Annotated in this window: 53 protein-coding genes, 7 tRNA genes and 3 pseudogenes; 23 read left to right on the forward strand and 40 right to left on the reverse strand. The window is 42.6% G+C overall.

Translation table 11 applies throughout. From position 1 onward, the window contains the following. The 5 genes and pseudogenes from A8806_RS26355 to A8806_RS24790 form a co-directional block, all read left to right on the forward strand. Window positions 1-342 (forward strand): annotated as a pseudogene (locus A8806_RS26355) (Rpn family recombination-promoting nuclease/putative transposase); the annotation flags it as partial. A 333-nt stretch (window positions 343-675) separates the two neighbouring features. Further along, complete coding sequence (locus tag A8806_RS24775) at window positions 676-1,200, forward strand: histidine phosphatase family protein (protein ID WP_109733851.1); 525 nt, start codon at window positions 676-678, stop codon at window positions 1,198-1,200. Between the two features lie 16 nt (window positions 1,201-1,216). Continuing rightward, window positions 1,217-1,564, forward strand: a complete 348-nt coding sequence (locus A8806_RS24780) for a hypothetical protein (RefSeq protein ID WP_109733852.1) — start codon at window positions 1,217-1,219, stop codon at window positions 1,562-1,564. Continuing rightward, complete coding sequence (locus tag A8806_RS24785; RefSeq protein ID WP_109733853.1) at window positions 1,561-2,454, forward strand: GNAT family N-acetyltransferase; 894 nt, start codon at window positions 1,561-1,563, stop codon at window positions 2,452-2,454. Before A8806_RS24780 ends, A8806_RS24785 begins: the two co-directional genes overlap by 4 nt. Before the next feature lie 20 nt (window positions 2,455-2,474). Continuing rightward, window positions 2,475-3,146 carry a uridine kinase family protein gene (locus A8806_RS24790; RefSeq protein WP_109733854.1) on the forward strand — a complete coding sequence of 224 codons (672 nt, stop codon included), beginning with the start codon at window positions 2,475-2,477 and terminating at the stop codon, window positions 3,144-3,146. Window positions 3,147-3,239: 93 nt separating this feature from the next. Here A8806_RS24790 and A8806_RS24795 read toward each other — a convergent pair. After that, window positions 3,240-4,320 (reverse strand): annotated as a pseudogene (locus tag A8806_RS24795) (ATP-binding protein). 223 nt (window positions 4,321-4,543) lie between these two features. Between A8806_RS24795 and A8806_RS24800 the strand changes: the two are divergent. From A8806_RS24800 to A8806_RS24820, 5 genes are read left to right on the forward strand one after another with little or no spacing between them, the layout of a single operon-like run. Next, window positions 4,544-5,020: a GNAT family N-acetyltransferase gene (locus A8806_RS24800; RefSeq protein ID WP_109733855.1), complete on the forward strand. Its 477-nt coding sequence runs from the start codon at window positions 4,544-4,546 to the stop codon at window positions 5,018-5,020. Next, entirely contained in the window at window positions 5,010-5,360 is a 351-nt protein-coding gene (locus A8806_RS24805; protein WP_109733856.1) for a DUF2200 domain-containing protein, read from the forward strand. The genes A8806_RS24800 and A8806_RS24805 overlap by 11 nt, the downstream gene beginning before the upstream one ends. A 51-nt stretch (window positions 5,361-5,411) precedes the next feature. Continuing rightward, window positions 5,412-6,092, forward strand: a complete 681-nt coding sequence (locus A8806_RS24810; protein ID WP_109733857.1) for a phage head-tail adapter protein — start codon at window positions 5,412-5,414, stop codon at window positions 6,090-6,092. A gap of 25 nt (window positions 6,093-6,117) precedes the next feature. Next, window positions 6,118-6,645 (forward strand): GNAT family N-acetyltransferase, encoded by a 528-nt coding sequence (locus tag A8806_RS24815; protein ID WP_109733858.1) that lies wholly within the window; start codon window positions 6,118-6,120, stop codon window positions 6,643-6,645. Continuing rightward, window positions 6,645-7,097 carry a GNAT family N-acetyltransferase gene (locus A8806_RS24820; protein WP_109733859.1) on the forward strand — a complete coding sequence of 151 codons (453 nt, stop codon included), beginning with the start codon at window positions 6,645-6,647 and terminating at the stop codon, window positions 7,095-7,097. The genes A8806_RS24815 and A8806_RS24820 overlap by 1 nt, the downstream gene beginning before the upstream one ends. Window positions 7,098-7,218: 121 nt before the next feature. On the opposite strand, the gene A8806_RS24825 is transcribed toward A8806_RS24820, so the two are convergent. The 3 genes from A8806_RS24825 to A8806_RS24835 all read right to left on the reverse strand — a co-directional run bounded on the left by A8806_RS24825 (window position 7,219) and on the right by A8806_RS24835 (window position 10,118). Continuing rightward, window positions 7,219-7,911 (reverse strand): hypothetical protein, encoded by a 693-nt coding sequence (locus A8806_RS24825; RefSeq protein WP_109733860.1) that lies wholly within the window; start codon window positions 7,909-7,911, stop codon window positions 7,219-7,221. Window position 7,912: 1 nt separating this feature from the next. Beyond that, window positions 7,913-8,635 carry a DUF5058 family protein gene (locus tag A8806_RS24830; RefSeq protein WP_109733861.1) on the reverse strand — a complete coding sequence of 241 codons (723 nt, stop codon included), beginning with the start codon at window positions 8,633-8,635 and terminating at the stop codon, window positions 7,913-7,915. 61 nt (window positions 8,636-8,696) lie between these two features. Further along, window positions 8,697-10,118 (reverse strand): M20 family metallopeptidase, encoded by a 1,422-nt coding sequence (locus A8806_RS24835; RefSeq protein ID WP_207657880.1) that lies wholly within the window; start codon window positions 10,116-10,118, stop codon window positions 8,697-8,699. A gap of 240 nt (window positions 10,119-10,358) precedes the next feature. Here A8806_RS24835 and A8806_RS24840 point away from each other — a divergent pair, with 240 nt between their 5' ends. After that, on the forward strand, window positions 10,359-11,273 hold the full coding sequence (locus A8806_RS24840; RefSeq protein WP_181368868.1) for a LysR family transcriptional regulator: 915 nt from the start codon (window positions 10,359-10,361) through the stop codon (window positions 11,271-11,273). A gap of 57 nt (window positions 11,274-11,330) precedes the next feature. Here the strand turns inward: A8806_RS24840 and A8806_RS24845 are convergent, their stop codons facing one another. The 5 genes and pseudogenes from A8806_RS24845 to A8806_RS24865 all read right to left on the reverse strand — a co-directional run bounded on the left by A8806_RS24845 (window position 11,331) and on the right by A8806_RS24865 (window position 17,386). Continuing rightward, on the reverse strand, window positions 11,331-12,419 hold the full coding sequence (locus A8806_RS24845; protein WP_109733864.1) for a sugar kinase: 1,089 nt from the start codon (window positions 12,417-12,419) through the stop codon (window positions 11,331-11,333). A gap of 39 nt (window positions 12,420-12,458) precedes the next feature. Beyond that, complete coding sequence (gene ilvD / locus A8806_RS24850; protein WP_109733865.1) at window positions 12,459-14,204, reverse strand: dihydroxy-acid dehydratase; 1,746 nt, start codon at window positions 14,202-14,204, stop codon at window positions 12,459-12,461. A 70-nt stretch (window positions 14,205-14,274) separates the two neighbouring features. After that, on the reverse strand, window positions 14,275-15,648 hold the full coding sequence (locus A8806_RS24855) for a GntP family permease (protein ID WP_109733866.1): 1,374 nt from the start codon (window positions 15,646-15,648) through the stop codon (window positions 14,275-14,277). Between the two features lie 287 nt (window positions 15,649-15,935). Further along, window positions 15,936-16,576 (reverse strand): annotated as a pseudogene (locus A8806_RS24860) (FadR/GntR family transcriptional regulator). A gap of 30 nt (window positions 16,577-16,606) precedes the next feature. Beyond that, window positions 16,607-17,386: a Uma2 family endonuclease gene (locus tag A8806_RS24865; RefSeq protein WP_109733867.1), complete on the reverse strand. Its 780-nt coding sequence runs from the start codon at window positions 17,384-17,386 to the stop codon at window positions 16,607-16,609. 232 nt (window positions 17,387-17,618) lie between these two features. Between A8806_RS24865 and A8806_RS26360 the strand changes: the two genes are divergently transcribed. From A8806_RS26360 to A8806_RS24890, 6 genes are all read left to right on the forward strand, one after another. After that, entirely contained in the window at window positions 17,619-17,792 is a 174-nt protein-coding gene (locus tag A8806_RS26360) for a hypothetical protein (RefSeq protein WP_181368869.1), read from the forward strand. Between the two features lie 20 nt (window positions 17,793-17,812). After that, a complete protein-coding gene (locus A8806_RS24870) occupies window positions 17,813-19,450 on the forward strand; it encodes a peptide ABC transporter substrate-binding protein (protein WP_109733868.1) in 1,638 nt (545 codons plus the stop codon). A 78-nt stretch (window positions 19,451-19,528) separates the two neighbouring features. Beyond that, complete coding sequence (locus A8806_RS24875; RefSeq protein ID WP_109733869.1) at window positions 19,529-20,449, forward strand: ABC transporter permease; 921 nt, start codon at window positions 19,529-19,531, stop codon at window positions 20,447-20,449. 9 nt (window positions 20,450-20,458) lie between these two features. Beyond that, window positions 20,459-21,382: an ABC transporter permease gene (locus tag A8806_RS24880; RefSeq protein ID WP_109733870.1), complete on the forward strand. Its 924-nt coding sequence runs from the start codon at window positions 20,459-20,461 to the stop codon at window positions 21,380-21,382. Window positions 21,383-21,396: 14 nt separating this feature from the next. Then, window positions 21,397-22,449: an ABC transporter ATP-binding protein gene (locus tag A8806_RS24885; RefSeq protein ID WP_109733871.1), complete on the forward strand. Its 1,053-nt coding sequence runs from the start codon at window positions 21,397-21,399 to the stop codon at window positions 22,447-22,449. Beyond that, a complete protein-coding gene (locus A8806_RS24890) occupies window positions 22,442-23,404 on the forward strand; it encodes an ABC transporter ATP-binding protein (RefSeq protein ID WP_109733872.1) in 963 nt (320 codons plus the stop codon). Before A8806_RS24885 ends, A8806_RS24890 begins: the two co-directional genes overlap by 8 nt. A gap of 65 nt (window positions 23,405-23,469) precedes the next feature. On the opposite strand, the gene A8806_RS24895 is transcribed toward A8806_RS24890, so the two are convergent. From A8806_RS24895 to A8806_RS24910, 4 genes are all read right to left on the reverse strand, one after another. After that, entirely contained in the window at window positions 23,470-24,540 is a 1,071-nt protein-coding gene (locus A8806_RS24895; RefSeq protein WP_109733873.1) for a M24 family metallopeptidase, read from the reverse strand. Between the two features lie 29 nt (window positions 24,541-24,569). Continuing rightward, window positions 24,570-25,817: an aminopeptidase P N-terminal domain-containing protein gene (locus tag A8806_RS24900; protein ID WP_109733874.1), complete on the reverse strand. Its 1,248-nt coding sequence runs from the start codon at window positions 25,815-25,817 to the stop codon at window positions 24,570-24,572. Window positions 25,818-25,848: 31 nt separating this feature from the next. After that, the gene (locus tag A8806_RS24905) at window positions 25,849-28,164 is read right to left on the reverse strand and encodes a beta-L-arabinofuranosidase domain-containing protein (protein ID WP_109733875.1); all 2,316 of its coding nucleotides are present in this window, start codon (window positions 28,162-28,164) and stop codon (window positions 25,849-25,851) included. A 133-nt stretch (window positions 28,165-28,297) separates the two neighbouring features. Then, window positions 28,298-28,909 carry a nucleoside recognition domain-containing protein gene (locus tag A8806_RS24910; protein WP_109733876.1) on the reverse strand — a complete coding sequence of 204 codons (612 nt, stop codon included), beginning with the start codon at window positions 28,907-28,909 and terminating at the stop codon, window positions 28,298-28,300. Between the two features lie 97 nt (window positions 28,910-29,006). On the opposite strand from A8806_RS24910, the gene A8806_RS24915 reads away from it, so the two are divergent. Next, window positions 29,007-30,083 (forward strand): GGDEF domain-containing protein, encoded by a 1,077-nt coding sequence (locus tag A8806_RS24915; RefSeq protein ID WP_109733877.1) that lies wholly within the window; start codon window positions 29,007-29,009, stop codon window positions 30,081-30,083. Here A8806_RS24915 and A8806_RS24920 read toward each other — a convergent pair. Next, the gene (locus tag A8806_RS24920) at window positions 30,080-31,831 is read right to left on the reverse strand and encodes a DUF885 domain-containing protein (protein WP_109733878.1); all 1,752 of its coding nucleotides are present in this window, start codon (window positions 31,829-31,831) and stop codon (window positions 30,080-30,082) included. The genes A8806_RS24915 and A8806_RS24920 overlap by 4 nt on opposite strands. Before the next feature lie 147 nt (window positions 31,832-31,978). Between A8806_RS24920 and A8806_RS24925 the strand changes: the two genes are divergently transcribed. Next, the gene (locus tag A8806_RS24925) at window positions 31,979-32,515 is read left to right on the forward strand and encodes a spore maturation protein (RefSeq protein WP_109733898.1); all 537 of its coding nucleotides are present in this window, start codon (window positions 31,979-31,981) and stop codon (window positions 32,513-32,515) included. Between the two features lie 128 nt (window positions 32,516-32,643). Continuing rightward, on the forward strand, window positions 32,644-33,300 hold the full coding sequence (locus tag A8806_RS24930; protein ID WP_109733879.1) for an ABC transporter ATP-binding protein: 657 nt from the start codon (window positions 32,644-32,646) through the stop codon (window positions 33,298-33,300). Window positions 33,301-33,962: 662 nt separating this feature from the next. Here A8806_RS24930 and rsmI read toward each other — a convergent pair. From rsmI to A8806_RS25025, 17 genes are all read right to left on the reverse strand, one after another. Then, window positions 33,963-34,811, reverse strand: coding sequence for a 16S rRNA (cytidine(1402)-2'-O)-methyltransferase (rsmI, locus tag A8806_RS24935; protein ID WP_109733880.1), 849 nt, complete (start codon window positions 34,809-34,811; stop codon window positions 33,963-33,965). Between the two features lie 49 nt (window positions 34,812-34,860). Further along, complete coding sequence (locus A8806_RS24940; RefSeq protein ID WP_109733881.1) at window positions 34,861-35,574, reverse strand: tRNA1(Val) (adenine(37)-N6)-methyltransferase; 714 nt, start codon at window positions 35,572-35,574, stop codon at window positions 34,861-34,863. Continuing rightward, window positions 35,564-36,469 carry a PSP1 domain-containing protein gene (locus A8806_RS24945; protein ID WP_109733882.1) on the reverse strand — a complete coding sequence of 302 codons (906 nt, stop codon included), beginning with the start codon at window positions 36,467-36,469 and terminating at the stop codon, window positions 35,564-35,566. The genes A8806_RS24940 and A8806_RS24945 overlap by 11 nt, the downstream gene beginning before the upstream one ends. A gap of 4 nt (window positions 36,470-36,473) precedes the next feature. Further along, a complete protein-coding gene (holB, locus tag A8806_RS24950) occupies window positions 36,474-37,469 on the reverse strand; it encodes a DNA polymerase III subunit delta' (RefSeq protein ID WP_109733883.1) in 996 nt (331 codons plus the stop codon). Between the two features lie 175 nt (window positions 37,470-37,644). Then, a complete protein-coding gene (locus A8806_RS24955) occupies window positions 37,645-38,607 on the reverse strand; it encodes a LysM peptidoglycan-binding domain-containing protein (RefSeq protein WP_109733884.1) in 963 nt (320 codons plus the stop codon). Window positions 38,608-38,625: 18 nt separating this feature from the next. Next, entirely contained in the window at window positions 38,626-38,838 is a 213-nt protein-coding gene (locus tag A8806_RS24960; protein WP_109733885.1) for a holin, read from the reverse strand. Then, entirely contained in the window at window positions 38,838-39,143 is a 306-nt protein-coding gene (locus tag A8806_RS24965; RefSeq protein ID WP_242996268.1) for a hypothetical protein, read from the reverse strand. Before A8806_RS24965 ends, A8806_RS24960 begins: the two co-directional genes overlap by 1 nt. A gap of 160 nt (window positions 39,144-39,303) precedes the next feature. Beyond that, window positions 39,304-40,281 carry a glycosyltransferase family 2 protein gene (locus A8806_RS24970; RefSeq protein ID WP_109733886.1) on the reverse strand — a complete coding sequence of 326 codons (978 nt, stop codon included), beginning with the start codon at window positions 40,279-40,281 and terminating at the stop codon, window positions 39,304-39,306. A 119-nt stretch (window positions 40,282-40,400) separates the two neighbouring features. After that, a complete protein-coding gene (locus A8806_RS24975) occupies window positions 40,401-42,302 on the reverse strand; it encodes a DUF859 family phage minor structural protein (RefSeq protein ID WP_109733887.1) in 1,902 nt (633 codons plus the stop codon). A 3-nt stretch (window positions 42,303-42,305) separates the two neighbouring features. Next, complete coding sequence (locus A8806_RS26455) at window positions 42,306-46,418, reverse strand: phage tail spike protein (RefSeq protein WP_112132953.1); 4,113 nt, start codon at window positions 46,416-46,418, stop codon at window positions 42,306-42,308. Beyond that, on the reverse strand, window positions 46,419-47,945 hold the full coding sequence (locus A8806_RS24995; protein WP_109733888.1) for a distal tail protein Dit: 1,527 nt from the start codon (window positions 47,943-47,945) through the stop codon (window positions 46,419-46,421). Beyond that, a complete protein-coding gene (locus A8806_RS25000; RefSeq protein WP_109733889.1) occupies window positions 47,945-50,662 on the reverse strand; it encodes a phage tail protein in 2,718 nt (905 codons plus the stop codon). The genes A8806_RS24995 and A8806_RS25000 overlap by 1 nt, the downstream gene beginning before the upstream one ends. After that, the gene (locus tag A8806_RS25005; protein ID WP_181368870.1) at window positions 50,649-50,954 is read right to left on the reverse strand and encodes a hypothetical protein; all 306 of its coding nucleotides are present in this window, start codon (window positions 50,952-50,954) and stop codon (window positions 50,649-50,651) included. The genes A8806_RS25000 and A8806_RS25005 overlap by 14 nt, the downstream gene beginning before the upstream one ends. A gap of 71 nt (window positions 50,955-51,025) precedes the next feature. Beyond that, complete coding sequence (locus A8806_RS25010) at window positions 51,026-51,382, reverse strand: tail assembly chaperone (RefSeq protein ID WP_181368871.1); 357 nt, start codon at window positions 51,380-51,382, stop codon at window positions 51,026-51,028. A gap of 113 nt (window positions 51,383-51,495) precedes the next feature. Then, window positions 51,496-52,026, reverse strand: a complete 531-nt coding sequence (locus A8806_RS25015) for a phage major tail protein, TP901-1 family (protein WP_109733891.1) — start codon at window positions 52,024-52,026, stop codon at window positions 51,496-51,498. A 266-nt stretch (window positions 52,027-52,292) separates the two neighbouring features. Continuing rightward, window positions 52,293-52,580, reverse strand: coding sequence for a ribosomal-processing cysteine protease Prp (locus A8806_RS25020; protein WP_109733892.1), 288 nt, complete (start codon window positions 52,578-52,580; stop codon window positions 52,293-52,295). A gap of 53 nt (window positions 52,581-52,633) precedes the next feature. Further along, window positions 52,634-52,864 carry a helix-turn-helix domain-containing protein gene (locus A8806_RS25025; protein ID WP_242996269.1) on the reverse strand — a complete coding sequence of 77 codons (231 nt, stop codon included), beginning with the start codon at window positions 52,862-52,864 and terminating at the stop codon, window positions 52,634-52,636. Window positions 52,865-53,032: 168 nt separating this feature from the next. On the opposite strand from A8806_RS25025, the gene A8806_RS27085 reads away from it, so the two are divergent. From A8806_RS27085 to A8806_RS26365, 3 genes are all read left to right on the forward strand, one after another. Continuing rightward, window positions 53,033-53,521: a helix-turn-helix domain-containing protein gene (locus tag A8806_RS27085; RefSeq protein WP_109733893.1), complete on the forward strand. Its 489-nt coding sequence runs from the start codon at window positions 53,033-53,035 to the stop codon at window positions 53,519-53,521. Window positions 53,522-53,576: 55 nt separating this feature from the next. After that, the gene (locus A8806_RS25035; protein ID WP_109733894.1) at window positions 53,577-54,038 is read left to right on the forward strand and encodes an ImmA/IrrE family metallo-endopeptidase; all 462 of its coding nucleotides are present in this window, start codon (window positions 53,577-53,579) and stop codon (window positions 54,036-54,038) included. A 104-nt stretch (window positions 54,039-54,142) separates the two neighbouring features. Then, window positions 54,143-54,298 carry a hypothetical protein gene (locus A8806_RS26365; RefSeq protein WP_181368872.1) on the forward strand — a complete coding sequence of 52 codons (156 nt, stop codon included), beginning with the start codon at window positions 54,143-54,145 and terminating at the stop codon, window positions 54,296-54,298. Between the two features lie 37 nt (window positions 54,299-54,335). Here A8806_RS26365 and A8806_RS25040 read toward each other — a convergent pair whose 3' ends face one another. The 9 genes from A8806_RS25040 to A8806_RS25085 form a co-directional block, all read right to left on the reverse strand. Further along, a complete protein-coding gene (locus tag A8806_RS25040) occupies window positions 54,336-54,920 on the reverse strand; it encodes a nucleoside/nucleotide kinase family protein (RefSeq protein ID WP_109733895.1) in 585 nt (194 codons plus the stop codon). Continuing rightward, window positions 54,913-56,337 (reverse strand): aminotransferase class I/II-fold pyridoxal phosphate-dependent enzyme, encoded by a 1,425-nt coding sequence (locus A8806_RS25045; RefSeq protein WP_109733896.1) that lies wholly within the window; start codon window positions 56,335-56,337, stop codon window positions 54,913-54,915. The genes A8806_RS25040 and A8806_RS25045 overlap by 8 nt, the downstream gene beginning before the upstream one ends. Before the next feature lie 505 nt (window positions 56,338-56,842). After that, window positions 56,843-56,915: transfer RNA gene (locus A8806_RS25055), tRNA-Lys, on the reverse strand. Window positions 56,916-56,950: 35 nt separating this feature from the next. Continuing rightward, window positions 56,951-57,023, reverse strand: a tRNA-Phe gene (locus tag A8806_RS25060). 21 nt (window positions 57,024-57,044) lie between these two features. Next, window positions 57,045-57,118, reverse strand: a tRNA-Met gene (locus A8806_RS25065). Window positions 57,119-57,150: 32 nt separating this feature from the next. Next, window positions 57,151-57,223: transfer RNA gene (locus tag A8806_RS25070), tRNA-Thr, on the reverse strand. Window positions 57,224-57,282: 59 nt separating this feature from the next. Further along, window positions 57,283-57,364, reverse strand: a tRNA-Tyr gene (locus A8806_RS25075). A 10-nt stretch (window positions 57,365-57,374) separates the two neighbouring features. Then, window positions 57,375-57,447: transfer RNA gene (locus A8806_RS25080), tRNA-Val, on the reverse strand. A gap of 84 nt (window positions 57,448-57,531) precedes the next feature. Continuing rightward, window positions 57,532-57,605, reverse strand: a tRNA-Asp gene (locus A8806_RS25085). Window positions 57,606-57,671 lie beyond the last annotated feature (66 nt).

Raw genomic sequence — 57,671 nt, forward strand, 5'->3', positions numbered from 1 at the left:
AACGAATATTTCGATGAAGCATACAATACATTGCTCAATCTAAGTGCTGACGAGAAGAAACGTCTGGAATATGAAGCAAGGGAAAAGGCATTGAAGGATTATAATACCCAGATCAGCAGCGCTGAAAAGAGGGGACTTAAAGCCGGAGAAGAGATTGGGCGCAAGGCCGGGGAGGAAATTGGACGAAAGGCCGGCGAAGAGATTGGAATACGAAAGGGCAAAGAGTTAGGAGTTCAAGAGGTCCGTCAGGTTTTTAAACTATATATGCAGGGCAAGTCTCCCGAAGAAATTGCCGTTCTCTGTAATATCAGTATTGACAAAGTGAAGCAAATATTAGAATAGTTTCTACTTTTTTCGAACGCAGACGTCCCTAAAATCAAAAAACATTTGGGCATCTAATGATTACGTTTTAAATCTCATAGTCGTTTATAATTGCCAGCTGCCCTCTAGCCTTGGTAAGAGGATAGCTGGTTTTTATTATTTTATGGTTAACACTGCACTTTAATATGATAAGGCTGTAAAAAATTCACGTTTCTGTAAGCGTTAATGCCGCAATATTGAATATATCTTACTATCCTTTTAGATTTATGCATGATATAATTTATCTGGTTAGACTCGTTATGAACATCATAATAAAATTCAAGTAAAAACTAAAATTAAACAGGAGATATCTTTATGAAGCTATATGTTGCCCGTCACGGTCAGACTTCCTGGAATGCACAAAATAAAGTATGTGGAGTTACTGATATAGGACTAAACAAAAAGGGAATAGTACAAGCGGAAAAATTAGCAGACACAGTGGGAAATTATAATATTGATATTATTTTATCGTCCCCGTTAAAAAGAGCCGTGGAAACAAGTAAGATTATAGGCCGAAAAAATAATATTGCAATTCAGATAGAGGACCTTCTTGTTGAGCAAAATTATGGCATATATGAGGGTGTAGACAGAAATGATCTTCGTTTTCTTAATAATAAAAGAGATTTTGCATATAGATATCCTGAAGGCGAATCTATGTTGCAGGTGGCATACAGAATATATGGAGTAATTGATAAAATAAAGGAAGAACAATACGGAAAAAATGTTCTTATCATTAGTCATGGCGGAGTATGCCGCATTATCAGAACATATTTTAAAGATATGACAAATGATGAATTTTTCAATTACAGATTAGAAAATGGTACGCTAGAAGAATTCTAGTAAATGGAGGAATCTCATGGAGTGGTTTGGATTAGTAGCCCTTTGCCTTGTATTTTGTTATTCTTCATATCCCGGCAAAGTTAAACGGCTTGAAGCAGCGGTAAAAAGATTAGAGAAAAAGCAAAAAGGAGAAAATTATATGTCAAAATTAATCAGTGAATTAGTCAGTAAAGATTGCAAAATAAAATCTGATGATGCCCTGCAATTAGTAGGAAATACGGAATTGAATTGTTTTGTATTAGATGCAGATGATGAATGGATCAAAGTCCGCTTTGTAGATAGGAAGAAAAATCAAATCATAAAGCTGCTCAGGATAGAAAATATTAGTGAGGTCGAAATAATAGATGAGCAGGGGAGTTTATGATGGAACATTTCATTAAAGACTATTTTAATGATGATGCAAAGAGAACGCTTCTAAATTCTCTTACGCGGGAAATATATGGCTTTGATTTCACAGACTGGTATAACAATGGTTACTATACCGGAGAATATATACCTTATTCCATAGAAATTGATGGAAAGATTATTTCTAATGCTTCGGCCAATATTATGAAATTTTCTCAAATTAATTTAGATGGTGAGTACAAAGAAAGATCCTATATACAGATTGGTACGGTTATGACTTTGCCCGAGTATCGCAGAATGGGTTTTGCCGGGAGATTAATCAAAGAAATTATTAAGGATTACCGTGACACTTGTGATGGAATATATCTGTTTGCAAATCTCAGCGCTCTCAATTTTTACGAAGATCTTGGATTCTGGAAAAGCATGCAGTATAAAGTATCTGTTAAAAAAAATATTGTAATAGAAAAAAAAGATGCCGATTTCATAGAAATCAGGAAGAATAAAGAAAAAAGAGAGAACTATTTAGCTATGGTCAAGCTTACTACCTGTAACAGCTCTTTTGAACAGACGAATAAGTTTGGTCTTCAAATGTTCTATACTGGCGATTTCCAGAATGTATATTATTCAAAAAGTCTTAATTGTTTCGCATGCTATGAGTGTAATGAAAAGACATTGTATCTTAACAGTATAATTGCAGATAAAGAGACTTCTGTTAGAGATGTATTAGCGAAAATTCCAGATACATTTGATAGAGTTATCATTGGTTTTACACCTAAGAAATTTGATTTAGATATATTTGATTTAGAAGAATATGACAGTGCTGACAATTATCGTCTTTTCTGCATGGGAAATATATTAAAAGAAATCGAAGAGAATAAACTTTATTTCCCCGAATATTCTCATGCATAGCGAAAAGTAAAGGAGTGCCTATGAACCCAATATTAACTACACTTCCATCACTTGAAATAAAATCGTGGTCGGAAGAAACACTGTCCGTTCTGGCTGCAAAAATATTAAATCGCATGCCCAGACCTTTGATACTTATTGATGGGGCTGCCGGCTCAGGAAAGACAACCTTAGCGAAAAAGCTTGCTGAATTGCTGTATGCAGATCTGGTTCATACAGATGATGTAAGCTGGTGTGCAGACCCGGTCCACTGGGACGATGAGATGCTTGCGGGCATCGTGAACCCCTGGCTCTATGGGAAGAAAGTTTCTTATAAGCCTGCCAGCTGGATCAAGGAAAACCGTCCCGGTTACATCAATGCCGATCCTGACAGGGCGCTCATCATAGAGGGCATGGGCGCGTGCAGAAAATCGATGCGCGCAGCTGGGGCATATTCCATTTGGGTCGACACAGAGCCCGGGATCGCCCGGAAGCGTGTTGTACAGAGAGATGTTGCGAATGGAGAAAATGGCGGTACCGTCGAGTCTGTCACAAAATTCGCTGACTGGTGGGATTCCCTGATGCTTCCTTTATTATTGGAGGAGGAAGCGTGGAAACATGTGGATGTAATCGTGAATGGGTCGAGGTCTGATTTGCCGGAAGATAAGATTTTGATTCATGACCCCCGTCTATCAGGCTGGAAAAAGAAAGTATGAAGAGGTACTAATGGCAGACGATAACATAAATAGGAAAACAGCCGTGATTATATACTGTCACGGCTGTTTTCCTTATAAACCCAAAAGATATTTTTAATATTTTTCACTTAGCAAAAACTGTGAAAGATGTACGATCTTTACTCCATTAACATTTCCCGCAGCAAATTCATCCAATGTTACTACATATTTGGGATAATGGTCCTTTATCTCAAGAAGATTTATATCCTTTTCTTCGCAGCTCAAAATACACGATATTTTCAAGCATGGCTGCAATTGATTTCGGGTTAAAACCCATGATGCTGTATTTCAGAGCAGCATCGGCAAGGTAAAATTTCTCCTGTGTCTTCAGTACTAACTTACCCTGTAAATCATATCTTGGACAGCGGTAAATGACAAAAGCTTTCTCAAGCCACTCTAAATAATTGTATACAGTTTCAACAGATAGAGCACGGCCTTCATTTTTTAGAAACTTAACAATGACGTTTGCTGAAAAGGTTTTGCCCACGTTCTCCACAATATACCTTACGACCCGGTTAAACAAATCAAAGTTCTTTACCTGATGCCGCCTGGTAATGTCGCTAATAATCACAGAAGTATAAATGCCTTCCACAATTTGATATGAGGACCGTTCATCAAAGTTACCCAGAGCAACAATGGGAAAACCACCCATGCGGATGTATTCATTCAGCAGCTCTTTTTCAGAGAGCCTGCTGTTTTTCTTAAATGCAAGATACTCGGCAAAAGACAAGGTGTAAACAGGAATGGAGATGTATCTGCCTGTAAGATAGGTGGATATTTCACTGGACATCAGTTTGGAGTTTGAACCTGTAACATATATATCTGTGTCCGCATCCTCAAGGAGGCTGTTAATTGCCTTTTCCCAGCCGTCTACCTCCTGTACTTCATCAAGCAGGAGATAATACCAGCCAACATCGGACATCTTCTCTTTTATGCCTTGATACATTTCTTTAGCGGTCATTCCATCATCAAAGTTTTCCGAGGTATAGCGCAAACTGATAATATGATCTGATGGGGTGCCGCTTTCCAGCAGTTCTTTTCTAAGTATTTCTAATATAGTAAATTTACCGCAACGCCGTATTCCTGAAAGTATTTTTACAAGCGGCACATCACGGTAGGTTGTAAGGATATCTAAATATCTTGGTCTAATAATCATGGCATAGTCTTCCCTTTAATAACATATCTAAAAATTATATAATCTTCAATAGTATTTACTTAGAGTTAGAAAAAACTATAATTCCTTATATAGCTTTTTGAGTTATAAATTATATGGTTTTTTTCTGGCTTTCAGCTATAATAAAATTATTAGACCATGAGGCAGCAATTTTGTTCAACACCAGTTTGACAGATACAAATTTACTATTATGGAGGACAAAGAAATGTTAATCAGAGAATATCTCCCTTCGGATTGCATGGAAATAACAGAACTTTTTTACAATACAGTTCACATAGTTAATAGCAAAGATTATACGAAAGAACAAGTAAATGTCTGGGCGCCCGGACAGGCAGATCTAGAAAAATGGAACCTGTCACTTCAGGAACATTATAGTATTGTCGCGGTTGAAGGAGAAACCATTGTCGGCTTTGGAGATATAGATAAAACAGGTTACCTTGACCGTCTATATGTGCATGCAGATTACCAGAGAAAAGGGATTGCCACCGCCCTTTGCAATCAGTTGGAACAGACTGTCCAAGGGAAAATTGTCACCCATGCTTCTATTACTGCAAGACCTTTTTTTGAAAACAGAGGATATAAAGTTATAAAAGAACAGCAGGTGGAACGGCAGGGAATTTATCTTACAAATTTTGTTATGGAAAAAACAGATAAAGGGGTACACAGCTATTATGGAAAATAAAAAAGTCTTTGCAATGAAGTTTTCTGACATATACCCTCTGCTTGTTGCAAAAGCAGAGCGGAAAAACCGCACAAAACAGGAAGTAAATGAGATTATCTGCTGGCTTACAGGTTATACAGAAAAAGAATTACAGTCCCAGCTTGATAAAGAAGCTGATTACAGTACTTTTTTCAACGAGGCACCGCAAATAAACCCTAATTGTAAGCAGATCAAAGGAACAATATGCGGCTATAGAGTCGAAGATATTGAAGATCCATTGATGCAGAAAATCAGATATCTGGATAAACTCATTGATGAATTAGCGAAAGGAAAGGCAATGGAAAAGATTTTAAGAAAATAAAAAACAGCACTTAATACTATTTATCATGTTAAGGCTTATGGAGGTCTTCTGTTGAATAAAGAATGGTCAGAATTAAATAGAACAATGCAGACACAGATCAAAAAAGATGCTTCTTTTCATGAGGGAATAGAAACTCTTTTGAAGCTGCGTCAGCAATTAGTTGATACATTGTATCAGCTCAAAGATGAATTGAACAGAAAAGATTTTAATGCAATCCCTTTTATAAATGCAGGTGGCTATCATAGTAAGACAATTGCTTATTCAATATGGCATATCTTTCGAATAGAAGATATCGTTGCACATACCCTCATCTGCCAGGACGAACAAATTTTCTTTTCAGGTGAATACCAGAAATACATAGGTTCTCCCATAATCACAACCGGAAACGAACTTGTAAAACAGCAGATTGTAGAATTTTCAGAAGCCTTAAATTTAGAGGAATTATATCGTTATGCTACATTAGTAAAAAATAGTACAGATACTATATTAGAAAACCTTTCTTTTACAGATTTAAAACGTAAGATGACCGATACCGATAAAGAACGCTTAATATCATTAAACGTTGTAAGTGAGGACGAAGAAGCACGCTGGCTGATTGATTACTGGTGTGGAAAAGACGTCAGAGGATTAATACAGATGCCTTTTTCCAGACACTGGATAATGCATATAGAAGCATGTCTGCGTATTTGCAAAGGTATAAAACAAAAAAGAGGTTCACAAAGACAGGAATAACCTTTAAAACGAATAGGAGATAAATATGGATTGTATCATTAGAGAATGGGATATCAAAGATAAATATAAACTGGCTGAAATGTTGAATAATAAAAATATACAAAACAATTTGCGTGATGGATTACCCTACCCGTATACCGCAGATGACGCAGAAGAATATATTGTATCCATGCTTTCTGCAGATAAGACTAAAACATTCGCATTTGCGATTACCTTAAACGATATAGCAATTGGCAGTATCGGAGTATTTCGATGCGGCAATATTCATTCCCGGACTGCCGAAATGGGTTATTATGTAGGTGAACCATATTGGGGAAATGGATTCGCAACTAATGCAGTAAAGCAAATTTGTAAGTATATATTTGACAATACTGACATTATCCGGATTTTTGCCGAACCATTTGCCTACAACACTGCTTCCTGCCATGTACTGGAAAAGGCAGGTTTTCAGTTTGAAGGAACACTACATAGCAATGCTGTTAAAAACGGAAAAATAATAGATATGAAAATGTATGCTTTAGTGAAATTTAATAGCTGTGAAGGAGATAACTAATGATTATAAAAAAAGTTACGGGCAGCAAAAAAGAATATATTGATTTGCTGCTGTTAGCTGACGAGCAGGAAAGTATGATAGATAAATATCTGGAAAAAGGGGAAATGTTTGTTTTAGACGATAATGGTATAAAAGCCGAATGCGTAATAACCAAAGAAGACGATGGCGTTTATGAGCTGAAGAATATTGCCGTGTTGCCTGATCATCAGCGGAAAGGTTACGGAAAAGACCTGATTGAATATATTATTACTCATTATACAGACTTAAGTGTCCTGTATGCCGGAACAGGGGACTGCCCTTCTTCCCTTTCCTTCTACCATAGCTGCGGGTTTACAGAATCACACAGGGTAAAGAATTTTTTTACTGAAAACTATGACCATCCTATATACGAAGATGGAATACAGCTGGTTGATATGGTTTATTTGAAAAGAGAGCTAATTAATATAAAATAAGCGGCAGTCGCCAAGGTCATGTAAACATGACTTTGGCTCGTTGCTCGCGGGAATAACACAGTTCATAAAAAGGCAGCCCAAAGTGAAATCTATCCACCGTTTTATCACACCCGCAGACGTGTTATGGCTCGGTTTCCTCTTCTGTCCCGGTTTTTTTTCTGTCCATGATTAGTTTCATTCCACCAATTGATAATAAGATTACTGCAACCATTACGATACTCTGAAGCTGGCCATAACTGGAGCCCAGAACGATGGCAAATACGATGGCCAGACCAAACGGGAGGACAGCCGCCTTGAAGTTTTTTAACAATACCGGCAGTACCATCGGTCCAAGAAGTGCAGGGAACATGTTGTCAAATGCCGGTGAAATCACAGGGTTGGACAGCAGCGGCACTACCAAAGGTGCCAAAAACAGCATCCCTGCAAATACTATAATTGTCGTTACGAAAGCCGAGGTTGCAACTGCTATAATAGAGACTACCCGACCTTTTTCACTTCCTTCTTCACAATCCATTACACGCATGGCGTTCAGTGCTGCAGGGAGCTTCATATTCTGCACATTTCCTGTCGAGGATGCCAGATATACCGCGCCCGGTCCGATTACAGGAGCCATAGCCAGCTTTTCACATAAACCTGTGATGCCAAAAATAACTCCGATCGGGGCTGAAACGGTGAGAACCTGCTTCCAGTCGAGGGTAATTCCGAATATGAGAGTAATTCCCAGAGGGACAGATATAAACAGAATCCCAACCACCAGAGTCGTTAAAATACCCAGCCTGTGAATTTTATTATTAAATTGTTCGCTGCTCTGCATATCAGATACCTCCCATCACATTTGTAACGATACAGGCCGATGCCATTCCTGCCACCATGCTGATCGCAAAAGAAAATTCTTTCAGTGGTTTCCACTTTTTCGATGCTTTTTCCAGCAGGAACATGGAGCCGGCAGAAACTATAATGGTTACTATTGCTGTAACATTTTTATAATCAACGATGTACGGTGCGGAGAATGTAGCCATCATTCCAAGAAACATAATAGAAGTCATCATCGTTGTAAACGCCATGTTTTTACTGCTTAGTGACTGCATCTTCTTGTCATATTTTTTCAGGATCAGTACCGCCAGGCTTGACAGCATGATTCCCAGAGTTACGGCCCACATAATCATGACATATGTATCCGGTGTGAAATTACCACTTGATAAACTATCGTACCCGGCCGCCGTAACTGCCATATTGGCCGACATTGTCTCATAAGTTGCCGAACCGATGACACTGAGCCTGAGCCACGGGAAAAAGCGGCCTAGCGCAGGCATCAGTATAACGTAACTGATCAGAATCGGCAGAGACGGTACAATAGAGAAAACCGCGCTGCTTTTTATGATCTTTTTTCTGTCTGCTTTATCAATTCCAATCTCCCCTGAGCGTCTCCATGCGGCCCGTAGAAACAGTGCGGACTGGATCATGACAAATATAATCACGATACCGCATAAAACTGCCATCCATCCACTGTTTGATATAAAAGAATAACTATCACCCATTATTTTCCTCCTGATTGAGCCTTTCAGGCCTGACTGTATGCCATCCGGCCCATTACTATTTTTACTGTTCTTTCAATATCGCAGGTTTCTGGCCTGCAGGTATCATACTCTCATATCTTCTTCCGTCCATTGTTTCTGCCAGATCAGCCTTTGCTTTTTCAACGATATCCGGGTTTTCAAGAAGATTCACTGCTGTAGCCGCCAGCACCTGTGCCGCGAAAAACATTCCCTTATGGGCAATGGAACTCTTTCCCTGGGCAACAGCCTGCCATGTATGCAGTGCTGTACCTAATGCAAAACAGGCAGAACTGAAACATGCCGTAGGAATGCACTGGCTGACATCCCCCACATCATTGGATCCCTGCTTCAGGCCTACCGGGGGAAGAATCAGTTTTGATACCGGCTGTCCCAGCACCGCTTCTGCTTTTTCTCCCAGAAACTTCTGTGCCGTTCCTTTGATTCTCCGGATTTCGTCCGCATCTGCAAGTTCTCTGTATTTTTTTGCATAATCCATATCCTCTCCAGTATATGGAATATTAGAAAATTCATTCATATTCTTAAGAACCAGTTCGTTCAGTGTCTTATTCGGGATGAGGTCTGCATAGGCAGAACATATTTCGATATCTACATCCGTCTCTGTCATCATGGCAGCCCCCCGGGCAACTTTATTGACCCTTTCCACAAGACTGACCGTGTCTGTATTTCTTGGGGCCCTGATAGCGTACAGTACTTCTGCCTTTGCCTGCACGACATTAGGCGCATCCCCCCCGGTATTTGTAATGGCATAGTGAAGCCTGCAGTCCGTCGGGATATGTTCTCTCAAATAATTGCAACCTACATTCATCAGCTCGACTGCATCCAGAGCACTTCTTCCCAGATGCGGCGAAGTTGCCGCATGGGCGCTTATCCCCTTGAAGGTATACTTAACCCGGGCATTCGCCAGAGATGACATAGAGCATACGTGCATCGTATATGGGTGCCATGTCAGGCAGATATCACACCCGTCGAATGCATGTCCCTTCAGCATGAATGCCTTTCCTGCTTCACCTTCCTCAGCCGGACATCCAAAATACAGGACTGTACCCCCAAGCCCGGCTTTTTCTATATAGTCTTTTACCGCAACCGCTGCCTGTACTGAGCCCGTCCCTAGAAGCTGGTGCCCACAGCCGTGGCCGCAGCTGCCTGCTGTTTCTTCCTCTTTTTTCGTGGCATCGGCTTTCTGTGACAGCATCGGAAGGGCATCATACTCTCCAAGAAAAGCTATGACCGGTTTACCGGAACCACAACTGGCCTTAAAGGCCGTCGGAATCCCGGCGATTCCTTCTGTAATCTCAAATCCTTCTTCCCGAAGCTTCTCCATCTGCAGCCGGCTTGACTTTTTTTCCTGAAAGGCCGGTTCCGCAAATTCCCATATCTTATCGCTGATCTCAGCAAAGATATCCTTTTTTTCCTCAATCAGGCTGCTCAAAAGTTCTTTATTCACAAAAATATCTCCTTCTCAATTGTTTTTTCAAATACTCCTGCATGGGTTTATTGCAATAAAATCTTCGCTGACTTATAATAAATGCATGAACCAGCCGGCCGGCTTTTTGCAGGTATTTCAATGCTTAATTCTATTTTATTGTGTCTTCTGCCAGAATACCAATATTTATCCGGCATGGGGGTATGCACTTTGGTTATCCCGCCCCCTATTTATTACACCTGTTTCGGAAAAGGAGAATTTATGAATATTCAACAGATCGAATACGCTGTGGAAGCATCCAGAACCTTATCGTTTTCGGCCGCTGCTGAGAACCTTTTCGTATCCCAGCCCAATATCAGCCGTGCCGTTTCTTCTCTTGAGGCAGAGCTCGGTTACCAGATTTTTTCGCGTACCAACCAGGGGATCGTACTCACAGAAGAAGGAGAATATTTTATCCAGCATGCAGAGATTATTGCCGAACAGCTCCGGCAGATTAAAGGAAGCCGGCTCGATAAAAACTCCAGCCGGCTGAACATTATTTCCTCTTTTAACCACACTTCATTGTCAGAGGCGTTTATCAAATTATGCAAAGAATATGAAAACTGCAAAAGACTCGATCTTTCTCTTGCATCAGGCAATGTAAAGACTGTGATTAACGAGGTTTACCTGAACAAGGCCCAGATCGGCATAACTGCATTTGATGATAAGGCAATGGGACTTTACAGAGAACTTATGGGGGCTAAAGATATCACGATGACCTTGTTAAAAAGACTTCCCATGAACATCAATCTTCGAAAAGGCCATCCCGCACTGGAGGCAGGCATTGAAAATGTGTCTCTGAATTCATTGAAAAAATACGTACATATTTCCTACGATTTTAATAGAAGAGATGAATATCCAAGCCTGTTTTATATGGATCTGATCGACACCTGCAAAAATATTTCTGTGCATGATAAAGAAACACGCCGAAAACTCGTTTCATCCACAAATGCATTCAGCGTAGGATGTGTACAGCACCCCCAGGCTGCGGATAACGAAAACTGGGTCAGTATCCCGATCGCTGACATCCGCTGCAATATCGTATATATAAAAAAGAAAAACACAAAGCTGGGTGAAGAAGCACTTCGGTACATAGAATTAGTTCAAAATGAGCTCGACTACACCAAAAGTGTATAGCCGGCCGTATCAAATACAACAGGCTATACTTTAAAATTTCCAGTAATATTTCGCAGACTAACGCTTTATATCATAATTCATGTTCATCAGGTTCTGGATTACGGAGACATCATCCGTGATATTCCCATCCCCGCGGATTGTATGCTTAATTGCGCTGCTCGCAACTGCAAAGTTCACCATATCTTCCGGCTCATATCCGTTCATCATGGCATAAATCAATCCGCTGGCAAATGCATCACCCCCGCCGACGCGGTCCAGAATATGAAACGAAAACAATTTGCTCTCATATGTCTGCCCGCAGTACCACATATATGCCTTTAAGCTGTTCTCGCTTCCACTGTATGCATAACGTACATGGCGGGCAATACATTTAAGGTTTGGATAGCGCTCGGCAAACACCTGAAAGACTGCCTCCTGCTGCCAAAAATCTGGCTGAAAGGGAATCTCATCCTTGACGTCTCCTTTTTCATGATTACCCTCATCTATCCACAGGTGGTACGGCTCAATCCCGAGCAGAACATCCACATAAGGCAGACAGTCAGTGCAGAAATCTCTGGCTTCCTCCCATGACCACAGAGTACTGCGGAAGTTACCGTCATAGCTGACGGTAATTCCTTTTTTCTTTGCTGTTTTTAAACAGTCTGACACCAGTTTCCTGCAGTTTTCACCGAGGGCAGAGGTAATACCGCTTAAATGAAGCCACGTAAAACCATCCAGCAATGCATCTAAATCAATTTCACTGAAATCATATTCTGTAATGGCACTGTTTTTCCGGTCATAGGTTACTTTACTTGGACGGATCCCATACCCATTTTCCAGATAATATGTACCCAGCCGGTGTGTCGGTGTCTCCTCAGGTGTGCTTAAAATCATGGGGGTACAGTTGACATCATTGCTTCTCAGCATTCTGACCGCACTTTTTCCGAGGCTGTTATTGGGAACTACAGAGAAAAAAGTACTGTCTATACCAAGATTTGCAAGGGCCAGGGCGATATTCGCCTCACTTCCCCCATAACTTGCTTCGAAGTTTGCCGCCATTCGGATTTTCCCATAATCAGGCGGTGTCAGGCGCAGCAAAATCTCGCCGATCGTGATAAACCTGTGGCGGTTTTCCCTTTCTCCGGTTAATGAATTATTGTATTCCATAGGACTTCCTCCTCTGCGGTCTTTCCGCTTTTTTGTCTCTTAATATTCCAGATATGCACCTTTCATCGGACTTGCCGCATGCTCACTGAACATACGGAGTACTCCCTTTTTGTACTTCGGTCCGCGCGGTTTCCAGTTTTCACGGCGCTGCTTTAATACAGCATCTATTTCCTCCATACTCTTTGGTACGCCCGCGATTCCTACGATATTCAGCTTCCGTCCGGCTATATCGATTTCAATCAGGTCTCCTTCTTCTACAAGTGCAATCGGGCCTCCGTCGACCGCTTCCGGGCTGCAGTGTCCGATCACCGGTCCCGTGGAGGCGCCGGAGAACCGCCCGTCTGTAATCAGTGCAATGCTTTTTCCGAGTTCTTTGTCACTGCTGATAGCCTCCGATGTGTAGAACATTTCCGGCATTCCGCTTCCTTTTGGCCCTTCGTAGCGGATAAAAACAGCGTCTCCTTTTTGAACCTTATGCTTAAGAACTGCATCCAGACATTCCTCTTCACTGTCAAACGGCCTTGCTTTTAAAACAGCTGTAAACATTTCTTTCGGACACGCTGTATGCTTGATGACAGCACCCTCCGGTGCCAGATTGCCTCTTAAGACAGCAATACTGCCATCCGTACCAAGCGCTTCATTATAAGGACGGATTATGTCCTCCTTTTTCAGTGATACCTGATAACGCCGGTTAAAGTCAGCGAGCCATTTCCCACATCTCTCATAGAACCCATTTTTCTTTAATTCCTTGAGATTTTCACCCAATGTTTTTCCTGTAACGGTCATCACATCCAAATGCAGATGTTCCTGAATCTCTTCCATGATAGCCGGAACCCCTCCTGCATAGTAGAAGACTTCTGCCGGCCAGCGCCCTGCCGGGCGCACATCCAGAAGATAACGGGCATTTCTGTGAAGACGGTCGAAAGTATCGCCTGTAATCTCAATTCCAAATTCATGGGCAATGGCAGGAATATGCAGAAGACAGTTCGTGCTCCCGGAAACAGCCGCATGGACGAGAATCGCATTTTCAAAGCTCTCCATTGTGACAATATCGCTGGGACGCATGTCCGGCATAGATGCAAGCCGCACCGCCTGTTCGCCTGCTTCTCTTGCAAAAGTCAGAAGGTCCGGGCTGGATGCCGGCATAAGCGCACTCCCCGGCAGTGCCAGTCCCAGAGCCTCTGCCATAATCTGCATGGTAGAAGCCGTTCCAATAAACGAACAGGCCCCGCAGCCGGGGCAGGCATTGCATTTTGCCCAGTCCAGTTTTTCTTTATCGATCTCACCTCTCTGGTACTTTGCACTGTACATTCCAAGCTGTTCCAGAGTCAGCATTTCCGGTCCGGCATTCATCGTACCTCCCGGAACTACCACAGACGGGATGTTTACTCTTGCCAGTCCCATCAGATTTCCGGGCATCCCCTTATCGCAGCTTGCCAGATAAACACCGGCATCGAAAGGCGTGGCGTTGGCATGGATTTCAATCATATTGGCGATCATCTCGCGGCTTACCAGACTATAGTTGATACCATCCGTCCCCTGACTCTCCCCGTCACAAATATCCGTGCAGTAATACCGGGCGCCGAATCCTCCGGCTTTTGCAACACCTTTTTGCACTTCTTCCACCAGCGTGTCCAGATGTCCGCTTCCCGGGTGGCTGTCCCCAAAAGTGCTCTCTATCATCACCTGTGTCTTTTCTAAATCTTCCGGCTTCCATCCGGTCCCGATCCTGAGAGGGTCAAGTTCCGGTGCCAGTTTCCGCATTTCCTGACTTTTCAATTTCATAGTAATCTCCTCATCTTTCTATATAATTTATTTTAACTCATATAATTTTTTGACAGACTGCTTCTCATGTTTATGCCACTACAAACCAGACAATTGTAGCTCCAATAATTCCCACAGCCCCTACTAAAGTCTCCATGACAGTCCATGTTTTCAGATTTGTTTTTTCATCCACCTCAAAAAGTGACTTGGAGAGCCAGAATCCCGAATCGTTCACATGACTGAATGCCGTCGCTCCGGCCGCAACCGCAATTGTAATAGTTGCAAGCTGAATCTGGGACAATTCCGCAATCGCGGGCATCGATGCCATAATTCCCGCTGCCATAGTCATAGAAACGGTTGCCGAACCGACAGAAATTCTTACAACTGCCGCCACTAAAAATGCGACAATCACCAACGGCAGCGGCAGGCCCCCGACAAAGTTCCCGAACACTTCACCAATGCCTGAATTTTGCAGAATAAACCTTAACATACCGCCGCCTGAAATCAAAAGAATGATGTTGCCGCAGGAATGCAGGGAGTTTGTCATAACAGAAGTAATATCTTTTATGCTGAACCCTCCACGGATTCCGAGAAAATACATCCCGCAGATTGTTGACAAAAGCAGCGCAATAACAGGTGTCCCTAAGAACTCTAATACGGGCTGGGCGGGTGCCAGTAACGGTATAATGGATGAAAGTGTATTTAAAATAATCAGGAATAACGGAAGCAGGATGATACAGACAATCAGTATAAAACTCGGCGGTTTTACGTTTTCTTGCTTCTTTTCCTGCGCCTCTCTTTCATTTTCAAGGTAAGAACTCGGAACAGCACAGTCAAACTTCCTGCCTGCAAATTTTCCGAATACGGGACCTGCAATAATCATTGCCGGTATTCCCACAATAATGCCTAAAATAATGACATAACTTAACTCCACATTGAGCATCTCCGCCACCAGAACCGGACCCGGTGTCGGGGGGACAAATGCATGGCCGATTGCCAGACCCGCTAATAACGGGATCGAATAATGAAAGACCGACTTCTGCGTCTTACGTGCGATACCAAATGCAACGGGAATCAAAATCAATAATCCTGATTCAAAAAATACCGGCATTCCCACAATCAGCCCGGTAACTCCGAGTGCCCACGAAGCCTTTTCCTCGCCGAATTTATTCAGGAGCGTGTCCGCAATTACCTCCACTCCGCCGGATACCTGCAGGATCGCACCGAACATAGAACCCAGGCCAATTAAAATAGCTATTGTCTGGAGCGTGGTCCCGACACCTTCTGCAAGCGTATCCGTAATCATTGTAAATGGCATACCAACCGCCAAACCAATAATCAATGCTGAAGTCATTATTGCGATAAACGGCTGAATCTTTACTTTAATAATCAGAAAAAGCAGCACAGCAAAGCCAATCAATGCACCTATAATCAATCTTTCTGAAGATGCTGTAAATTCAATCATAATGTTTCCTCCCAAACTCATTCTATACCCGAAATATGCGCATACCAACACACCGGCACATTCCTTATTTCTCTTTGCTCTATAACATATGACGTCTTATGTTTTTGTAATTTCATTATAATATTTAACTTAAAAACCGCAATACATCTGATGTATTTATTCCTATTTCCACTTAACGCACAAAAACAAGCGGGCATACGTAACAATATTCCCGCTTGTTCTGTACATTTTTCCTATATGTTTTTACTAAATGTCATTCTAGTTTTAAATACATCTGATGTATTTTCCTAATTTCGTTCCTCCAGCAGTTTCATGATTGCCTGACGGTTATAAGTCAGATGCGTAATCATCGCACACTTTGCGCCTACAGAGTCTCTGTTCAGAATAGCTTCCGTAATCGCCCGGTGTGTTTTTATTGTCTCCTCCATCAAAAGGCGGTGGGTGACATTCGCAAAAGTCAGCACTGCCGTATTAATAACCGGAACCAGAAGCTCGACCACCTGATTCTTACTGCATCTTGCAATGCAGGTATGGAATTCTATATCTTTGTTAATATGTTCTGTTCCACTCACATAGAGTCTTTCGGTTTCTTCACACAGCCGTTTTAACGTTTTTAATTCCCCGTCCGTGGCATTCTTACAGGCAAGTCCGGCGATTTCCGGTTCTATCATCAAACGAACTTCAAAAAGCTGCAGGGCAAGCTCATACTTATCCTCTATCTGGTCCAAACCAAGTGGGTCTTCCCGCTGGGAGATCGTGCTAATCACATATGTACCGGCTCCCTGCCTACACCAAACATCCCGGCAAGTTCAAATTCATTCGGTAACCTCTGTCCGACATTTACCGGTTCATTTAAAATGTACTGCATTAACCTGTCTTCAATCTGGTCGCCTAAAGGCTTTTTGTTAGATCTGTCAAAATTATACATATATCTGCTGCTCCGTTCTCGCTTCCCACATCATTTCCTTTCATAAAGGAACCTGATATGTTCATACACTTCCTGAAAATCAATAACGCATTCCCCGTCCCATATCTGCACCGGTATCTTCGCATCAAAACCATAAATAACAGGATATTCCTCATGTTCAAAATCATATACGATTACCTTTTTATTGATCGGGTCAATCATCCAGTACTCCCTTACCCCGGCATTCATATACTTATTCAGCTTAGTGACCATGTCCTTTTTTCTGGTGGATTTGGAAAGTACTTCAATCACAAAATCAGGCGCGCCATAAACACATCTGTTAATGATCTTATCCCTGTCACATACGATAATAACATCCGGCTGGACTATCGTCTTATCGTCGCAGTCCAGCTGGATATCCAGCGGTGAAATCATCGGAAGACATGTCCCTTTATTATCCATGACATGACCAAGCAGTTTTGCATAAATAAATCCGGCAATCAACTGGTGCGGGGAGGTGGGAGCGGTCATGTTATAGAAAACTCCGTCGATAAGTTCCACCCTGATGTCATCTGGAATCTCATAATAATCCTCCAGAGTATATTCCCCCTGCTGTTTCATAGCATAAGTGCTCTGTACCTCACGGATATATGCATCCCCTGAACTGCCCAGCAGTCTCTCTAACGCCTGAAGCGTCTCATAACGCGGGGAGGACGTGGCACCGTTAAAAACCTTCTGTACAGTCCCGAGCGGGACACCTGATAATTCTGAAATCTGGGCATATGTATAACCCAGTTCCTTCTTTCGTTCCTTCATTTCCTGAATCGTCATAGACATACATCCTTTCTTTGAATAAAAAGCGGCTTGTGGATGGACTTATATTGTTTATCTGATTATTTTTAATATAACATCTAACACTCCAAAAAACAACCGCATTTTTATATTTATATCCGCAAAATATCCATGTTTTAATCTTTTCCCATAATATGCTATACAGATACGTGCAAAACAATTTCATGTTATTATAAAAATTCAATATCTGGCATAAAACGAGGATAAGACTATGGAAATACAAGTGGAAATTCTCTTTTCTGTTGTCACTAATTATGATATAATATATCCATTATCCGGAGTTCCAAAAATCATTCAGGATATATATCTTTACGGTAGAACCAGGGAATTATATGGAAAATATAAGGACCTGTTAAGTGCTACACCCAAGCTTATAAAAGTATAGGCAGAAAGAGAGGAGATCTTATGAAAAAGAGAGTTTTAGCAGCACTGCTTGCTGCGACAATGGCAATCGGCATGTTAGCCGGCTGCTCAACACCAAAGACAAACAAGCAGGAGGATTCCAGTTCTGAGTCTGGAGAAAAGGTATTTCGTTATTCCTCAAGAACAGAGCCAACGACTCTGGACCCGTCAAAGACTAACTGTATCCCTGATTGTGAGATTCAGCATGCCATTACGGAGGGCCTCGTTAGAAATACTGGCGGCGAGGTAACACCAGGTGTTGCATCAGACTGGACCGTTTCTGATGATGGTCTTGTTTACACATTCAACCTGAATCCAGATGCAAAGTGGAGTGATGGAGAGCAGATCAAAGCAGGTGATTTCGTATATAGCTGGCAGAGACTGCTGGATCCCGACACAGCCGCACCGTATGCATTCATTGGTGAGTACATTAAGAATGGTCTTGCAGTTGAGACTGGTAAGATGGAGCCTTCTGAACTTGGAGTTGCTGCTGTGGATGATGTGACATTTGAAGTAACGCTGGAACATCCGACAGCATATTTCCTGAGTATGATCGGCGCACAGCCACAGTTCGCTCCTCTTCGTCAGGATATCGTTGAAAAGTACGGCGCAGAATTCGCTGCTGATGCCGAGAAGAATATTTACTCAGGTCCTTACGTACTGACAAGTGCCAAGAACCAGAAATGGATATTTGAGCCAAATGAAAATTACTGGGACAAAGATTCTATTAAACTTGACCGTGCAGAGCTGAGCTATGTACAGAATCAGGAGACGGCCCTTGCAATGTACGAGTCAGGAGACCTGGATTATTCTGAGATTCCTTCCGCGGCAGTACCAACCTATGAAGGCAAGGATAATACATTCCGTAATGGTAATGTAGATTATTACTACTTCAACTGCGATGAATCAACGGGTTCCCCGATAGCAAATAAGAACTTCCGTCTGGCACTGAACTATGCACTGGACAGAAATTCATTTAACACATTGGCTAACAACGGTGTACATGTACCAAGTAACGCTCTTGTATTCAGCGGATTATCAGGAGCTAATAGCACGTACGGCGAAGAATCCAATCTGGAATCCTATCCTCTTGATGGCGATAAAGATAAAGCAAAAGAGTATTTAGCCACTGCATTAACAGAGCTTGGCAAATCAAACGCATCTGACATTACAGTTACAATTACAACAACAGATGCTGATTCTGCTAAGAAGCAGGCTGAGGTTTGCCAGGAAATGTGGAGCGATGTCCTTGGTATCAATGTTGAAATCAATCAGGTTACATACGCAGAAACATTAAAGCGTCAGCAGAGCGGCGATTATGAGATCGCATGGGGCGGCTGGGGAAGTGATTACGATGATCCATACAGCTACCTTGAGCTTTTCAAATCAGACAGTTCCTACAACTACAGCCGCTTCAAAAATGACAAAGTGGATGAACTTCTGGCTGCTTCCCAGACAGAGACAGATGCAGCCGCACGTATGGATCTGCTTCATGAAGCAGAGCAGATTATCATAGACGAGGCAGCATTCCTGCCTCAGGCAGAGAGAGATGTTCATTACCTTCTTGATGAAGATGTAAAGAACGTTAAGTTCTTCTACTGCAGTGTTAATATTGATTGGGTATATGCAGATATTCAGTAATCGCATACCATTATAAAATTTTATCGCTGCCCGGGGATACCGGGCGGCGAATTTATTCGTATACAAGGAGGATTACGCATGCGGAAGTACATATTAAAGCGTGTGATAGCTGCAGTCCTGACGATGTGGGTGCTGATTACCGCCGTCTTTTTTCTGATTCGTCTGATGCCCGGAGACCCATTTCAGAATCCAAAGATGACCGCTGAGGTGCGGGCAAATCTGGAGAGCTATTACGGATTTGATAAGCCACTTATTGTACAGTATGGTACATATATGAAGAATCTGTTTCAGGGTGATTTAGGCTATTCGATGAAATTTACTAACAAAACAGTTAACACGATTATTGGTGAGACATTCCCGTTCTCCGCGGACCTGGGAATCCGCGCACTTGTGCTGGCGTTGTCAATGGGACTCGTGCTTGGAATTATTTCGGCAAGAAACAGAGGAAATAAGCTGGATTTTGTCTGTGTTATCATAGCGGTTCTGGGAACCAGTATCCCCGACTTTATTATGGGAGCTATACTACAGTATGGATTTGGTATTAAGTGGGGGCTCTTGCCTGTAGCACAGTATAACGGCATAAAATATACGATTTTGCCTGCGTGCGCGCTGGCGTTTTACACATTGGCCTCGGTTTCCCGTATCATGAGGGCAAGTATGCTGGAGGTTTCCCAGCAGGATTATATTAAAACGGCCCGCTCAAAAGGTGTGTCTGAATTGAGAATCACATGTAAGCATCAAATACGAAATGCAATCATGCCTGTTATGACTGTAATGGGACCAACAGTAGCATCAGTGCTTACCGGAACCTTTGTTATCGAAGCTATTTTCGCCATTCCCGGAATGGGAAAATATTACGTAGAAAGTGTGTCAAACAACGACTATTCTATGGTATTGGGTATGACGATTTTCTACGGTGTATTTTTGATTTTGTGTAATCTGGTTGTAGATATTCTGTACGGCGTGGCAGATCCGCGTGTACGCATTGGCGAAAGGTAGGTGAGAGAAATGGCAGAATTAAATAAAGAAGCTTTTATAATACGCGGGAAAGACACCACCCGCATGGAAAACATCAGCAGGCCATCCCTCTCCTTCTGGCAGGATGCATGGAGACGCCTTCGGAAGAACCGGAGTGCATTTATCGGACTTTGCATTGTTGTGCTTTATGCATTGCTGGCTATTTTCGCACCGATGTTCAGCCAGTACACACAATCCCAGATGGATATCAATGCAAGAAGCGCATTTATCTCCAGCGCTCATTGGCTCGGGACAGACTCTACAGGGCGCGACCTTTGGGTGCGTATCTGGATGGGAGCGCGTGTATCTCTTAGTATCGGCCTGATTGCAGCAGTTGTAAATATGTGTGTAGGTGCTGTAATCGGCGGACTTTGCGGATATTACGGCGGTAAGCTGGATATGATTGTGATGCGTATTGTAGACCTTTTATACGGAATTCCCAGTCTAATTATCACCATCCTTGTTATGATGGTACTTGGTAAAGGTATTACACCGCTGATCGTAGCCATGTGTGTCGTTGGATGGATTGGGACATGCCGCTTTGTACGTGGCGAGGTATATCGTATTAAGGAGCAGGATTTTGTCCTTGCTGCCAGAGTACTCGGTGTACCGGACTTTAAGATTATTATTAAGCATATGATTCCAAATATTCTTGGAATGCTCGTAACAAACCTGTGTATGGCAATCCCGGGAGCTATTTTCCAGGAAGCCTTTCTAAGTTACATCGGACTTGGTATTACACCGCCTGACTGTAGCTGGGGAGTTATCTGCAAAGAAGGAATTCAGTACCTGCGCTATTCACCGCATCAGGTGCTGATACCGGCATTTTTTGTATGTACGACCATGCTGGCTTTGAACCTTCTCGGTAACGGCCTGCGTGACGCAGTCGACCCAAGACTGCGCGGAACAGAATAGGAGGAGTCGTAGAAATGACCGAACGAGAAAAGATACTAGAACTGAAAAATGTAGTATATTCCTTCCATACATACGGTGGCGAAGTAAAAGCTGTGCGTGACGTAAGCTTTGAAGTAAGGAAGGGAGAGATACTTGGAATTGTGGGTGAGTCTGGCTGCGGAAAAAGTGTTACAGCCCAGTGCATTATGAGACTGAACCCAGAACCGCCGGGATTTTTCGAGGGCGGCGAGGTACTTGTTCACGGTAAAGATGTTTTGAAAATGACAAAGAAAGAGCTGCGTAAGCTCCGGGGGCAGGATATCGGGTTTGTATTCCAGGATCCTATGACATCCCTGAATCCAACCATGAAGATTGGCGCACAGATTGAAGAAGTATTTTTAGGGCGTACTGATGTAACAAAGAAAGAAGTGAAGGAAAAAGCCCTTGAGATTATGAAGCTGGTTGGTATTTCAGATGTAGAGAAGCGATATAAACAGTACCCCCACGAATTGTCAGGTGGTATGAAGCAGCGTGTTATGATTGCCATTGCCCTTGTGAGCCGCCCGGACATTGTTATCTGCGATGAGCCAACTACTTCCCTTGACGTAACCATTGAGGCACAGATCCTTGATCTGCTTCTTGAACTGAGAGAAAAACTTGGAACGTCGATTATTATTATTACACATGACCTGGGCGTTATCGCACGTATGTGTGACCGGGTGGTAGTTATGTATGGCGGCAAGGTTGTCGAAAAAGGTACCGTACAGGAAATATTTTATGATACAGCTCATCCATACACAAAGGGCCTGATGGGCTCCATTGCGAAGCTGGATACAGCAAAAGGAGCAAAACTGACCCCTATCGATGGTACACCCCCTGATTTATTCTTCCCCCCGAAGGGATGTCCATTTGCAGCCCGTTGCGAATACGCTATGGATGTATGTAAAGACAATCCGCCAGGCTGCTACCATATAACAGATGAGCATATTACAAATTGCTGGCTCCAGCATGAATTTGCTCCTGATACGGACATGAAGAAAGCAAACGCAGCAATACTTGAGGAAGGAGAGGTGAAGACGGATGAATAATAATGAAAAACAGCCTCTCGTGCAGGTAAGGGATGTATGTAAGTACTTTAAAGTCGGGAAAAAGGCTTATCTAAAGGCAGTAGACCATGTTTCCTTTGATGTCTTTAAAGGTGAGACAGTAGGTGTCGTTGGAGAGTCTGGCTGTGGTAAATCCACCCTTGGCCGCTGTATGATTCGTCTCTACGAGCCTACAGCCGGGGAAGTGATTTACGATGGCAAAGATATTACAAAGCTTTCCAAAGAGGAGCAGAAGCAGTTCTGCCAAAAAGTACAGATGATCTTCCAGAACCCCTATGCGTCGCTTAATTCCCGTATGACAGTTAAGGAGATCGTAGGAGAAGGTTTAAAGCAGCATGGAACACCCAGAAAAGAACTGGAGGAGCGTGTAAAAACGCTTCTTGAAACGGTAGGCCTTAATAAGGATCATATGTCCCGTTTCCCTCATGAGTTCTCGGGCGGACAGAGACAACGTATCGGTATTGCCAGAGCCCTTTCCGTAGAGCCGGACTTTATTATCTGTGACGAGCCGATTTCAGCCCTTGACGTGTCTGTACAGGCACAGGTTATTAACATGCTGAAGGAGCTTCAGGAGAAACGTGGACTGACCTACATGTTCATTGCCCACGATTTGAGTGTAGTAAAATATATTTCAGACCGCGTAGTTGTTATGTATCTGGGAACAGTGGTCGAGACTGCTGAGACGGAGGAGCTTTACGGCAACACTATGCATCCTTACACAAAAGCGCTGATTTCCGCCATTCCAGAGGCAGATCCTGATAGGGCAAAAGCGAGCCAGCGTATTCCGATTAAGGGCGAGATTCCAAGTCCTATTAACCCGCCGGAGTGCTGCCGGTTCGTGGAGCGGTGCCAATATGCAACAGAACGTTGTCACAAAGAGCAGCCTGAACTTCGCGAAATGACTCCGGGACATTATGTAGCATGCCATCTTGTGTAATCTGATGGTTACCATCTTTGACGTAAAAATCCGTGGAATGCATGAAAGCTTTCCACGGATTATTTTTATAGTTCAATTAATTCTTTTGTCGCACTAATGAGGTTCTCATATCCATCTTCTGTAATCAGTACCTGATCTTCGATCCGGACTCCGCCCCAGCCCGGGATATATAGTCCGGGTTCAACTGTCACAACGTTTCCTTTTTCAAGTACTGCTGTAGAATTCGAACCCAGGAACGGAATCTCATGTACGAATACACCTACTCCATGTCCGATGCCACCATAGTTATACTGCTCGTACTCTGTTCCTCTGATGGCTTTTAAAGATGCTTCATAGGTTTCTTTTCCAGTTGTTCCGGGTCTTAAGATGGCTTCAAAATCTTCTACCATCTGCTGCTCCAGTCCATAAACCTCTCTCTGCTTTGCTGTTGCCTTCCCTAATACAACTGTTCTTGTCATATCTGATAAATAGCCTTTGTACTGGCAGCCGTAATCCATCAATACAAAGTCTCCATATTCCAGTGCTTTTGAAGAAGGAATCCCATGCAGTAAAGAAGTTCTTGCCCCTGAAATCAGAATTCCACCGTAAGGTTTTGTATCAGCACCTTCCATCACCATATAGTGTGACAATTTCGATGCCAGTTCTTTTTCTGTTACACCAACGCGAATATCTTTGATGATTTTCTCAAATGCCCTGGAAGCAATGTCACAGGATATACGCAGACATGCAATTTCTTCTTCTGATTTAATTGCACGGAATGTTTCTATCACATCTACGGTAGGAACGAGCTCTGCCTTTGCCTTATCTTCCATTTCTTTATAGTCCTGATAGGTTACCTTATCTGATTCAAACCCCACATTTTTAATATGCTCTGTGCTTATAATATTTCCCAGAGCATCACCAATGGTTTTCCCGGGAGTACGCCAATTATAAATCTGATAATCCGGGCATTCCTCAGCAGCCTGTTCTGTATATCTTGGATCGGTTATAAAATATTTTTTGTTTTTAGTAATAACAAGGTATGAATCATCCCCTGTGTATCCACTGATGTATCTTACATTTGCAGGACTGCTTATGTAAAATGCCTCCAGGTTTTCTTTTTCCATATAGGTTAATAATTTCTGTACGTTGTTCATCTTTGCTCCTCCTATGTGGCATTACCACACTATTTCATGATTTCTTCAATATCCTGCCATCTTCTCGGTATATTTGCGGATAAATTTACACAGCCGTCTTCTGTAACCAGACAATTATCTTCCAGCCTGAAACCAATTCCCCATTCTTCATGATAGATACCCACATCAATGCAGAATACCATGCCTGGTTCTGTCAGCCTGCCTTTTACATCAACCACGTCATGCACATCAAACCCAATATGATGTGCACCGCCATGCCACATATAAGTGTCGATGTCATCCGCATTCTTTAAAACTCCTGCTTCCATTAGCTGCCGGCAGTTATAGCTTTTTATCATCTTATCAATATCCATAGCTGGAATACCTGGTTTTACCGTTCTGAACATATACTCTGAAGTATTGTATGCACACTCGTATAACAGCTTTTGTTTGTCTGAATATTTCCCATTACAGGGCCATCCGCGGGAAACATCCGTAGTCACATGGTCATAGTTGACTCCTACGTCATTTAAAACCATATCTCCATCACACACCTGCCCCATATAGCTATAATAATGAATGCAGAAATTGTTCTTTCCACCGGAAATAATTGAAGGAAATCCTGGCTCTAAAAGTCCATGCTGTGCTAATACAAAATCATAATATGCTTTATACTGGTATTCATACATCCCTGGTTTTGAATGTTCCATCATTGCAAGGATACCTTCTCTTGTGATTTCCTCTGCCTTCTTCAGCGCTTCAATTTCGCAAGGTTTTTTGATCGTTCTTAAGGTCTTTAAGATTGCTCTTGCACTGTCAATTTTAATGTCCGGATATGTTTCTTCAATATAAGATTGAATGCTCCGGGCCGGATATCTGACATTTCCACCAATGGTGCTTTCATCAATATCCAAATAGACAGTATCCACCTGTCTTTGCGAAAGTGTCTGCTCTAACATTGGCTGAAATGCTTCCAAAAAGGCGTAGTCTGCAACACCTGAGACTGCTTCTGCCTCTGGCATTGTCAATCTCCTTCCAGTCCATCTTTCTTTCATCTTATCTGGTGGGAGAAGAAACAAGGTTTCTTTTATGTCACCTGTTTCTGTGACCTGTCCCCAAAGAATGCTTTCCTTTTGTTCCACTCCTGTCAAATAAACAAAATTTCTGTTTGCAAAGAATGGGTAATCTTCATCATTCGTTTTTCGAAGCTCCTCCCCACTAAAAATAAGTACCATTGAGGATGGTTTCAAATTTCGGTATAATGCAGATCTGTTTTCCTTATAGAATTTTGCGTCCATGACTGCCTCCTATATTCTGACTTAAGTAATACTAATACTCCATGACGAAATATACCTGATAAGATTGTTCGTCAATTTGATAAAGTGGTATAAACGAATATCCCTGACAGTGAAAAACCAACTCTTCACCATCCCTTTTCCACAACGTTTCTAATGGTTTGTCCCCTTTCTTTACATGGATATGCTCCAGCTCATCCGTAACTGCTGCCAGTACATAAGGGCCATAAAAAAGCGTCGTTAATTCCGGAACATCTGGCGTCGTCCTAATATGCAGTCCACAGGGATACTCCAGTTCCAATCCCACAGTTCCCTGTTCAAAACAAAGATCTGCCACAATATATCCCTCTTGCTCTTCTGCCACTTGTATCTCCTGGTTTACTTTTAGTTTCACTTCACCCTGACACCAGTCTGGTTTGCGAAGTTTTACTCTTTTTATTATAGGCCTCGCAGATTCCTTTGACAAGCGGGAAATCTCCAATACAATCATTTCCGGATGATTACTTTCACCGTACTGTACAATTTCATATCCACCCTTTTCCCATAAGATTTTAGATGGAATAAACTGATTGATATAAAGGGTCTCATCCCCATAAAAATAAGCACTGTCTAAATATTTAGAATGACTTTCCATTCCGGTTCCATGACAGCAGGAATTTTCAAAAAGGAATTCCCTTTTCGCCCCGGCCTTTAACGGGAAAAAATAGGTACTTTCACCTGTTTTTTTCTTGTCCAGACCCGGCACGATATGATTGAGCACCGTTCGTTCATAGTAATCCATATAATCTGCCCTTGGTTCATATTCATAGAGCATCTTCGTCAGTTTCAGCATATTATAGGAGGCACAGCTTTCTGCCGTACTGTCTGTAAGCAATCCCCCAATCCGGTTTCTGGCATGAAACATCTCTGCTTCCCCAACGCCACCAATGGAATACGAATGGAAACGTGTTACAACGTCCCAAAAGAATGCAGCCCTTTCATAATCAGGGGCCTCTTTCGTCGCATCAAAACGCTTCAGCATACCAATGATTTGCGGAATGTGTTGGTTGGCGTGAATACCACTTAAGGCATCGATATGATTTTCTAATGGCAGTAACAGCTTTTCATTATCAAACAGACGTGCTGTTTCTATATATTCTGTTTTCCCTGTATATTCGTATAGCCAGATCAGGCTTTCATTAATTCCCCCAAACTCTCCTGCTATATAAATGCTCCACATCTTTTCCAGTTGTTCCGGGTGTAGTTTTTTTAATCGCGCTGTAATCCAGTCTCCTAATCCTTCTGCCACCTTCAGTGCGGTTTCGTTCCGGGTAAAACGATAGCTGTCTATGAGTCCTGCTAAAATCTTGTGCATGGTGTAATAAGGCGCCCAGATTTTGGGATATGTAACATATTGCTCCAATAAATCAAACTGTTCCTGAGAATATGCACTTAAAAATCCTTTCTGGTATCCTTCTAACCGGCCAAAAGCTTCCTGACATTTTTGCAGTTCCTCTACCAGATAGTCTGCTTTTTCCTTAAAACACTCTTCACCTGTACTATGGTAAGCCAGTGCCAATGCAGTCAAAAAATGCCCTGTCGTATGCCCTCTTAACAAACCCTCTGGAGAATCCCATCCCCTCATTGGTTTTGCCTGTCTGACAGGAAGTACTGCTGCCTCCCGGAAACTATAGAGAAACTGGTCTAAATCTTGCTTTTTTAAATAAGCATGCATGTTCTGTTGTGCCTCATAATAAGGCGAACCTTCCAATAGTATCAGATTCCCTGCATCTTCTGTATCACTGATACTGATGGCCTTCTTTTCTTTATTGCAAATGTCTGCCTTGGATTCCTCAAGAACCTGAACTTCCAGTGTAACAGCTTCTTTCGTGTCCTTAACTTTTCCAGAAAAAAAGTATGTACCACCATACTCAAATAAATGCATCCGGTTCTCATCCCATTGGACTTCTTTTACAATCGTGTCTCCATCCTCCGTATCCACCACAGTGTACGCTGGAAGCATATATTCCTTTCCTTTGTTCACCTTTACTTTCAATGGATATACCTTTTGAATGGTGTCTTTCTTCACTTCTTCCAATACTGTAATATCATAGACTTGTGTTTTGCAGACCTCCCCATATGTAAATGTTGCCGTTAATTCAATTTTCCGGTTCCCCATTCCATATGCAGGTCTTCTTACGGTTCCATCCGGCTGCAAAATACCTTCATGAGAAGATTCCCATGTAATGACGCTCCCATTCTTCCCCTTAGTTGGAAGATCGAGGTTAAATTCTACGGTATTCAAATTTCCCAGATAAATGGCATGAATGTCTTCTTCAATCACATTTTGTTTTTCTGTCGTTGTCATCATGATAATCTATTCCTTTTGTTTAAGCGCGTGTCCGATTTTTCTTCATCATAACACATTACTTAACATCAAACCAGAGTGTGTTTGATAAATCATGTATACGGATAATGTCCCGCTTAGAGTTCGGAGGACCTTTTCAGGCCCTCCGCCTTTTCGCCTTCATCTTGCAATAGACCATAGCCACCATCGTGCTCGCCGCCGTCGCCAGTATCCCCGCGCCGACGATCCCCGCCGGGTTCACAGATCCGTACTGACTCCTATAAGCTATCACATTCACTGGTATCAATTGCAGCGATGAGATATTCATGATTAGAAACGTGCACATCTCATCCGAAGCCACTCCCGGTTTTACTGTATTAATCCCCTTCTGCCGTCTCTCCTTTTCGAGTTCTGCAAGTGCACTCATGCCCTGCAGCCCGGCCGGTGTCGCCGCCCAGCCCAGCCCAAGGAAATTGGCAATAAAGTTTGTTGTTATATACTCATTCGCCTTATGTCCTTCTGGTATATCCGGAAACAGAAAACGGATCAACGGTCTCATTTTTTTCGATGCCATTTCTATAATTCCCGCTCTTGTCGCGATCTCCATCATCCCTACCCAGAATGACATAACCCCCATCATGGTAATACACAATGTTACAGCCTCTTTCGCAGAATCCAGAGCGGCATTGGTGATATCCGGCATTTTGCCGTTAAAAGCGCCGAATACGACTCCTATTATGATCATGGCTGCCCACAAATAATTCAGCATTTCTTCCTCCTTTGATTTTTTTAAGATTAATGTAATATTTCTGTGATTTTTATGTTACAATAGACTCAAAATAACTTCATGATTCGAGGTACCTGTTATGATTCCATATAGTAATTTTTATGTTGAAAATTATCATACATATTATGAAGACATTGCTGATAAAAATTTAAAGTCCCTGCGTCTTATATCCATGCTGGGGACAATTGCAGGAATTCCTCTGATTGTTATTTCACTGGTAATTGAAGAATTTCTAACCGCTACGGGAGCATACATTACGCTATTTCTTGCATCCTTAATTTTGAATATACTTACTAAAACATTTCTAAAGAAACATATACATGCCATTCCTATTGCTTTTTATATCACATATTCGGTCATAATGTCTGCCGCAGTTTATCTCGGCACTATAGCACAGCCTGATATGAACGCTGTCACATTTATTGTGTTTTTGGTCGTTCTGCCTCTATTTATGATCGATCTTCCGTCGCGAATGTGTTTCTTTATGAGTGTGTTTTCCCTTATATTCTGTATTATGACGAGATACTTTAAAGTTCCGTATGTTGCATCTTACGATATCATTAATACCGTTATATTTTTCCTGATCAGTATCCTGACTTCTCATCAGTCTAACTACCTGAATATGAAGCAGGTTATGTCCAATAATATTCTGGCAATCCAGAGAGATACAGACAAGATGACCGGCCTGTGGAACCGTGGTTTCTGTGAAAGAAAGATCACGGCATTTACTGCTCAGAATGGTTCGAAAGGTGCCCTCCTTGTCATTGATATTGATAATTTTAAGCTGGTCAATGATTCCAAAGGGCATGACTGTGGAGACCGGGTGCTCAAGGAGATTGCATCTGCACTGAAGCATTCCTTTCGTTCAACGGATATTATCGGACGGCTCGGCGGGGATGAGTTTATCGTCTTTCTTCCTGACTGCATTGATCCGGAGATCATCCGGCAGCGCATTTCCAGATTTCTTGAAGATGTCGGTAATATCAATGACTCTGCCGGAGAAGAGATTCCGCATATAAGCGCAAGCGTCGGAGTCGCCTTTTTCCCGGAGGACGGCAATTCTTTTAAGGAACTGTTCAAGCACGGTGATGAAGCTCTTTATTTATCTAAGCAAAACGGAAAGAACCAGTATGCGTTCTACCATATTTTACATTAATGGTTCGTCAGTTTCCCCATATATTCTTCCACGAGTGTAAATGGTGCAGGCCCGACAGAGAGCACCGCCTCGTGGAATTCTTTTTGTGAAAAATCATTGCCCTTTTGTTTTGCCCATTCCTTCTTCAATTCCAGAAATTCCACATATCCGATATAGTATTTTAGATAGTTTCCCGGTGAGCCGATGATCAGTTCATAAATCCGTTCAATCACTTTACTGTCTTTGATTCCATAGTTTTTAAAAAAGGCAATGGTGTCAATCTTACTCCATCCTTCATAATGGATTCCCATATCGGCAAGTGCATATAATCCGAGAATAATCGAACTGTTTTTCTGCAGCAGTGTGGCCTGCTCCTTACTCAGCGAAGAAAGATAATAACTGCACATCTCTGCATAGGTTGCCCATCCCTCTACATATCCGCCAAAGTTGAAGATACTCCTTAATGGGTCCGGGTCTGTTCCTGCATAGTAAACAGTCTGGTACAGGTGTCCCGGGTACCCCTCGTGGGCAAGAGTTGTATATAATGTAAGGTTATTACTCATCTGTGACTGATTGACATAAATCACATTTTCTTTCGTGTTATCGATTGCCGGTATCATATAGAAAGCCGGGCTTAAATGTTCTTCCATTGCTTTCGGGACATATTTTACCTGAGTCACAGTCTCAGGAGGCTCCGGGAATGACTTTCCTGTCTTCGATTCCAGTTCATTCAGAATCGTAACCGGGTTGTTATCCTCCATAGCAGCCGTTTCTTTCGCTTCATTCCCTGCAATCTGGAGAACTTCTTCCATAGCCTCCAGATCTGATATGATCTGCCGTCTTGTCAGATCTTCCAGCTCCGGTACTGTCCTGCCCGACCCGGTCGCTTCTTCCACAATCTGCTCATAATAGTTTTTTCCATCAGGCAGGTGGCAGAGTCCCTCTTCATTTTTTCCGGTTCCCTTAAGGCTCTGCACTGCCGAAACCAGTCGGCTGTATGCCGGCAGGACATAACTCTGAAGCATCTGGGCATTTTTCTTAATATAACTGCTCTGCTGTGCACTTGAAATATTCAGTTCCTTGAGGCGGTCCACAAAAGTAGAAATCAGATAATTGCTCTCCCCCATTTCCATAAAGGCTGTGCACTGGGCAATAACCGTGTCAGCCGCATAATCCGCCATAAACAATCCGGCTTTTGATTTTTCCTTCTCAAATGCAATCAGAGAATCGAAATAATCGGGAGTGGTCTGCATGAGTTCCAGATATGTATCAATATCTTCCTCACTGTAGAACTGATATTCCGACAGCAGTACCGGAAGCTGCGTCTGGATTCCGCTGACCAGTCCCAGAGGCTCCTCATATAAAAGATAATTTGCATTTTTCTGGGCCATTTGTAGATAATAATCCAGAACATCATAAGTCAGTTGGTTTTCCACAGACAGGCTGTCATAAGAAAACTGGTTCAAAGCAGCTTTCAGGTTCTCGTAAGAAGCCGCAGCAGCTTTTGAATCTGCCGAAAAGCTTCCGAATGTTACCGGGGCCTCCCTGATCCCGTACTTTTCCGGGTCCTTCAGGGAATAATGGAGGCTGATCGAATTCGAGGAAACCTCCTGACAGAATACTTCATTTGTAAATGACTGGAATGTTTTATTCTGATTGGCGCCGGACTTCTGGCTGCACCCCGTGAACAGCAATGTACCTGCTATGCTGATAGTAAGACAAACGGCAAGAAGCCGCTTCTTTATATGTCTGGGAAATAGAGATGGCATAAGAACTCCCCTGATATCTTTGCTTTATTTTATGAAAAAAAGAAAGACGATATGCTAAACGAAGTCATTTCCTGTATTTTCTATACATTGATTTTCAGAAAAAGGCATATAAATAAAGCAATAGTAAATAACCGGCCGAGGTATTTCATGCAGTTTTTTCTTTATATCACAGACTTTATCGTTCCCTTTATCATACTCGCCATCGTCACCTATGGAGTCCTGATGAAAACGAACGTATACGACAATTTCATCAAAGGAGCCAAAAGCGGGTTCTTCACAGTCATAAAGATCATGCCCACCCTGATCGGCCTCATGGTCGCCGTCGGTATCCTGCGCGCCTCCGGTTTCCTCGACTTCCTCTCCTCCCTGATCGGCCATTTTACCGCGTACATAGGCTTCCCCGGAGAGCTCGTCCCCCTTACCATTGTAAAAATGTTCTCCTCCTCCGCGGCAACAGGGCTGCTTCTCGACATCTTTAAAGAATACGGCACCGACTCCCGCCTCGGACTCATCGCCTCCATCTCAATGGCATGCACAGAAACCATATTTTACACCATGAGCGTATACTTCATGACCGCCAAAATAAAAAAATCACGCTACACCCTGCCCGGTGCACTGCTCGCAACCTTCGCAGGACTCGTCGCAAGTGTGCTTCTCGCGGGGATGATGTTCAAAGGGGTCTGACCCTTTTGAGCTCCGTTTTTCGAATTTTCAGATACAATTCAGAAAATGAACTGCAAAAGGGTCTGACCCCTTTGCATTGCCATATGGGATGTGCTAAAATTGTGTTAAGAAAAAGCGGAGGTGTTTCTATGGCCAGTGTGACTTTGAAGAATTTAAATAAAACTTATCCCAACGGATTTATTTCCGTTAAAAATGTTTCTCTTGAAATTGGAGATGGTGAATTTGTAACATTCCACGGTCCAAGCGGCTGTGGTAAATCTACGATACTCCGCATGATAGGCGGACTGGAGGATATCACTACCGGGGAAATTTATCTGGAAAAGGAACTGCTTAATGACATCCTCCCCAGAGACAGGAGCCTTGCAATGGCTTTCCAGAATTATGTACTGTATTCTCATTTTAACGTTTACGATAACATGGCATTGGGGCTCAGACTGCGCAACCTCCCCCGCGGAGTCATTGATACCCGCGTTAAAATAGCTGCCGATTTCTTCGGTATTTCGGGTATCATTGATAAGAAAATCCGGTCTATTTCTGAATCGGAAAAACAAAAAGTTGCCCTGGGACGGGCTATTGTATGCCATCCAAAAGTCTTGCTTGTTGATGAAGATTTCGCAAGGCAGAATGAACAGCGCCGTCAGGAAATGATCGCAGATATCAAGAAAATCAATAAAGATTTGGGGATAACCGTGCTCTATGTGACAAATAATTATGATGAAGCAATTACACTCGGAACAAAAATTGTTTTTATGAAAGAAGGGGAAATTACAGAAGTACGTCAGTAAAATAGTTTTTTTAAAGCTGCCGTATATTAAATTTTTTATACAGAATATTGGTACTACCTGATCTGCATTGTATCATGTCCTGTTGAGAGTTTATTGTATGCGGCAGCTGTTTTTATGTACTTTTATTTTTGTAGATTTGCATTTAAGTGGCTATTTTAAAAAAATATCTATGCTTTCATTCAAATATTTTTCTTTAAATGAAAAGACGTATTGCAGCTTATGCAATACGCCCTAACATGAGTTCAATCCAAGTCCTATATTATAATTCCGGATTCTTAAATGTCTTTCCTGTCTGAACATGATGTCTCTCCCCGCTGCCTTACATGATACTGATCTCTGATGTCAAAACTGTTGCCTTATCTGATGCCTGTCCCAGATGTCCTGCCTGTTGTCATATCCTTGATGTCTGTCCCAGATGTCCTGCCTGTTGTCTATCCTCGATGTCTTACCTGATGTCATATTCCTGAGGTCTTACCTGCCGTCAGCACTGATGTCATATCCGAAATTTTGCAAAAAGGTGCCGCGATATCCGCGACACCGTTGTCAGCTTGGTTCACTTTGAACTTGGTTTTTATTTTATACTCACTCGTTCAAAACGTCAATGTGATATTTTTCTAAAATAATCTTAGAATATCAACAAATTTTTAACAATCTTACTAATTTTATTCCCCCCTGCCTTCGAGGTAATTATAAATCTCCCTCTTCTGCACACCACGGTCTTTTGCCACCTTTTTCATGGCATCTTTTTTACTGAGGCCTTGTGACAGATATACATCCATGTGTTCTTGAACGCTCATCTCTTCCCACTTTTCACGCTCTTCCCGCACGGCATCTTCTCGGTTCCTGCCCTCAATAACAAGCACACATTCCCCCTTAGGTTCATTATTTTCATAATAAACCGCTGCCTCTTCAAGGGTCGTTGCAAATGCCGTTTCATGACGCTTCGTCAGCTCCCTGCACACAGTTACCCTCCGATTTCCTAAATGCTCCAGAAGTAGCTTCAGAGTCTTCACAAGCCTGTGAGGAGCTTCATACAAGATCATCGTCCTGAATTCTCTCTCCAGCTCCTCCAACACCCAGGCCCGCTCCCTCTTTTCCGTCGGAAGGAACGCTTCAAATACAAATCTCCGAGTGGATAAGCCGGATAAAGTGAGCGCCGTAATGCAGGCCGCCGCACCGGGAAGTGATGTCACTGGAATTCCTGCCTCATAACACATCTTAACCAGTTCCTCCCCCGGATCAGATATCCCGGGCGTCCCGGCGTCAGTTATCAAAGCAATATCCATCCCATCCTGCAGCTTTTCCACAAGCTTTTTTCCCTTATCAAACTTGTTATACTCATGATAACTCGTCATAGGCGTCTGGATTTCAAAATGATTCAGCAGCTTAATACTGTTGCGGGTATCCTCCGCAGCTATCAAATCCACCTCTTTCAGCGTGCGGATCACACGGAACGTCATATCCTCAAGATTTCCGATGGGAGTCGCACATAAGTATAAAGTTCCTGACATAAACCCTCCTTAGAGGACGTAATCTTTTTCAGGTTTACTACGTCCCAAATTAACTTTTGCCCTGTACCTTTTTGTACATGATTACCGGCGGTTCTACTGTCACCCGGGATTTACCGCCTTTTATCCCCTCTATCATCACCATTGTTGGTTCTTTATCCACATAAGGGTGAATAAACTGCAGCCGTTTTGGTTCTATTTTATACTGATTCATCTTCACCATGATCTCTGCAAGCCGGAATGGCTTATGTATCATGTAAAATCTGCCCTTACTTTCCCTCAGCATTTTCCCGCTCTCTCGCAAAATATCATCGAGTGTACATAAAATTTCATGCCGGGCTATTGCTTTTGCATCCTGTGGGTTTTTAAGTCCGTGCTGATCCAGCATATATGGTGGATTTGTTACGATTACATCAAAAAAGGCCGGCCCCAGTATCTCAGCCGCCTCTTTTATATCTCCTGTTACGATATCGATCTTATCTTCAAGCCGGTTGTGAATCACACTCCGCCTTGCCATGTCTGCGCTCTCAGCCTGTATCTCCAGCCCTGTAAAATGGCTGCCGGATGTCTTGGCCGCCATCAGGATTGGCAGGATACCAGTCCCGGTTCCTAAATCTAGCACAGTCTCATCCTTTTTTACTCTGATAAAATCAGAAAGCAGCACTGCATCAATCCCGAAACAAAAACGTTCCGGGTTCTGGATGATCTCATACCCGTCCAGCTGCAGGTCATCGAGCCGCTCCCCGGGATATAATTTAGTTGTCATCTAATTTCGATGCTCCTTCACCTTTCTCAAGTTCTGCAAGCTTCTTCATCTCTTCCCTGGATACTTTGGCCTTCCTGCGCCTTGGCTTGAATTTCAGTTCCTCCGCTTTATATTCCCGGATCTCCTTCTCATCATTCTCCAAAGTTACAATTACCTTGACCAGCTTTCTTAACACGCTCAGTGAATGTACGGTTCCGGTAAGCCCCTCAGCTGTTGTGACGGTATCTCCAAGGGACGGGAGCTGACTGTTAAGCTCCTCGTAAGTCTCTTCCTCATTTGTCAGACAGCACATCAGGCGCCCACATACACCGGAAATCTTCGTCGGATTCAGGGACAGGTTCTGTTCCTTCGCCATCTTAATCGAAACTGCTGCAAATTCGGAAAGATAGGTGTTACAGCAAAGGGGCCTTCCGCAGATGCCGATTCCCCCGCGGATCTTAGTCTCATCCCTCACACCAATCTGCCTCAGTTCAATCCTTGTACGGAAAACCGCTGCCAAATCCTTTACCAGTTCTCTGAAATCGATTCTTCCGTCAGCCGTAAAATAAAACAATACCTTATTATTATCAAATGTATATTCTGCATCTATCAGCTTCATCTCAAGCCCATGCTTACGGATTTTCTCGAGGCAGATCTTGAAAGCCTCTTTTTCTTTTTCCCGGTTCTTCTCCTCCACTTTGCTGTCCTGTTCAGTAGCTACTCTGATCACAGACTTCAGCGGCTGAACCACCTCTTCATCCTTTACTTCCTTAGGCCCTGCAACGACACGTCCAAACTCAACGCCGCGCGCAGTCTCTACGATTACATTATCACCCTGCCTGATGTCGAACTTCCCCGGCGCAAAGAAATAAATCTTCCCGGCCGTACGGAATCTCACACCTATTACTTTAGTCATCCTATTAGTTCTCCTTTATTGTCAGTAAAAGCAGTTCCATCGTCAGCTCAAAGTTTACATTTGCCTTAAGCCTTGACTTTGCTTTCTCAAGTGCATCTAAAATAATCTCAATCCCTTCATAGGAACTCTTATTTGCACGATCCTTGATATACTTCAGCTGGTCTGAAAAAACCACCCTGTCCACATTACGTGTTGCCTTATAGATCAGCACGTCACGGTACCATATCGCGATCACATCCAGATAATCCGAAATCTCCAGCTTGTAGGACATACATCTCTTCACGGCATCGATCAGTTCATTCAGATCCATCTCGTTAATATTTCGCAGCAGATGAACTGCCTCTTCCTTGATCTCATTAAAATGTTCGGACGTAGCAAGCATAATGGCTTTGCCCATATTACCCTGCGCAAATGCCACACAAACATCCGCCTTATAATCTGGTATCTCCATCTGCTCCATCAGATACTTCTTCACAAGCTGGTCCTTAATGTTACGCAGCTTAAGCATTACACATCTGGACCGTATCGTCGGCAGCAATGTCTCAGCATTCTCCGTCAGCAGCATGATCACGGCATACTCCGGCGGTTCCTCAATTGTCTTCAGGAGCGCATTCTGGGCCTGAACAGTCATCATATCCGCATCGGCAATGATATATATCTTGTATCTGCTGCTGTAAGGCTTGATCACAATATCATTATTCACCTGTTCCCGGATATCATCAATACTGATGGTACTCGGCTTCTCGTGTGTCACCTTGATAATGTCAGGCTGGTTATTATTAACCGTCTGCTTACAGGACTGGCACTTACCGCACGCATCCCCGTCTTCTTCCCTGTCCTGACACTGCAGGCTCATAGCAAACAGGCTGGCAAGCAGTTTCTTGCCGGACCCCTTTTCCCCATTTAGGATATATGCATGGGAAACCTTGTCCGTCTTCACTGCATTCCCTATATATTGTATAATATTCTTATGTCCCACTACATCTTTAAATCCGCTCATAAAATCACCTGCTGCCTCTTCTATTTTCCCTTTGTAAGTTACTTTTCGTATATTGTACTACAGGTATCTTACAAAGTTGTGAACTACTCATTAAGTATATCATAATTTTTCGTGAAGATATAGTCCATAAATGCGGGTTTTCTTTGATATTTTCTTACTGCCCGGAGATGGATATTCAACTGATTCTTATAATCTGTCCCGGAAAAATCAGATCCGGATTGCTGATACCATTAATCTGGGAGAGTCGCTGATAGCTTGTACCATACTTGGATGCAATGCCTGACAATGTGTCACCATTTTGAACAGTGTATGACTTTGATGAAGCCACCACACCGTTTATTTTAAGAATCTGGCCCGGGTAAATTAAATCTGGATTGGCTATGTTATTGATCTTTGCAAGCTGCTGATACGTCGTTCCATATCTCGCCGCAATCTGGCTCAATGTTTCACCTCGTTGTACAGTATGCGTCCTTTCTTCAGTACCTGTCCCATTTTGCGGTTTAAATTCTGGTTTCCCATCCGGTTTGGTGCCGTGCTGCTGGGTCTTTAGTCCTCCGCTAATTTCATTTGGAAAATCCCTGTAGCACTCATTCATATCTGTGTTTCCATTGATTCCTGCTACCCGTCCGGTACTGCTGTACTGCCACATATCCTTATTTTTGCCAGTATAATCACAAGTACTGTTATACTGCGCAATCCACTTGGTAAACCGATCCAGCCCGGGAAGATATTGATTCCACCAGTTCAAATTTGCGTAAATACCACACCAGTATCCAGCTGACTCTATCATATCCCCAAACCGTTTCGCACGCTCCACCGCTCCTGCCTGTGTCCCCGGTTCCTCCAGATCCAGATAAACAGGATATGATAGCTTGTACCCCTTTATCAATCTCAGTACATGCTGTGCCTCACTTTCTGCCTGTACCATGCTGGCTGCATAACTATACAAATATGCCCCAAACGGTATTCCCAGCCTTGTGCATTCATCCGCGTTGCGTTTCCAGTATTTATCATCCTGCGATTCCATATTATCTCCGTATCCACACTGGATAATCACACCATCTATACCTGCACTTTTTACTTGCTCCCAGTTAATCTCTCCCTGCGCATAACTTACATCAATTACTAATCTTTTCATATATATGTCCTTTCCCCCCTATTTAGTTGCTGTGTTCAATTCCGGTAATCCGGCCAAAGAAGTCAGAATTGACACTACACCCGCAAGTGCTGCTGTTCCGATCACCGTCAGCCAATCAACCTGAGATATTGTCGCAACTGCTGGAAGCATTGCAACTGCTGTCTGAGCCATTGTTTTTACAGCCCGTATTCCCGCTTTTCTAATCCATTCAATCCAATCCCTGTTTTTCATTATGATTCACCTACCTTCTTAATATGTAGTTCCTGTATTTCATCATACATCTTGGTTATCATTCCATTTCCGCCTAATTCATGATAGGCTGTGTACATATCGCAAAAATTCTGATATGCATATGACGGTATATAGCCTAGACCTATATACCTATCATGGTAATCTATCATCTGCACACGCAGAAGGAGCATTGTGCCTCTGCTGTTTGCGTTCCTTTCCTTTTTCTGCCGCTTGAGCAGCCACACTATGTAGCCTAAAAGGAATGGAAGCGTGATAGTGTATGTCTGCATTAATAACTCGTACAACGGTTCTTTCTCCTTTCCCAATACAATCCAGATCCCCCTATGAAGCTGTTATTCTTTTTCAAGAAAAGATAATATAGATCAAATATTAAAAAGCCCAATCACCATAAATTAATTTGGCAGATCGGGCTTTGCTATATAAGCATTATTTTGGACGGTTAAACTATCTCTTTTGAGATACCCATACTTTTAAGGCAATTGCTGTTATATAATATCCACAAAGGCTGTAGAGTTTAGACAAAGATTTAACTGCTTTGTCATAATTGTACTTTAAAACAAATGCTCTTTTTTTCATCATCCTTAATTCCTTAAATGATATACCAGAAGACATACTATATCCTAACCAGACAGAGAATGGAAATGCAAGATAGCTGTAGTATGATTTTTGCAGATTACGGTCTTTTATCTCATTACCTAATTCTATGGACTCAATAAGTATTGCCTTCAGGTCGTCTAATTGTGATTGGTTTAAGGGCTGATCTGTTTGGGCAGTGCCGGTCTGTTTTCTATAAACGTAAAAGACTTTTTCAGACCAGTCATAACTTTTAGCGTAAGCAAAAGCTTTTGCTGTCCAAATCGTATCTTCGTTTCTCATTCCTTCCGGAAACATAATACCATATTCTAATATCAGAGTTCGTTTTACAGCTTTTGCCCAGACCGCTCTGTGTATCAGACCTTGTTCCAGTATGATTTTCAAGGCATCTCCCGGTGGTTGTCCAATAATATCCTGTCTGCTGCATCTTCCACTTTTAATAGTCATTTTCCCGGTTCTTTCATAATATGACTTTGTATTAAACATTAATATATCAGCATCAGATTCTTCAAGATGAGAAGATATTTCTTTTAATGCTGTTGAATCGTCCCAATAATCATCATTATCCAAGAACATAATATAATCTCCGGTTGCCGCTTTCATTCCTGCATTCCGGGCTGCGGATGTTCCTGCATTTTTTTGATTTATAACAATTACCCTATTATCCTTTTGAGCGTAACCCATACATATATCAAGTGAATGGTCTGTTGATTCATCATTTATAAGTATACACTCTACATCTTGATGCGTTTGTCCCAGAACACTATCAATACATGCAGATAAATACTTTTCACTATTATAAACGGGAATGATGACGCTTATTTTCATTTTGGCACCTCTAATTGATTTCTTATAAAGTTCAGAAATAATATGTGAACCATTATACTATAAAAAAAAATCAATAGCAAATGAATTTATTGCAAAATCAGTACCCCATTTTCCCTTGCCTATCCTGTTCTTTTCCACATATAGCATGTAATATATGGTTGCAGAGTGGTTACATTAGATAAACTGTAATTTGTACCTGGAGCACTTACACCTGTATTCCCGTGATTGTGTGAACCACCCCCTCCAGTATTAAAAGTGTATTTAGTTCCTGCTGAGCTGGAGCCCGGAGTAGTTGTGCCTGTAAGCACTCCTGTTCCAGTGCCTGTCGCAACATACATTGCATATGCATTATGTCTGTGAGAAGGTATTTCATCTACCGATAATGTGTGTCCCGCCGTGGTATGGGCATGACTATTTACAGTATGGGCATGGCTGAGATTATTAGCCGCCACACCTCCAGTCTTTTCAACTGCATTAAAATTCCCGTCATTAACATTGATTCCTACTGGTACACGTCCACTTCCCCAAGCAGCCCATGTTCCTCCAAATAGAATAGCTGGGTTTGTACTATTTACGCTCATATAGATACTTCCTATTGGATAAAAACAGTCAAAAAGGGACTTCCCACTCAGGCTTATACTTTTTCTAAAGTCAGCATCCATCCCCACTTCAAAAATATCTTTTTCACTAACCTTTCCAATTGCAAGCCCCTTACCAGTACTTCGAAAATCCATCAATGTAAACCCACTGCTGATATCTACAATTGCCTCTGACGTCGTGAAATAATCTGTGACCCTCAGCCTCAGCGTATATGATGAGTCTATACTCAGCACATTATCCGCCACATAAGTGCTGTTATATGAATACACACTCCCTTTTAGCAAGGACACCCATGTTGTCTCACCGTTTTTCTGCAGGTCCACTACATAGCTTTTCGTATTCTTATTCCCAACAGCCGAGACATTAAAATTCATTGAGATACTCAAGGAAGTCCCCTGATCGTCAAAAACTCCGGCTGTGGTAGATCTGACAGCGGTAAATGACGCGATTGCCGGATTTGCATACGCCACTACATTTACTGTCTGTGTTTTCACGGCAGTATGCCCCCTGCTATCTGTTACTGTAACCTTTACAGGGAGACTTCCCGGAGAAGTAATATAACCTGTGACGACACTGCTGCCTGAAAATGAAGAGCCCGCAACTTCCGTTTTATATGATACGATTGTACTTCCCTGTATACCGCTTGCGGATATGGCAATATTAAGCCTGCTCTTATTCTGCACATAAACGCCAAATTGGGCGTTTATTCCGGTTGCTGCCTCTGTAATCCCTATGCTGGTGATAGATGGAACCATACTGGCAGGCACAGTCGCTGTAAAATTAATATATTTTGTTCCCACAAGTGTTGAACCATTATATGTGCTGCATGTAATCTGGCCCGTTCCGCTGGCAGCATTCGGTATTTGTGCTGCCAGCGAACTGGGTAGTGTCCAGCTTGCTGATCCGCCGGCACCAGTCGCAATTGTTCCGGCTGCACTGCCAAAGCTGTATGTTAAAGTGTGTGTAAATGCACTGCTGGCCCGTGGCAGATTTATCGTAATTGCACTTCCTATCGCCTGACTTGCCGGTGAAAGTGACGGCACAGTCGCTCTCGGTATTGTACTCAGTGTTGCCTTACCAGAAGCCGAAAGAGTTCCCGGTGACACGCCATCTCCAAAATATATAGTACCTGACAGGTTAATTGATTTTGTACCATCTGCATTATGCGTTACCGTAAAGCTTCTTCGTGCAACCTCTTTCCATTGGTTCTGAGGAATTGTCCAGTTAAATGTAAAATTCACATTTCCCGTTGACAGTGAATCTACCTTGATAATCCAATACGCATTTCCGTCTAAATTGTACCCATAATATTGATAGTCTGTCCGTCTAAAGTCTAGCGCAACTGTGACATAACTTGTATTATTAGCAACATTTACATTTGTCTCGCTGATTAACCGTATCCTTGTTTCATAATTTGCCATGTTTTACCTCACTTTTCCAAATGACAGATTCCCATTCGTGCGTGGTGTGAATGCAAAATTCCCAAGTACCAGCGACGAAAGAATTTCTGCATCGTTGATATACATACGACGGTTACTGATGTATGCAACTTCATTTCCATTTTCCAGAAATGATATCCTGTCATTAATCATCTTCAACGTCAGCGGATTACCTTCCACCCCGATAATAATAGCTCCGTCAATAAACCGTATATATTTTTTTATCTCGTTGAATTCAGAATCTGTACCAGTAGACAGTTTATTTAAATTTTCAGTAAGCTGATTGAAATCAAATACAAAGGAATCTTTAGTCTGTTCAAATTTTGTATTTACCTCTCCTATCAGGCTGTCAACATCCTCCTTGAGATAAGTTTTCTCGCCGACCTCAAACAGAACTTTATCAGATACCTTGTCAATTTCAGCATATGCACTCTGATAGATTGTCTCGATTGCACTTGACTGATCATTCACAATCTCCCATGCCCCTGCTATAGTGTTATAATGTTTCATCAACGGAGGTTCAATGGAAGTATCACACCATAATTTTGTCTTATCTTCCGGCTCTGTAGAACTGATAACAGCGGCATCCTCTCCTCTTATTTTCGTCCAGAAGTATTTCAGAGGATCTGTACTGTCCGCCGCTGTGAAGTCCGTATACTGCCCAATATACAACTTATTGGCACTGTCCGACACAGAAAAGCCACTCTTACCATCCGCACTGTTGGCATATGCTATATGAAGATAAGGCGTCTTACCATCTGCACCGGCCTTTCCGGGTGTCCCCTGAGCTCCATCCGCACCTTTAATCTTACTCCACGAATAGGCTTCAGGATTTGTGCTGTCTGTCACCACATTATCAACATACATCCCAATATAAGTACGGTTACTGTCCGACACGGAAAAATCAGTCTTTCCATCCGCACTGTTGGCATATGCTATATGTGTATACCTGCTCTTACCGTCTGCACCTTTTGGCCCCTGAAGTCCCTGATCTCCTTTCGCACCCTGAAGTCCCTGCAGGCCACGCTGCCCCTGATCTCCTTTATCGCCCTTGTCTCCTTTATCACCTTTTTCACCCTTGATGAGTGACCATGTGTAATCACTTGGGTTCGTACTCTCCGCGGCTGTCGTCTTATTATAGGCCAGACCTATGTAAGCCTTACCAGTGGGATCATCACCCATACCTTCGCCGGATGCACTTGCCGCGTATTTAATCCACGTATAATAGGTCTTTCCATCCGCGCCTTTTCCTCCGGCGACACCCTGATCGCCCTTTTCGCCTTTTATCTTTGACCATGTATAATCCGCATAACTGCTGCTCTCCGCTGCCGTAGTCTTATTATAAGCAAGACCGATATAGGATTTATTGGCAGGATCATCACTCATTCCGTCAGTTGGTGTATCCGCATATTTTAACCATGTATAGTACTGTTTTCCATCCGTACCTTTCGGTCCCTGTACCCCCTGAGGCCCCTGATCACCCTTGATCTTTGTCCAGGAGTATTTCGCAGGATCTGTACTGTCCGCCGCTGTGAAGTCCGTATACTGCCCAATATACAGCTTATTGGCACTATCCGACACTGAAAATCCTGTCTTTCCATCCGCACTATCTGCATAAGCAATATGTAGATAAGGCGTCTTACCATCTGCACCTGCCTTCCCGGGTGTCCCCTGAGCTCCATCCGCACCTTTAATCTTACTCCACGAATAGGCTTCAGGATTTGTGCTGTCTGTCACCACATTATCAACATACATCCCAATATAAGTACGGTTACTGTCCGACACGGAAAAATCAGTCTTTCCATCCGCACTGTTGGCATATGCTATATGTGTATAACTGCTCTTACCGTCTGCACCTTTTGGCCCCTGAAGTCCCTGGTCTCCTTTCACACCCTGAAGTCCCTGAAGACCGCGCTGTCCCTGATCGCCTTTATCACCCTTATCTCCTTTGTCACCCTTTTCACCATATACTCCGGTAACTCTTGGTGTCGTGTTATCCTTCGTTTCATCTGTGTAGATATATTCTTCATATATCCATAAAAACCGGTTTGCCTCTGTGATTGTCGGAATCGTCTTCTGCCATCCTGCGGTTGACGTTGTAATCCCGCTGTCCTTTGAAGAGACGAGATAATATGCGTTCCTTTCTTTGATTCCTTTACCTGGCTCGCCTGTATCTCCTTTTACACCAATCTCTCCTTCAATCTTTTTCCATCTATAATCTCCCGGTTTGTCAGAGTCAGGCTGGTAAAAGTCTACATAAATACCTAACCATCCTCCCGGTGTTTCTCCGCTGTTATCCGTAAATGTTTTTCCGCCATCATTTGAATATTTGATATGTAAAAAAGAGGTATTCCCATCTTCACCATTTTCACCCGGTATCCCGCGGGCGCCCTCGGGTCCCTGTGCCCCCTCGAGCCTCTGCCATTTATAATCTTTCGGATTGTTTGAATCCGCCTCCTGAAAATCAACATACGTTCCGATATACTTATCCGGGGTTTCTGTCATCTGGGATGCTGACGGATTTATCACAGGGCTATATTTGATATGAAAGTAAGAAGACTTTCCGGGATCTCCTGAAGGCCCCTGGATTCCCTGGTCCCCCTGCTCTCCTTTTTCTCCCTTATCGCCTTTATCTCCCTTATCCCCTTTTTCACCGTCATAAATATTCGTGACAGTGACCTCAAATGAACCGCGTACCGTACCGGCCACATCAGTCACTTCATATCTGTATACTTCCTTGCCGGAAACATCAGCGGCTTTAACAATGATTGACTTTCCAGAAGATATCTCCTCCGCATTTTTCAGCCAGCGGATATTCAGATTTCCCGTCACATCCTTGCCGCCATCCATAACAAACGCTGTTAAGGTGGTTGTTCCTTCATTATTTTTGAAAATAATTCCGTTGTCTGTAGTGATTGAACAAGTATATACCTTATTTGCCTCGAACAGTTCGTTCATCTTCTTAAGCAGCGCAGGATCTATCTCCGACTGCAGCTCTTTATAATTACTGAACGTGGTTTTATTCTGCTCTGGATCTGTAAAACTACGGGACTGTTCGGTAACTCTCGCTTGTAAATATAACTCCGGATTATACTCCTCATCAGCAATTGTTACCGTGTCTCCGATGCCCGTATCAAAGTACCCTTCCACCTCGTAACTTATCTGAGGGACACAGTTCTTTTTTAATTCTGCCAGACCTTGGGCATACAGCGTATTTACATTGTCCGTATCATATTCCCAAATTTCAGCAATATACCTTTCGTTTTCGTTGGCCATGAGATTAGACGGAAATCGGTCCCTTGCCTGAACTGCGTAGATATTCCTTTTTCCGGACGGACAAGTATATTCCACCTTGCCCTCTGCATCATACTCTGTCTTATTAATGCTGCTCACTGTAAGCCCGTCTTTTCCAATTGGCCGGATAGCCGTATACAGTTCTGTAATATCTGAAGTTTTCGTAATTCCTGATACATTTCTCCCATAACGGAGTATCACGTCTGTACGGTTACTCCCGACACCCTGAACTGTATCACTGTGTTTCTGATAAACATTCATAACAATACTGTTCAGAGAGTAATCGGGATTTAATCTAGGTATAAATTCTACTTCTGCGTCAAAAACATCAGCTAGGGAAAATATTCTGGCCAGCATTGTCTCTGTCTGGCTCCATTCGTGTTTGACAGATTTACCTGAAACTTCATTTACTCCCAGTGTAACCACTTTTTCGTAATCAAAAATATCCAGATATTGGGCAAATGTCATAGCATTAGTTGCCTTGTAGGCTTCCTTCTGTTCATTCAGCAATTCGAAATTTAAACTGTACGCTTCTACCTCAATCTCATACTCATCTTTCGTCACTGTCATGATATTCAGATAAAAATCACAATCTCTGTAACGAAAGGCCAATTTGTTCCCTTCCGTAAGATACGACGCATCCTTGTGCTTTGCACTGGTTTTAAATGAATAAGTAGCAGCAGATCCTTTGAGATACTGATGAAGTTCATCCTGATAATAATGCATTGATTCCGGAGCCTCATTGTCTAAAAAAGCACATACTTTATCATATGCATTTAACAACGCAATTCTTATATTATCCATTTATAAAAACGCCTCCTTAATCTTTGCCGTTATCGTGGGCGCCGGGTTGCAAAAGTCCGAATAATAGAACTGTACCTTCGTCTCTCCCGGTGGAGCTTTAAAGTATTTACTCCCTATCTGCTCATCATCCATACTGGCAATCCCATTCACATAAACCTTCGTGGCAGACCCGTCTACATATACCGTACTTCCCGCCCGATAACGGTTCGGAATGTCATACCAGTATCCTACGTTGTCTTTTTGAAATAAAACATTGTGGAAATACATCCTTGCAACCAGATTTCCTGCACCGCGTGTTCCCCACTGCCCTAAAAAAATAGTTACTGTCTTTGCTTTCACATTCTTCAGTGCCGGAACCCGATACTGATATTTCTTTCCTCCGAAACAAAATTCAAACAATTCTCCGCTTTTTCGGATATATATATTCGTTCCCACATTATTCGCTGTAACAGACCACGCCGTGGGTTCATATTTGATCCTGTTCTTCTCCTGTAGCTGGACCAGCATGACTGCGGCTGCCTGATTCGTATTGGTTGCCTTTTTTAAAATATGTATGGATGCTAAATGCTGCCCGCTTTCGTCACCGACAACAAATTCCAGCAGCCCCGTCTGCGGGACTTTTCCTGTTTCAAACCAGATTTTTGACTGTGCTAAAAAGTTTGCAGCGCCAATCTCACCATTGGAATCCGCCGGCAGTGTAACCATCTTGCTGGCCCCGTGCCAGTTATTCCCGCTCCCGACACTGTTCAGTGCCAGCGCCGGCTGGCCGTTAACCGTCACTGTCTTAAATGTCCCGTTTTTCGGGAAATTCTCAGTCAGAATGCCCTGTCCGTCTGTCATAGCCCCCATCTCAGATGGATTCTTATAATTAAACAGTTCCTGTGATTTCTGGCGTATCTCCGCATCAACTTCATCCGCCGATCCAAGCTGGATTACCCCGTACTCACTTACAATTCCCACATATCCATTCTCGTGCCCATGTGTAATTGTATAATCAATCGGTACCTCTTTCGTCCCATTATTCACAATCACAGCCTCCAGCACCCCGTCCTGATTCACCGCTGCCGGAAATGTCTTCTCCACTACAGAATGTTTATATGGATCCGCACAGTATATATCAAATTTCCCTGTTACACTCAGCTGCCCCTCCGATACTTCGTCAACTGTACTCTTCGTACCAACAAAGTATTTGTCAGGCTCGTCATAAAAGACAAGCCTGGCCTCCTCCTGATTGAGAATCTGATTGAGTTTATTAAACTTCTCCCGGAATTCTTCCGGGGTGTCTGACTTAAGCGCAAACGCAACAGTGATAACCCGTGGGATATTCCTCTTATACTGGAACTCAGTACCGTCTGAATTACCAATCTGGCGGTCTTGTATTTCAGATTCCAGAAGTTCGCGCCCTGTAACATACAGGGTACGATATCCTTTAATCTCATTCTCAATATAAACTCCGTTTATATTAAGTGCCTCGGCGGGAAGACTATTACTTTCATGCTGTCCCGTTATATCAATAAATTCATACATTATCTATAGCCTCCCATCCATTGTTTAAGCTTTGCTCTTTTAGCAAGTTCTTCCTGTGTATACACTGCACTGCCTTTCGCAATCTCCCTGCCCTCTAAAGTCACTGGTACTTCGAGCACATACGTTTTATTGCTCTGCTCTTTCACAGCTTCCCTGATACCATTCATCGCTTCTCTCATATATGAACCCACACTGCCTGTCCCCTCAAATCCCAACGCTGATACGCCACAATTTATGTGATATGTACCTGGCGACCCGAGAAAATCAGATGCCGTGATCGGCTGCATTGCCTCTGCAAGCGCATTACTTGCACTCTGAACCTTCGGCAGCATATTCAGCATTCCGATAGCAGGACCCATTCCGGCATACTCACCGATTTTTTTAGTAACTTTTGATGGTGAATTAATATCCAATGCACTTCTCATTGTGGCAGCTATTCGATTTGCAATAGAATACGCAGCTGCAACTGCCTGCGACTCTCCTGTCAGCAGACCGCTTGTCAGGCCAGACATTGCAAATTCTCCAACTAAAAAGAGTTTTGACGGTAACGTATCAAATGTTGCTTTGATCTGGCTTACACCCGTGAATGCCGCAATACTCGCAAAGGCCATTCCACTTTGCACAGCAGATACAAAACTTGACATTGCCTCAGCCACTTTAGCATTCACGCTATCCATCGCTGATGTAACAGTATTCTGGATTGCACTGAAGCAATTCTGGTAAGAAACCATGATACTACTTAACCCATCTGTAGACATAAGCTGTACACTGCCCATTGCATTATTTATATTTCCTGCCATATTCCCGGTTTCTGTCGATGCAGTGGCATTCATATTTGCAAGTGCGTTCGCCACGTTATCGCTCATTAGTGCCGTACTTGCAGATGTGTCAGCACTCATAGTACCAAAGTTCATTTTCACGGACTCTCCGGCCTCTAATGTACTGGCCTTCATACTTTCCGAAAGTTCCTGCATTTTTGCCTTTGTATTCTCTGCACCTTCTTCACTTTTCCCGGTAATAAAATCCCATAATCCAGAGAAAAGTCCCTTGATGCCCTCTACGACTGAAGTCAATATCTCAGGTATCGCATTGATAAGTCCTTCACCCAGCGATTTTATGATATTCCAGCCTGCCGCTAAAATTTCAGGCAGCATCTGGGCAATACCGGTAACTAACATCAATATGATCTGAACTCCTGCAAGAATAATCTGTGGCAGATTCTCAACGATCCCCATGATCAAAGACTGTATCATCTGGGCAGCCGATGAAAGAATCTGTGGTAAACTATTCACTAATCCCTGTATTAGCATGGCTATAATCTGTACGCCTGCCTGTAAGATAACAGGTAAATTTTGAGAAATGGTATCAATAATCATTGCCATTCCTTGTAACGCTGCCGCAATAAGTGTTGGTAATGCCTGTATTAACCCTTGTGCCAGATTTATAAGGATCATGATGCCCATTGAAATAATCGTCGGTAAATTTGAAGTTATGGCATTAGTCAGTGTACTGATTATCTCCATAACAGAACTCATTAGCAAATCCATGTTTCCCATAACACCATCAACAAGGCTCATTATTACCTGAAGCCCCAGAATCAGTATTTGCGGCAGCATTGATATGGCAGTTGTTACCAATGTGGTGATCAGGTTTATAGCTGCCGGAATCATCTGGGGGAGATTTGCGGTCAATCCACTAATAAGAGCCGTAACGATTTGCAGCCCTCCGGATGCAACAGCTGGTATATTTGCCTGCATCATATTCATTAAGCTGACAAGAAGGGTACCTCCCATATTTGCAAGTTCTGGTATTTTGCTTGTAATACCGGATACCAGCCCCTGTATAATTTCAGGCCCTTTTGTTGTTACCATTTGGATGACCTCATCAATCTGTCCTCCAAACTGCCCCTGTAATACCCCAAGACCTACAAGAGCCAGCCCCGCAAGTGAAGCCGGACCTACTGATTTTGCAGCAACTCCCATCACTTTTGTAAGTCCGGTAACCATCCCATTCATAGACTTTACGCCTACATCTGCAGTTTTTGATAATCCGGTTCCAATCTTACTGACTACATCTGGCAGTTTTCTGGATTTTTCCCCAATATTATCAATTACCTTCCATATCTTAGGTGCATCTTTATCAAAACGCCCAGTCATAGCGCTAAATTCAAACGATGCTTTACCGATTTTATTTCCAAACATCATAAAACTGCCTTTTGCTATCGGGCCGATATTCCGTATCCTCTGCTCCAGACTATCTGGAATAAGCCCCTGCAGACTTTTTTTAACACCTGGAATCCCGTCAAAACCACTTTTTAAACTTCCCTTCATTTTCTCCAGCTGTTCATTAGCAATTTTTATCTTTCCACTTCCAAAATCCTTCATTTTAGAGAGAACCGTTTCAACTTTAGTACCGACCTTACCTGTTTGGTCCACTATAGATTTAAACTTTTTTAAAAGGTCGTCTGCCGGTTTCGATATCTCATTCATCAATGCAGTCACATTTCCGAATGACTTTTGAAAATCATCTGTAATCTGTGAGAAAAAATTCCCCGAACCTGCGGCAGTTTCGACTTTACTCTCAACTCCCGAGACCATATCTGAAGCTGCTTTAGAAGCACTCTGGAGGGCCTCTAATGATTTCACCGCGCTATTGATTGTGCCTGTAAAGCCATTATCTACTGCGCTTAATACCACCTGTACACTATAGCTCTCCATTTATTTTCCTCCTTTCCATAAATTCAATATATCTGTCTGCAGCCCTGGAAGAAGGCTTCCTTTCTAGTTTCTTCCCCAGCACATTTTTTAGGCGATTCTCATAGTTGAAAAAGTCCTCGAACCTTTTATATACAGGTTCAGAACGAGTTTTTCCCTTTCTTCTTTCCGCTTTTATTTCTCTGTTTACCCAGGCCTGAAGATATATCCTATACTCATCGTCCACTGTTTTAAGACGATATGCTCTCATTCTCAGTTCATATTCATAAAATGTCATGCAGTCAATATCGTTCATCTTAGTCATCCCAAGTAAGCGAAAACAATTAACTACAATTTCCTCATATGTCTCTTCTGACGTTTGACAGCTTATCTCTTCTTCTGTTTCTCCAATTCCTCCGTGAGCTGCTTCATCTTTAGTCTGGTAGCATTTTCCTTTTTTAGTTCACTGATCACCTCGTCAAACAGCTTTTCGATGTCCTCACAGTTCTCGACATATTCATCAATATCACTGACAGCCGGCCTGACCTTCTGTGTACAGGTTCCTGCATAAATCACCTCTGACAAGGCAACCGTATCGTAAGTAAACAGCATTGGAATCTTAAGTTCTAGGCCGGCGCCAAACTTTGCCCCTTCCTTCACAAAATAATTAGCCTTATCCAGCTCACGTATAAATTTAATCCCAAAATGTACCTCAAATTCTTTATCTCTTATATTTAAAACCATATATATTACCTCCTGTATTTTATTTAAGTACTCACGGAAACTCAGCCACATAAAATGTGGAAAAGAGTTTCCGTGAGTGCTAAGTTGTTAAAGAAAGTGGTGTTTCCACTCTTTTAAGCTCCTGCACCTGTTTTCTTAGTATCAGAGAAAACATAATCTGCAATTTCCTGCTGCTCTGTAGTTACAGTCACATCACCGCGCTTACCTGAACCATTAATTCCGAATGTCAGAGAACACTCCACATAATTTTCTGCTGAAGAAGTTTTCTCAAAACTTGTTAAATATCCCTGAAAATACATTCCCTTAAATGTTCCATCAGCTGACCCTTTCTCTGCAAGATTTGCCTCCCAGATCTCGATCAGTTCATCTGCATCCATTGCATCTTCCAGTTTATCGATCATAACATCACCTTCTGTCAGAATAGTGGTCGCTGTAACCTCAACTTCTGCTGCACCCGGCGTGCGGATGGAACCATCCTTAGTCGCTGTTGTCTCAGCCTCTTTGCTCTTTGTTCTGCCATTCTCTGTTGTAAATGCAAGAAGTGTTCCGTCACTTGCAGCCGCATCTTTCTTGATGCGGTATAAATATACGACTTTCTTTCCCTGTACAGCTTCTGCAAACATTTGTAAATTCATTTTTTCCATAGTAGTAATACCTCCATAAATTAAATTGAAACTCTGGCTTCAAAATGCTGTGAAGCAGGTTTGTTCGTTTAAATTGTTAGTCATGATCCTCCAGTCAGCATCCCTTAAGAACCATGCAAATTTCTTGATTGTACCTTCATCTGCCGAATCAGGCAGTATCTTCAATTACTCTTACATGGTGACCGTATCAATTTTCTGCCGGACTTTGTCCGAATATTGATTTTTTTATACATCTTCTGCCCCCTTTCTCATCTAAAGTTAAAATCTTATATGATACAGATGTAGTCTGAATAAGCATCTGCAATCATGAAGATACCTGTAAAAAAAGAGTCTATTAAAACTTTTGACTTTTCCGATATCTTTTCATATCTCACTATCGCCTTCCCCGGAGCCAGATTATATTCTATCTTGTCATCCGTTAAATTTAATATCCCCTTCACTAATGTCTGCAGTAATACGGATACACCCGCGCATACAATATCACTGCCCTGTACAGAATAGCCAGCATGTCCGCTGACTGTTATTTCATCCTTACAAATACATACACGAATCAATCCAATCCTCTTTTCTCTGATCTTCTTTTTTTATCAGTGCACAATAGTAGCATTTATGCAACAACGTGATCAAAAAAAATTTCCACCGCCTCTTCTCTGCTCAAGGGAACTGCCTGTACAATTTTATGTATCTCACCTATCGTCAGTTTATTCCCATTATCCTTCAGCTTTCTGTAAAGTGTACTCCTGTTCATCCCCGCTGAATCTGCAACCGCCTCCAGAGTTGTACCCCTCTCCACAATTTTAGCCTTCAGCTTTACCACATTTACAATCAAATCCGGCAATCTATCACTCTCCCTTGTTGTCAGTATTTTCAGTAGCGTTTATGCAACTCATGTCATTATACTACCTTACTCAGGCAAATAAGTCAATAGTAAAATAGCATTTACGCGATTAATATGTTGCGTTTTTGCATCTTACATGCTATATTATATTCAGGAGGTGTATACACAATGTCCGATACAGGCGAGAGAATCAAACAAAGAAGAAAAGAAATGGGACTGACGGCGGACGTCCTTGCAGAGAAGCTAGGCGTGTCCCGCTCTACAATTTTCCGTTATGAAAAAGGGGATATTGATAAGATCCCCGCTGAGTCATTATCAATTATAGCCGCTGCATTAAACACAACCCCTGCCTATCTCATGGGTTGGAAAGATGACGGTCAGCAATTCTTTCATGGAATATCTGTTTTCCCTACAGTAGAAAAGACGAATCCCATTCCAAAGGGCAGCTATGAAGATCTGGTTATAACCGAGATGGAAAAAATGAATTCGAAGGGGAAGATAAGACTACTCGATACAGCCCGGGAGATGACATGCAACCCGCTGTATAATGATAACTATGAATTAGAAGTCAGGGCAGCCCATACAAGGACTGATATCGAAGTAACGAAAGATATGATAAAACATGATGATAATATCATGGATGATGAAAATTTTTAAAAGTCCCGTTTAAAGGACAGGCTATATGTTATATTTAATTTGGAGGTGTTGACTAATGAACAACTACGAAACACTTTTAGACGAGGCCTGTGAAAACGGTTTAACTGTAAAAGAAAAGCCCCTCATATCCAGCAACGGACGTATAAAAGGAAAAAAGATTGCAATCCGTAAGGATATTGACACAGACGCTGAAAAAGCCTGCACACTTGCTGAAGAACTTGGTCACTATCATACGACCGTGGGAGACATTATGGATATGTCAGACGCCTGGAACCGCAAACAGGAACGGCAGGCAAGACTGGATGGCTATAACAGGCTGATTGGTTTAAAGGGGCTGATCAGCGCATTCGAACACGGATACAGAAACTGGCATGACACAGCCCAGTATCTGGATGTAACAGAAGAATATCTACGGGAATGTATTGATTGCTACCGCGATAAATACGGAATGATAACCACGGTGGATAACTACTGGATCATGTTCATCCCACATTTTGGGATAGGCCGAATCGTTTAAAGGAACTCTGAGTATTATCGAACAAAATGTGGTGTTTTCTCTGATAATTTTTCTGCCATACATACTTTCTGTCAGTTCGGGACATTCTATACCGAGGTGATTTTATGGCATCTTACGTGGCTCCCGAATTAAGGGACAAATTTGAATCTTTACCAATCAATTTGAAAAACTGTATCCTCGAGAAAAATGTCCAGTTAAAGACAATTCATGATTTAATTCGTGTTCTCGAAGATATAGTTGCGGAAGGAGAAGCAGAGTAATCTGCTTCTTTTTCTTCTTCCCGCCGTATTCCTGCCTTTACAGGTTTTCATTAAGGTAATCCTCAATTTCATTCAAACATTCCTCAATATCCTCGTTAGAAAACCGCCTCTCTATCCCGGCCGCCTTAATATGATCCTCCGAAAAATCTTCCTGGTCGGCTAAAAACCTGCGGCACATCTCCGCATACTTCGGTTCATTCTGCTGCAATTCCCTGTCAAGTGCCCTTTTCAGCCTCAACCCGTCTTCCACTTCTACATAGACCGGCAACAATTTATCCCGCCCAAAATAGCGGCTCATCGCCTCAAAAGATTGTAATGTCCCTATTACAATATAATCTTCTTTCTCCAGGTCAATCTGCCCGTCGTCCGCCGTAAAATATTTCCAGATTCCGCACTTGGTATTATATGCCCGGACTTCAATGACACAGCCCTTATCCTCCAACGCCTTCAGCCCGGATTCATCTGTAAAATGATATTCTACCCCATCCGTTTCGCCCTCACGGATTGGCCGCGTGGTATACAATGTAATCGTCCGGAACTCAGGGCGCCTTTCCTTTAATCTTTTAAAAATAGTATCCTTGCCGGATGAACTTTTTCCCATGATATAGCAAATCTTACTCATTTCCCAATACCTCTATTTTTCCTTCTTTTTCGGGTCCCTCAACCGAAAATCCCATCTTTTCATATGCACTAAGCTGTGAGACTGCCTCCGCCGTAATCTCTTCCCCGGGCACAATCAGTGGAATTCCCGGAGGATAGATATATGCATACTCGGCAGAAACAAAACCCTCAGATGACTCCCATGACTTATATTCCGATGCGGATACCTTGTTTTTCATTATCATCCCCGTCTCTGCACTTGTATACACCTGTTTCAGCCGGGGAAGCGAAAAATGTATCTGCTGCTTTTTCTTTACACTACTTCTTTCGGATGCGATCCGTGCATCTATCTCTTCTAGCGCCTCCACAAGTCTCTCCATGCCTTCCGCAGTATCTCCGACAGAAGTCATGGCAAGCACATAGGAACCGGCAGTCATTTCCATCTGCAAATGATATTGGTTCAATAATACCTCATACAACCCTCTGCTCGTAATGTCTGTACCTTTCACAGAAATCACGATTTTCGACCTGTCGAAACTGTCCGTCTCAATCAGTTTTAAATTTTTCATCCTGCCCAGCCTTGCTCTCACCTTTTCCAGTAATTCCACATAGGTCTGAAAACATCTGGTGCTGCCATTATCCAGCATTCTAATACATTCATCCATCCCCGCCATAAGTACATAGGACGGACTACTTGTCTGAAGCATATGCAGATAGCGTTTAATTTCCCTCCTGTCCACAAAGCTGCCATTGAGATGTATCAAAGCCGTCTGAGTAAGCGATGGGAGCGTCTTGTGCAGACTATGTATCACAACATCCGCCCCCAGTACATTAGAATTTTGGGGGAAATATGGATGCATGCCGAAATGAGCGCCGTGAGCTTCATCTACAATCAGTGGAATTCCTTTCCTATGCGCGGCCTCTGCAATTGCCCCCACATCTGAGACAACACCATCATATGTGGGAGACGTAATCACAACCGCCCTGATGTCATTGTGCTGTTCCAGAGTCCTCGTAACCTCTGCCGGATTAATGTGCCCATTCAGTTCAATATCGCTGTAAAACTCAGGATAAATATATACCGGCTTCAATTCATTCATATATACGGCATGATAAACCGACCGGTGGCAATTTCTGGCACACAGTATCTTATCCCCTTTTGCAGTACATCCCATAACAGCACTTAGTATTCCCGAAGTACTGCCATTAATCAAATAAAAAGTTTCATCCGCATGATAAACAGATGCCGCCCGCTTTTGAGCCTGCAGCAAAATCCCATCTGCATGGTGAAGATCGTCAAAGCCGTCAATCTCCGTAATATCAAGACCATAAGGCAGATCACATCCTGTCAGATCCCCATTCCTCTTATGACCGGGCATATGAAAAGCATAATAGTCTGAATTTCTATATTTTATTAACTTATCATATAAGTATTCCATCATTACAACTCCCTTTTAAAATAAAACCTGTTTCATCAGGACTCCTTCTATGGTAACATAAATAACAAGTATATCTCAATATTTTATTCGATATTATAGTTGTATTGCAGTATCAATAAGCAAACCGTGGCAAAGGAGGATTTCTATGAAAGTTATTTACGAAGAAACTCTAAAAAATTATATGGAAAAAAGATCTATAGAAACCATAATCATTGAAGCCTATACTGGCAGATCCTGAACAGGCGTGCCCGAGCTGTCAGCAAGGTTTGCTGACCCAAAGACTGCCGAGAGGACCAAAAAGAAAAACTGCCGGGTAATAAAAGGGGAGATTGGAGAAATACTCATTCTTACACCGGGACTGAAATATGACAAAACCATAACTCTGCATCTCAACAATTTTCTTGGTATAAAAAATATAGAAGTTGATGGAATCAAACCTTGATTGTGACATAAAAAAAGTACCGCAAACCCTAGTAAATACAGAATTTGCGGTACTTTTTCCAGATGAGCGTGCGGGGATTCGAACCCCGGACAACTTGATTAAAAGTCAAGTGCTCTACCACCTGAGCTACACGCCCCTAATTATAGACTATCTTTCTTTTGGCAAAGAAAATGCCCAGAGCCGGAATCGAACCAGCGACACGAGGATTTTCAGTCCTCTGCTCTACCAACTGAGCTATCTGGGCATTAGACTTAAAAAGTCTGAGTTGCGGGGGCAGGATTTGAACCTACGACCTTCGGGTTATGAGCCCGACGAGCTTCCAGACTGCTCCACCCCGCGTTATTAAATTTTAATTATCTCGGTTGAGATAAAGCCGATGATCGGACTCGAACCGATAACCTGCTGATTACAAATCAGCTGCTCTGCCAATTGAGCCACATCGGCATTATAACTATTGTGCCAAACCATTTCGGCTAATTGGCTTTAAAGGAAAATCCTTTAAGTGGATGGAGAAGGATTCGAACCTTCGAAGGCGTTGCCAACAGATTTACAGTCTGCCCCCTTTGGCCACTCGGGAATCCATCCATTTTGTAAGTGGGACCTATAGGGCTCGAACCTATGACCCTCTGCTTGTAAGGCAGATGCTCTCCCAGCTGAGCTAAGATCCCACATCATTTTGTTTCACACTATTTAATTAGTATGATAATGCAATTCCACGAAGCTTGATTAAATCTTACTCTGTGATACTGCAACGACCCAGAAGAGACTCGAACTCTCGACCTCCGCCGTGACAGGGCGGCGCTCTAACCAACTGAGCCACTGGGCCTTATGAAGATATATACCTTCAAAACCGCATACAAAGAATCTTTCCATCCATTTCCTATCACCCTGC

It is taken from the genome of Faecalicatena orotica (genome assembly GCF_003149245.1).
Taxonomy (GTDB): domain Bacteria; phylum Bacillota; class Clostridia; order Lachnospirales; family Lachnospiraceae; genus Faecalicatena_A; species Faecalicatena_A orotica.

Bases quoted from the DNA above. Each gene is read 5' to 3' on its own strand.
- A8806_RS24775 (WP_109733851.1), top strand. From the start codon at position 676: ATGAAGCTATATGTTGCCCGTCACGGTCAGACTTCCTGGAATGCACAA.
- A8806_RS24780 (WP_109733852.1), top strand. From the start codon at position 1,217: ATGGAGTGGTTTGGATTAGTAGCCCTTTGCCTTGTATTTTGTTATTCT.
- A8806_RS24785 (WP_109733853.1), top strand. From the start codon at position 1,561: ATGATGGAACATTTCATTAAAGACTATTTTAATGATGATGCAAAGAGA.
- A8806_RS24790 (WP_109733854.1), top strand. From the start codon at position 2,475: ATGAACCCAATATTAACTACACTTCCATCACTTGAAATAAAATCGTGG.
- A8806_RS24800 (WP_109733855.1), top strand. From the start codon at position 4,544: ATGTTAATCAGAGAATATCTCCCTTCGGATTGCATGGAAATAACAGAA.
- A8806_RS24805 (WP_109733856.1), top strand. From the start codon at position 5,010: ATGGAAAATAAAAAAGTCTTTGCAATGAAGTTTTCTGACATATACCCT.
- A8806_RS24815 (WP_109733858.1), top strand. From the start codon at position 6,118: ATGGATTGTATCATTAGAGAATGGGATATCAAAGATAAATATAAACTG.
- A8806_RS24820 (WP_109733859.1), top strand. From the start codon at position 6,645: ATGATTATAAAAAAAGTTACGGGCAGCAAAAAAGAATATATTGATTTG.
- A8806_RS24825 (WP_109733860.1), bottom strand. From the start codon at position 7,911: ATGCAGAGCAGCGAACAATTTAATAATAAAATTCACAGGCTGGGTATT.
- A8806_RS24830 (WP_109733861.1), bottom strand. From the start codon at position 8,635: ATGGGTGATAGTTATTCTTTTATATCAAACAGTGGATGGATGGCAGTT.
- A8806_RS24840 (WP_181368868.1), top strand. From the start codon at position 10,359: ATGAATATTCAACAGATCGAATACGCTGTGGAAGCATCCAGAACCTTA.
- A8806_RS24845 (WP_109733864.1), bottom strand. From the start codon at position 12,419: ATGGAATACAATAATTCATTAACCGGAGAAAGGGAAAACCGCCACAGG.
- ilvD (WP_109733865.1), bottom strand. From the start codon at position 14,204: ATGAAATTGAAAAGTCAGGAAATGCGGAAACTGGCACCGGAACTTGAC.
- A8806_RS24855 (WP_109733866.1), bottom strand. From the start codon at position 15,648: ATGATTGAATTTACAGCATCTTCAGAAAGATTGATTATAGGTGCATTG.
- A8806_RS24865 (WP_109733867.1), bottom strand. From the start codon at position 17,386: ATGACGATTCAGGAAATGAAGGAACGAAAGAAGGAACTGGGTTATACA.
- A8806_RS26360 (WP_181368869.1), top strand. From the start codon at position 17,619: ATGGAAATACAAGTGGAAATTCTCTTTTCTGTTGTCACTAATTATGAT.
- A8806_RS24870 (WP_109733868.1), top strand. From the start codon at position 17,813: ATGAAAAAGAGAGTTTTAGCAGCACTGCTTGCTGCGACAATGGCAATC.
- A8806_RS24875 (WP_109733869.1), top strand. From the start codon at position 19,529: ATGCGGAAGTACATATTAAAGCGTGTGATAGCTGCAGTCCTGACGATG.
- A8806_RS24880 (WP_109733870.1), top strand. From the start codon at position 20,459: ATGGCAGAATTAAATAAAGAAGCTTTTATAATACGCGGGAAAGACACC.
- A8806_RS24885 (WP_109733871.1), top strand. From the start codon at position 21,397: ATGACCGAACGAGAAAAGATACTAGAACTGAAAAATGTAGTATATTCC.
- A8806_RS24890 (WP_109733872.1), top strand. From the start codon at position 22,442: ATGAATAATAATGAAAAACAGCCTCTCGTGCAGGTAAGGGATGTATGT.
- A8806_RS24895 (WP_109733873.1), bottom strand. From the start codon at position 24,540: ATGAACAACGTACAGAAATTATTAACCTATATGGAAAAAGAAAACCTG.
- A8806_RS24900 (WP_109733874.1), bottom strand. From the start codon at position 25,817: ATGGACGCAAAATTCTATAAGGAAAACAGATCTGCATTATACCGAAAT.
- A8806_RS24905 (WP_109733875.1), bottom strand. From the start codon at position 28,164: ATGATGACAACGACAGAAAAACAAAATGTGATTGAAGAAGACATTCAT.
- A8806_RS24910 (WP_109733876.1), bottom strand. From the start codon at position 28,909: ATGCTGAATTATTTGTGGGCAGCCATGATCATAATAGGAGTCGTATTC.
- A8806_RS24915 (WP_109733877.1), top strand. From the start codon at position 29,007: ATGATTCCATATAGTAATTTTTATGTTGAAAATTATCATACATATTAT.
- A8806_RS24920 (WP_109733878.1), bottom strand. From the start codon at position 31,831: ATGCCATCTCTATTTCCCAGACATATAAAGAAGCGGCTTCTTGCCGTT.
- A8806_RS24925 (WP_109733898.1), top strand. From the start codon at position 31,979: ATGCAGTTTTTTCTTTATATCACAGACTTTATCGTTCCCTTTATCATA.
- A8806_RS24930 (WP_109733879.1), top strand. From the start codon at position 32,644: ATGGCCAGTGTGACTTTGAAGAATTTAAATAAAACTTATCCCAACGGA.
- rsmI (WP_109733880.1), bottom strand. From the start codon at position 34,811: ATGTCAGGAACTTTATACTTATGTGCGACTCCCATCGGAAATCTTGAG.
- A8806_RS24940 (WP_109733881.1), bottom strand. From the start codon at position 35,574: ATGACAACTAAATTATATCCCGGGGAGCGGCTCGATGACCTGCAGCTG.
- A8806_RS24945 (WP_109733882.1), bottom strand. From the start codon at position 36,469: ATGACTAAAGTAATAGGTGTGAGATTCCGTACGGCCGGGAAGATTTAT.
- holB (WP_109733883.1), bottom strand. From the start codon at position 37,469: ATGAGCGGATTTAAAGATGTAGTGGGACATAAGAATATTATACAATAT.
- A8806_RS24955 (WP_109733884.1), bottom strand. From the start codon at position 38,607: ATGAAAAGATTAGTAATTGATGTAAGTTATGCGCAGGGAGAGATTAAC.
- A8806_RS24960 (WP_109733885.1), bottom strand. From the start codon at position 38,838: ATGAAAAACAGGGATTGGATTGAATGGATTAGAAAAGCGGGAATACGG.
- A8806_RS24970 (WP_109733886.1), bottom strand. From the start codon at position 40,281: ATGAAAATAAGCGTCATCATTCCCGTTTATAATAGTGAAAAGTATTTA.
- A8806_RS24975 (WP_109733887.1), bottom strand. From the start codon at position 42,302: ATGGCAAATTATGAAACAAGGATACGGTTAATCAGCGAGACAAATGTA.
- A8806_RS26455 (WP_112132953.1), bottom strand. From the start codon at position 46,418: ATGGATAATATAAGAATTGCGTTGTTAAATGCATATGATAAAGTATGT.
- A8806_RS24995 (WP_109733888.1), bottom strand. From the start codon at position 47,945: ATGTATGAATTTATTGATATAACGGGACAGCATGAAAGTAATAGTCTT.
- A8806_RS25000 (WP_109733889.1), bottom strand. From the start codon at position 50,662: ATGGAGAGCTATAGTGTACAGGTGGTATTAAGCGCAGTAGATAATGGC.
- A8806_RS25005 (WP_181368870.1), bottom strand. From the start codon at position 50,954: ATGAACGATATTGACTGCATGACATTTTATGAATATGAACTGAGAATG.
- A8806_RS25010 (WP_181368871.1), bottom strand. From the start codon at position 51,382: ATGGTTTTAAATATAAGAGATAAAGAATTTGAGGTACATTTTGGGATT.
- A8806_RS25015 (WP_109733891.1), bottom strand. From the start codon at position 52,026: ATGGAAAAAATGAATTTACAAATGTTTGCAGAAGCTGTACAGGGAAAG.
- A8806_RS27085 (WP_109733893.1), top strand. From the start codon at position 53,033: ATGTCCGATACAGGCGAGAGAATCAAACAAAGAAGAAAAGAAATGGGA.
- A8806_RS25035 (WP_109733894.1), top strand. From the start codon at position 53,577: ATGAACAACTACGAAACACTTTTAGACGAGGCCTGTGAAAACGGTTTA.
- A8806_RS26365 (WP_181368872.1), top strand. From the start codon at position 54,143: ATGGCATCTTACGTGGCTCCCGAATTAAGGGACAAATTTGAATCTTTA.
- A8806_RS25040 (WP_109733895.1), bottom strand. From the start codon at position 54,920: ATGAGTAAGATTTGCTATATCATGGGAAAAAGTTCATCCGGCAAGGAT.
- A8806_RS25045 (WP_109733896.1), bottom strand. From the start codon at position 56,337: ATGGAATACTTATATGATAAGTTAATAAAATATAGAAATTCAGACTAT.